Below are 57,671 nucleotides of genomic sequence, written 5' to 3' on the forward strand. Positions count from 1 at the left end.
TCCTCAAAATCTTCCATACGTGTTTTCCAACGTTCATACTTGTCTTTTCGGTTCATGACAACACCCTTTTCTATTTGATAGAAAGAGTATCTCATAGCTTGGGTATTAGTAGAATGTGTGCGTTATTTGACGCTTACGTTTCATGATAACTTCATCTTATCGTTAGAATATGATTCTGAGCAATTCAACGAGGATGACGTGTTCGTCTTCTATTTGAATGAAGACTCAGATGAGTGGGAATTGCATGATGGTGAAGTGAGTCATCATACGATTATGGAATAATAATCTGTTCCCTGCTCTGCCTATTCATGCTAGATAAGTAAGGTAACCTAAAAACGTAAACGATAGAAACGCATTTGAAAGTCATTTCTCAAATGCGTTTTGTTTATGGGAAAATGATTATTTTTGAGCTTCATTGGTAATGCCATAAACCGACTTGTCTTAATAGATCTGTTTACATGATGATCTGTTTGATGCTCATTAGGATTACGTAAAAATGCGCCCACAGAATCTCATTCTAAGATCCTCGATGCTCTTTTTAAGTGAATTGAAAAAATACAATAAAATCAAAAAAAAGTACAATTTTTTGGGAGTATTTATATGATTTCAAAATATAGTGTACCTTTTTCAAAAACGAATGTATTAACTCTATTTTGAAAGCGTTTTAAAATGAAGGTGGTGTTAAATCTTTTAGAAGTTCATGCTACATAAGGGGGGAATAGAGTTATGTCCATGTACGGAATGTATTTGTTAAAGAAGCTAGATTCCAGTGCATTTAGGTAAGAAGGTTCGTGTATGTATGATGTTAACAAAAAAGAGGAGGAACTTAAGTGAATAACCGTTTAAGACGTAGATTTACTATTACTCTATTAGTCATTTTATTAGTTATTCCTACTAATTTAGTTGGTACTAATACCTTTGCTAACACCCCAGACATATTAAACAAAGCAACTTCTGAATTGTTTATACCAAATGAACATGATATTAGAGGTAATATGACATTGCCGAGTGAAATGAATGTTGATGGACATCTTGTAACGATTACATGGGAGTCTTCTGATCCTTCTATTATTACAGATCAAGCTACAGGTGAAAATAGAGACATTCCTCCTGGTGTCGTTCATCGTCAATCGACAGCTCAAACAGTTACATTGACGGCTACTTTGGAGTATGAGGGAGAAACGAGAAACAGAGATATAACGGTTACAGTAAAAGAATCCGTTCAATTAGATGAATTTAAAGGGTATATGTATACGTATTTTCGTAGTGATTTATACGGTGATGGAGAAAGTCAGCATGTTCACCTTGCGACAAGTGAGGATGGGCTCTTCTGGGATGATATGAATAAGAATGAGCCGATTTTAGAATCTACGTTAGGCACAGGCGGTGTTCGTGATATGTACGTTATTCGAGCACCGGAGGGAGATCGATTTTTCTTAATTGCAACAGATTTAGATGCCAATAATGGAGCTTGGTGGGAGTATGCTAATCGTGGTAGTAAATCGATTATGGTTTGGGAGTCGGATGATTTAGTTCATTGGTCAGATCAACGAATGATCGAAATAGCACCTGAAGGCGCAGGGAATATGTGGGCTCCTGAAACGATCTATGATCCGACAACAGGCGAGTATGTTGTATTTTGGTCATCTAATGTGAATGATGAAGGGCACCGGATTTACTATGCAAAAACGCGTGATTTTTGGACATTTACGGAGCCTGAAATTTTTAAAGATCGAACGTCTCAAAATACATTCATCGATAGTTCCATGATTGAACATGACGGAGACTATTATCGTTTCACAAAAAATGAGCAAGACATTACGGTCTTTCTAGAGAAAAGCAACTCTGTACTCGGTGAATATGAATTTGTGAAAGATCGTGTTGCTGATCAAGGCGGAGTTGAAGGTCCAGCTATTTTTCAATTAAATGGAGAGAAAAGGTGGATCTTATTATTAGATGGATATGCAAATGAAAATGCCGGTGTTGGATTCTTTCCGCTGATCGCTGACAGTGCTGGAGATTTAGCTAACGGAAATTTTCGTAGACTTGATGATACTGAATTTCGAATGCCTACAGGAGCTAAGCACGGTAGTGTGTTGCCTGTAACGCAAGCTGAATATGATGCGATTCGCGAAAAGTGGGGACAGGATTTAGTTAAACCGGTCACTCCAGATACAGGAGAGGAGCTTATTCCTGATTTGCTTTATACGTTCAATGAACCATTGCAGGAGAATACCGTGAAAAATTCAGGAGCTCTAGGTGAAGAGTATAATGGTGTCCTTTGGAATGGCGCTCGTTATATGGATGATCCGGAAAAAGGAAGCGTTTTGTACCTTGATGGTGGTCAGCCAAACACCGATAGTCCATATTTCGAATTTCCACAAGGCTATTTTGATGGGAAGGATCATGTCTCGATTTTTATGGATATTAAATCGGAAATGGAAGATGAGTTTTTCTTTACGTTTGGGATAGGTCAAGATGATCATAAATATTTATTTTTACGTACGAGATCGCAGGAACTATACACGGCTCTTACTGTAGGTTCATGGGGAAAGGAACAGAGCATTGAAGAACCGTTGACGAGTAGTATACAAAATGTTTGGACAAACATTGGGCTCGTTCTTGAGAGAAATGAAAACGGAACACATAGCACAATGAAAGTATACAAAGACGGACAACTAGTTGGTGAACATACAGAGTTGGTTGCCAATCTGTCGACGATGGGTGCAGGCTTAGAAGCGTATTTAGGGAAAGCATTTTATAATGACCCTTATTTCCGTGGTGCATTCGATCATGTACAAGTGTATAATCGCGCATTAACAGATGAGCAAATTGATCAGATTTTACATCGGGATGTTGAAGAGGAAGAACCACCAGCTGAAACAATTGCTTCGAAACATCCTGGAAATCCAGTCATTCGTGATCGATTTAGTGCCGATCCGGCAACGTTGGTTTATGACGACAAAGTTTATCTGTATACAGGGTCTGACCAAGCGGCAGTAGGGCATGATTATTACGTAATGCCAGATTGGGATATCTATTCGTCAACTGATTTGGAAAATTGGACGCTAGAGGGCTCTGTTCCATCAACGGTGCATGAGTGGGCGGAACCTGATTCCTCTTGGGCTGCTCAAGCGATTGAACGAGATGGCATGTTTTATTGGTACACAACGGCATTTAATCCTGCTGAAACGAGCTATAATATCGGAGTGATTGTTTCCGACAATCCGGTTGAAGGCTGGGAAGATCCGTTAGGAGAACCGCTAGTGACGAGTAGTATGACGGAAACACCACCGAATATGGGAGACTGGCGTTGGAATAACATTGACCCAACTGTATTTATCGATGATGATGGACAAGCGTACTTATATTGGGGAAATACGTATCTTTATTATGCGAAGTTAAAGGATAATATGATTGAAATTGATGGTGACATTCATCGAGTGGAAATTAATGATATGGATGGATCGTTTACGGAGGGACCGTGGTTGCACAAATATAATGACCAATATTACTTAAGCTATGCGATGAATTGGCCTGAGGACATTGGTTATGCGGTGAGTGACAGTCCAGAAGGCCCTTGGACGTATGCCGGTAAATTAATGGACTCGACAGAAGGAACGGGGACAAACCATCCAGCTATACTTGAATATCAAGATGAGTGGTATTTTGTCTATCATACAGCTGCACTCCCTACTGGAGGGGATCATCGGCGTTCTGTATCGATTGAGAAAATGCATTACTATCCTGATGGAACGATAAAGAAAATGAGACCAACATCATCCGGAATTTATGGTGATCCTCATGTGATTCAAAGCAGTGCAAATAGTCGTTACGTGTATCATATGAATGAAGAGGTATTGACTGACTCTATGTCGCCTAATGGATATGCTTTTGAATGGTTTATTGTTCCTGGCTTAGCTGACGATGGGGAAGAATACATTTCGATTCAAGCAGAAAATAGACCCGGCTATTATTTGAAAAGAGAAGATACTTCTATTGTACTGAAAAAGAATGATGGAACAGATTCGTTTAAAGAAGAGGCGACGTTCAAAATCGTGCCCGGTCTGGAGGATCATCAAGGGGTGTCATTTCAGTCTTATAACGAAGAAGAGTTATTAATTGTTCAACAAGAGGATCATACATTGGAATTAATCACACCTCATACAAACATAGAGAAAGAGAATGCGACATTTAACGTAAAGGATGTACGTGTAACTGATGTGACAGTAAACCTTGAATCAGAAGTACTTAAAGAAGGCACTGTAACAATGCTGACTGCCAAAGTACTTCCAGATGAGGCGTTGGTAAACAATGTGAAGTTTTTCTCGTCTAATCCAGATGTGATAACGGTTTCGGAGCCGTATATGACTCCTAATGGAGAAAGCCGTGTCCTTTTGAATGCACATACAAAAGGAGCTTCGGAAATAACGGTTGTGACAGAAGCAGGACACGTGACTCGTACGTTTAACCTTGAGGTAGAAGAATACGAGAAAGCTTCCGTTGACATCGAGGATGTTGAGGTCTCTTATGATTCATCTACGAAAGAAGCGATGATTGAAGGAACCTTTACGGATCAAGTGGAAAGGACTGTAATCGTCAAGGTCGTAGATCCAAGTGGTAAGATTGATTATATTGGTGAAACAAATACGGAAGAAGATGGCACATTCACATTAAACTATCGAACAATGAATTCTTCTAGTGGGGAGTATCTCGTTGAAATTTATGAACAGGATTTGAGCGAACCTTATTATGCTAGTTTTCAAAAGTTGTCAGAGTTAACCGCTCACTATCATTTTAATCGTAGCCTTCATGATCAAACAGATAATTTTGGGCCTGGTATAACAACTGGCGATCGTATTGATCATGAAGGGGGTTCTGTTGCGTATAGTGATGGAATTGTCGGGCAAGCTTTGCACCTTGATGGGGACTATGGCATTCGATTACCGAATGGGTTAATTAATAGTAATAAATACAGTGTATCGATGTGGCTAAATCCTAGTGAAATGACTCCATTTACGACGACATTCTTTGGTGCAAGGGATATGAGTAACTGGGTAAGTGTTGTACCAAGTGGGGGAGAACAGACGACACTCGTATGGTCAGGGAATCAAAGCTGGTATGATGCGGATACAGGAATAACGATTCCACAAAATGAATGGAGTCACGTTGTCTTTACCGTTGATCAAGGAACGATCAAGGTATTTATAAATGGAGAGGAAATGTTTTCAGGAACAAACTTCCCAGATGTATTTTCTCATTCTAATTCGGTATTCGGTTTAGGTGTAAACTACTGGGATGATCCATACAATGGTTTGATTGATGATTTGCGTATCTATAACGGTGGTGTTCTTTCAGAAAGAGAAATTAGAGATTATTATGAACAGGTTCTGAATGTACCAGATGATGGAGAAGACGGTCAAGACGGTCAAGACGGTCAAGATGGTCAAGATGGTCAAGATGGTCAAGACGGTCAGGATGGTCGAGACGGTCAGGATGGTCAAGACGGCCAGGACGGTCAAGACGGAGAAGATGATCAAGACGGCCAGGACGGTCAAGACGGTCAGGATGGTCAAGACGGCCAGGACGGTCAAGACGGTCAAGACGGTCAGGATGGTCAAGACGGCCAGGACGGTCAAGACGGAGAAGATGATCAAGACGGCCAGGACGGTCAAGACGGTCAGGAGGGTCAAGACGGCCAGGACGGCCAGGACGGTCAGGATGGTCAAGATGGAGAAGATGGTCAGGGTCGCGGCTTTTCAGGTGGTGAAGAGTTACCTGATACGTCGACGAATCACTTTTTATTTGTATTAATCGGAACGTGCTTGCTTCTAATAGGTGGGATGCTATTCGTTTATAAGAGGCAGAGAAAATTGATATAATGGGTGATGTGCTTGTTAAAAATAAGGTAAAACAGAGCAGGATTATTAAGCTGCTGCGTATGAATTTAAAAATGTAAGTCAAATGCCTTTGAGAGATAATTCTCAAAGGCGTTTTTACGTATGATGATGGTGAAATTGTTGGTGAAAAATGGCTTTATCCATTTGACGGAAAAGCTGATTCGTTGCGTAAGAGAGAAGAAATACTCGCTACTTGGTTAAGGGGAAAGGGCTTTTAATGGGAATAGGCGTATTCTTATCTAGAATATTTTCTGTAATACGACTGATAATGAATGTTTCTTTAATAGATGAGTAAGCATTTTTGATCATATAATTGAAAATGCCTGATACAATGAAGAAGCACTGAGTGAGAAGATTCAAATAGAATGTCACGCTAGAAATAAGCATATTTCTAAGACATAAGGAGAGTGAAGGATGGAGCGTAACGTATTTGAAGAAATGGCAAAAAGGTATGATACGGAGGACAGAATTGAATTAGCAAAAGTAATTGTTAAGGAATTACGACCGGAATTACAAAATAGTCAATCAAAATCGTTCATTGACTATGGAAGTGGTACGGGGCTTGTTAGTTTACAATTGTCAGATTTAGTCGGTTCTTTACTGTTAGTAGATTCATCCAAACAAATGTTGGAAGTGGCGAATTCTAAAATTCATCAAAAAGAAATACGTAACGCCAATGTCCTTCATTCAGATTTCACTCAGGAAACACCTGATCTCAAAGCCGATATAATCTTACTGTCATTAGTTCTTCTTCATATTCCGGATACTAAAAAAATAGTAGACAATCTGTTCGCCGCTTTAAATAGTGGTGGCAAGCTAATAATCGTTGATTTTGATAAAAACGACAAAATCAACCATCCGAAAGTTCATAATGGATTTTCGCATGAGGAACTGAAAAGAACATTATCTGAAGCTGGATTTAAATCAACTGACATTAAGACGGTTCACCATGGTCAGCGGATCTTCATGAACGAAGATGCTTCTATGTTTATATGTAGTAGTGTAAAGTGAAACGATCTACTTGTTGTTCTATTACGAGTTGCAATTTTGCAGCTCCTATTTTTTTATCTTGAAATAGTGGGAATTCATAGTTTTCTTATGACATTAAAGATACAATACCTATGTGGTGAGGATGATATAAGAGTAACCATCATTTACTGAAAAACTCTTTTTATGAAAAAATAGGAATATCTATCTATATCATATTGGTTAATCATTTGTTATTTTATTTATGTAAGCGCTTTATTTTTTCTTGAGTTAAGGAGGTGAAGGAAGGACTACTAGTACTGCTAGAGTTTGTAAGTCTCTTTACAATCTGACAGAGAAGATGGAGAAAGAGTGCCGCCTCGTGACGAAAGTCGTTCATTTTACATCCAAGTTGTAACTACACTCGAAGCATGTAAATCTAATTAAATGCGAAGGGAAGGATGGAAATGAGAAAAGGAGTTAGCTTACTTGTCGTAATTGGGTTAATCGTTTCATTTTTTGCAGTGGGGAATCAAGCCGCGGAGGCGTCGCCGTTTCAAGCGAATACGTATTATCAGCTAGTTAATGTGAATAGTGGGAAGTATTTAGAAGTGGAGGCTGCGTTAACGGATAACGGAGCCAATGTTCAGCAATGGGAAAATACGAATTGTTTGTGTCAGCAATGGAGCTTAATGGAGAATAGTGATGGCTATTTTGAGATCATTAACCGTCATAGCGGAAAGGCGTTGGACGTGTTTGAGCGTTCGACAACGGATGGTGGTAATATCGTGCAATGGGATCATAATGGAGGGAGTAATCAGCAATGGAGCCTTCAACAAGTTGGCAATTCGTATAAGCTCATTAGCCAGCATAGTGGGAAGGCACTTGAAGTATTTGACCATTCGACCGATAATGGAGCCAATGTTGTGCAGTGGCAAGATTATGGTCATTCGAATCAGCTTTGGACGATTGTTCCGGTAGGTTCTGGTGGTCAAAGTCCGGATTTTAGTGCACCTTTGGGATATGCGTCAATGAATGGCGGTACGACAGGTGGACAAGGTGGTCGGGTCGAATATGTTAGTACCGGCACCGAGCTTCAGCAAATGATTAATGACCGAAGCAGAAGTAGTAACCCAGATGAGCCGTTGACAATTTATGTCACTGATACGATCACTTTACAAAACTCGTCAAGTGATAAAATCGAAGTGAAAAACCACCGAGGTAAGGCTCATGAAATACGTAACATTTCGATTATTGGACAAGGAACAAATGGAGAATTTGATGGCATTGGGCTCCGACTCATCAATGCTCAAAACGTTATAGTCCGAAATATGTCTATCCATCATGTGTTGGCAAGCTCAGGCGAAGGAACTGCGATTGAAGTTACTGAAGGAAGTAAGAATATTTGGATCGATCATAATGAGTTCTACAGTCAGTTTGACGGGAACAATAATTCTGATTTGTATGATGGTCTTGTTGATATTAAGAGAAATTCAGAATACATTACGGTGTCATGGAATAAATTTGAGAATCATTGGAAAACAATGCTCGTTGGTCATACGGATAACGCCTCATTAGCACCTGATAAAATTACCTATCATCATAATTTCTTCCACAACCTTAATTCAAGAGTTCCATTAATTCGTTACGCTGATGTCCATATGGTTAATAATTACTTTAAGGATATTCACGATACAGCGATTAATAGTCGTATGGGCGCAAGAGTGTTTATTGAAAATAACTATTTTGATAACGTCGGTTCTGGCCAGAATGATCCTACGACAGGTCATATTAAAACAGCGGTTGGCTGGTTTTATGGCAGTTCGACGACAGGGTATTGGAACCTTAGTGGAAACCAGTTCATTAATACCCCTCATAGTCATTTGTCTTCAACGACGAATTTTGTCCCGCCGTACTCGTTTCATGCACAATCAGCCAATGATGCAAGGCTAGCTGTCGAACAGTATTCGGGGGTTGGGGTGGTTAATTAATAGGTATAAAGTGCCGATTTGTAAATCGTGAGCGAAACAATGATCAATGTGGACATACAGATTTTCTGTGTGTCCTTTTTGCAAAGCTAAGAAAGTATAAAATTTGAGGAAGAAATGTGAGAAGAACCAAAGAGGCAAGTGGGATCATTCAAAGAAGAGTGTTGGCTTTGCTCGATACACGTTATTCTGAAAGAACCTCACTTTCAGAATAACTGAAAACCATTGTAACGGCTCCGCACAACGCACTTAAGAAAAGACGCTATCGCGTTTTGCTTAGTGAAATCATAAATATTTCTTATCGATTACTTTAATCTTAGCGGACGTTCCTCATTCGTCACTTTGATATAAAATGGGTAAAGTAGTAGGTTTGACACCCCTAGCACGACGATCAAAATGAACGGAATGATGGCCGGAACATGAAACATCGGTAAAAGCAAGGGGAGTATAGAAACTATCGTCAAAAGAAACATTCTTTTTCTCGATGTTGCTGTAAGGTGTTGTTTGTTTTGACAGTAAGGACATTTCATACCTCTGTCAATCGTACATCCACTTCGGATCGTTTGTTTCCAGGTCCAGTGTTTTTGGCAATTGTGACAGGTTGGCAATAATTTCACCCTTTCGTGTTGAATGATATTAAAAAATGATAAGTGCAATATTGTCATTACAAACATTTCTATTATATCGGCTTAACACGATGCAATGAAAGAGGAGGGAGATCAACCAAAGCTCAAAGAGAATTCCTAGAGCTTTGGTTTTGATCGTTGAACGATCGTTAGAAAGCCCCAGAGCCGCCCCCGCCTCCACCAGCTCCACTACCTCCTCCAGTAAACGATCCACCTGAACTACTCGTATCTGGTCCAGTTGTCTTTTGAGCGGATTGGAAGGTGGATGAGGCAACACCAGCTACAAGAATCCACGTTGGGTCAAAGCTATATGCGCTATGAGTAGCCGTTGTTGGTTGTGCGCTAGTAGGCTTCTGAAATGCTTTGGCTAGCTCTTCATTCTTCTTTGTTATTTCCTTATCATTCGACCCAAATCCATATAAGAATGCGCGCATTTTGTCATCTTCTGATAAGCTTTTCCATTGGGAGGATTGAACCGACTTAAATCGTTGTCTGAATGTTTTCCATTCGTGTTTGATCTTCTCTCCTGTCCACGTTCGTGGGTGATAAAAGAGTGCAAACGATAGTAATGCTATACTTAGTCCAAGTGTTAAGATAAATAATTCGAATAAATCATGGACAGCTAATAAGATGGAGAACACTCCTAAGCCAACACTAAGGAAACTGAGTATAACTCGATAGGTGCGGCGGTTTTTGTATAGTTGAGCTGCTTTCACCTCGTCTTTGATTTCACGTTGCCACATATCATATTTAAGCTGGTACGTTTCATGGTTCTTTTTATTTTTCGTATAAGCGTTAAGATCATCAAAGCTAAATTCGTGGTTCTTGCCAATTGTGTCGAATAACCATTCAACGAGAACTTGTTCGTGTCTCACTAACCCAGTTCGATTCACGATTCGAAAACGATCGCTTTCAAGCTGCTGAACATTCCCTTTACGCACGAGATCTAATAGGGATGCTGCGATCGATTCAGGTGACAGAAGGTAGTAGTTCGTAAAATAAATCGTCGAAGGGAGTGGCAGTTCCTGAGATGGAAGCAGTTGGTCTGACTCGTTTTTCATCAAAGCGACTTGTTTGCTTCTTTTTTCAAGCCAAGCATGAGTCAGAGCAATTAGTAAGATAAGGACAAATACGATTGTCACAATCGGCCCGACTGAAGCGAACCATTCGGTTCTCTCAGCTCTCGCTATTGCTTGATCTATTAATTGTTGTTCAGCCGCTACAATCTCAGATCTCATCGGCTCATCCTTCGTCAATGAAGCTGTCGGGAACAGGGACGTATCATAGGCGACTCGAATATCGCCATTTTCACCACTAGGCACTTCTCCAAATAAGAATTGCACCTGTCCACTTTCGGAAATGATATCTGTTTCAAAAGCGGTATCATATCCAAATGCAATAACATCCGTTGTTTCCATTGGAGGTGTGACGGTGATCGTTAAGTCTTCATAGGTTGATTCATTGCTCGTATCAAAGAAAGGCCAGTAAAATTCCGCTACGTCAGAATAGACTGAAACACCATTCATAATTTGATAATATAAATCAATGGTAATCGTCTCACTATTTCCAGTACGATGGATACGATACTCTGTTTGATCTTGTTCAACAAGTAATTCGTTCTCATGTTCAAAGGCAGCAAAGTCGACAATGTCTGAGTCGGTCTTCGGAATTAATTCACGAATCATTCCATTAAATTCACCAGAAAAAGAATACGTATGGCTTTCATGAACATCAACATTTCCATTTTCCTGGAGAGATGCTTTGATTTCAACATTTGTAATACTGTAATCAACAGCGAAGGTGCTATCTGGAAACATAAGGAAAATCGTACATACCATGAGTAGGCTTGACATAATTCTATACACAAAATCACCTTACCTTTCAGAAATGCATGTAAAGGTAGTTCTATGTATAGTATACGGATTAGGGAGTGATAGGTTTCGTTTAATTTCTGGTAGGGAAGGAGTCATTAGTCGTTGCTCGCTGCGGAGTGAGCGGAACCTCATTCCGTTAAATCATGTAAATACGCTTGATCGCCTGTGAAACGGAACCTCATTCCGCTAAATCGATAAAAAAGGCAAGAAATAAGCCTGAAAAGAGGAAATAGAGGAATGAGAAGTACATAATGAGTTTCATAGAGACGTTTTTGAACAAATAGAGGAATGTGGAACCGTCTTGTGAAGTGGATTCGCTCTATCTCTAACAAGATACTAACGTAAAAGCATTTTTTCATAGTGATAAGAAGCGCTGAAAGGAGGTACTAAATTGAAAGCAATTGAAACGATTATCGCGGTATTGATCTGTTCATTTGTTTTATCATTGGGGTTGTCCTTGCTACTATCAATTGTCTTTAGTATGCCATTTTCAACTTTGATTATCATGACTTCTGTTTTGATATCGCTTATTTGCTTAATAGGTGGTGCCTTTTCACTTATTGTAGAGAAGTTACTTCAACAGCTTCAACGTAAAAAAGATATAGAATATTATCCTATTGCTTTAATTTCCTACGGTATATTAGGAATTCTATTAAATTACTTCTTCTATTTTTCTATTTTTCAAAACGAATGGGGAGGAGCCTTTATCTATTTATTTTTTGGTGTTTTTGTGTCTTGTTTTTATTTCCATATACTGCTTTTTACTAGATGGATGCTGAAATCGTTTTTTTATAAAAAGATCAAATGATGAAAGGTAGCTACGACTCGTGAATCAAAATAAAGAAAAAGCAAACTTTCCATAAAAATCCATAGTACAAATGCCTTAAAAAGAAAAATCTCCCAAATATGAATTGAAAAAAATGGATAGCTTATGCAAGAATGAGAAAGAGCATCGAGGAAAGGAGGAGGTTCTTTGCGAAAGCTAAAAGGAATCGCCTTAGTACTAGTGATGATGGTAACAGGAGGATGTATGATGAATGCACCAGACGTACCTGCGTTTGAAGATGAGTTTACGAGAGAATTTATGAAGTCGACGAAGGAAGTAGAGGAAGGGTTTTATTTGTTTGAATCGAAAACAGGTGGGTATACGATTTGGTTTCCGGAGAATGCGGTGACTGAGCCGGCTTATTATTATAGAGAAGGTGACCAAAGAGAGAGTTTGAGTATTAAGGAATTGTATGGTGACAATTTAATTTATCGAGCAAGACTCCGGTATGAGGATAGCCCGTTAACCAATTCAATAGATACCCAGTTAACACTTTTGTCAAGCTATGTAAATTATGAAGGGAAGTATGAAGAATTTCAATATGAAAATAATACATATTATTATGCAAAATCAGTTTTTGAAATAGATAACGAGCCAAAAGCTTATCATTTTTTTAGTTATATCAAATCAAATTCATTTGAGAAAAGTGTAAAGTTTATTTATGAAGTAACTTGTTACACTTTTGAAGAACCTTGTACTATAGATGTAGACTTGCAAGAGGAACACGCTTTAAAATTAATGAAAGCCATTGAATTTCAAGAATAGATAGAGAGTTGTGGGGCTGAGAGAAATGGACAATAACGAAGTACTCAATTCAAATTTACTCCGTGCGAGGATTGTTAGGTTAGAATATGATGATGTAACGGAATCTGAAGTGAGAAGGCTAATCCTTGAAGAAGAAGGCAAGGCACCACCTGAAAATATTACAATCTATCATTCTGATGATATTGACGGTATAAAAAATAGTGGTGTATATTCGGGTTTTGATGGGACTGTTATTCACTTTTATGATGAAATTAAAGGAATTAATCAAATGTATACGATAGTAAGAGGGAGTGAGAAGTCTGAAAAAGATAGTTGGAAATCAAAAGACTGGATATATAATGCTATGGGTATAGGAGCTGGCCAAAGTGACGCTCAATACCAAGATACTTTGAACTTCCAAACGGAGGTCTCAAAACAAATTAGAAAAAATATATCTAATAAAACACCTCTAGAAAGCTATGGTTTAGCTCACTCTTTAGGTGGAAATAATTCTATGAATGCACAATTAACAAAAGGAATTTTTGATAAACTTTATGTGTTTAATCCGGCTCACCCTAGTGTTTATCACCTTGCTAATCTAGATATAGAATTTATGCTTAACATAATGAATAAATTCGGAATTGAAAACGACATTATTCAACTCCACACCATCCCCCCAGACGAACTCGTAGCCTTTGGTGAGGAATACTATAAATCTCGGATGGACGAATCGTCTATTCAGCGCCTCATTGTTAAAGAGGAAATGCTGTATGGCATGCTGAAAATGCCGGGGTTTATGGATATTGGCGAAGCGGAGATCGTTTCGACGATTGATGGTCATGAGGGGATAGAGAAGGTGGCTGCAGCGATTCCTGATGAGGTGATCTTTGCGTTTCAAGAGTATCTGACTGATTATGCGGATGTCTACAATCAAGAAGGGTTTGATGGTTTTTTTCGTGAGATGACGGGGATTCGGCCAGGGCTTATGGATGCTATTAGTGATTTGAGTGAGATAAGAAGTAGAGAGACTCCATTTTCATTTCAATCATTTGTTGACAGAGTGGGTGCATCTGCAAGGTTAACATTTCATACAATCCTTTCTGTAAAACCGACAATTGAACGGTTAAAAGAAACGATCCCACAAGTCCTTTCATTTGTCAGGACTTTGCGTACACATTTGCCAGATATCGTGGAAGTCATGGTGGAACAGGAAATTATCACGTTTGAGCAAGGGCAAGAGTTAGTGGAGGCCGTTAAATCATTAGAGTCTGAATTAAACGGGATGCATTCAGATGTGAATAAGCTGCTTACCTTATATCAAACGAATGTGATGTTTATTCCTATTGGGGTTTTACTGGATGATTTCCTCTTAGAATTTGAAACGTTTGGCAAGAGATTAGAAAAAGTAAATAAGAATTGGGCGACCATCCAAACACATACATCGACAATCGTTGATTATTTTCATGTGAGTGCAGAGGCTCATACGATGGATCATATTATTGCATACTTGGGCAAAGAGTCGGGTTCGGATATTTACAAAGTGTATGATCCTGAATCGAACGACATGATCTATGTTCATGATGGCTTAACGTCGGAGGCTCTGTTAGATAAGTTAGCGAATGTGGATTTATTTGGTTCAGTAGGTAAAACTGGACGAACCAATCGCTCAGGTGGACAGGAAGTCTATGTGAACATTTCCTCTGCGATTCGGATTTTCCAAAAAGGGAAAGAGGTTTGCGCGAACGTATTAATGGAATTGACGCGCATGCAGCAGACGTATGAACGGGACGTACTTGGTGATGATGAGCGAAGGAAGCAGCGTTTGCGTCAGCAGATTCATCAAATGGAGCAGAACCCGAATGTGTATCAAAGACAATTCTTCGGGCAAGCGACACAAGTCTACTCCATACGAAGAATTTCTGTACAAGAGTTTATTCCGGCTTTGCCACAAACGATCACAGACCCTTTCGAGGAATTCTTTCACCACTATCGAAAGGACTTAAGGCAAACGATGACATTGATTGAAGAAATGAGAGTAGCCATCGAGACGTTGTTTGAACATGATGAACATATTTCGAACATTTTTAAATATGCATAGAGAAGGTGAAAACCACCATGTTGAAAACGATGAAAGTGAATGTACCCTTTCATAGCTATGAAGACTTAACCTACAAATCGGGTCCCTTTCAACGGCAATTGTTACGAATGAGAAGCGACCACCAAGAGCTCAAACGCTTCATTCAAGGGGAATTAAAACAGTCAGAAGGAGCTGTCATTGAAGGAATGCTAGGTGCGATGAATCGCCAGCATGCCAGTACGATTGATATGATTGATACATACTATGACTTGATTGGCCAGAGCATGTCGGACTATTCAGACTATATGAACCGAATGCGAAGACAAGATGTACTCGTGTATTATGAGATCTCTAATGGAGCGCTTCAGTAGACGTGTAAGGAAATGAGAGAGTTTCGACACGCAGCCTTCGAAACATCGTAGTTTTGATCATTACACCTCTCGAAATAGAATAATCCCATCTTTCAATGACCATAAAAACTCATATATATCGGGAAAGTTATCTTCGAAAGAGGTTTATCATCTTTCGAAAAATAGATTTATGACATGGTCTAATAACTTCTACAACAGGCGTTGAGTCTCTCTAAGAAATCAACGCCGACGATTACATCCACTCTCGTCCATGCGTTTGAATAAACGTTATATCGTTTCGATAATGTTCAAGGTGTCCTTCTTCGATCATCTTTTGAAAGGCGATATCGCCTTCAGCGGCTTTCCTTTCAATTGTTTGACATAAACCTTCTAGTCGTAATAATACCATTTCCAAATCATTCTCTTTCCTTGTCTCACCATAAGATTCAAAAAACAGTTGAACTCTTTGCTTAACACGGTTTGCATGCTGTGACGTTTCATAATAAACCTTTTCACCTGCTTCAGACAGATAAAACCTACTTAAGGGGACACATGTATAAAGTGTATAAGCGATGTCCCAAAGTCTTGGACCAGGACCTGCAACATCAAAGTCAATAATGCCAATAGGTCTTTCATGATTAAAAATAATGTTGTATCTAGCAAAGTCATTGTGGCATAACACCTCGAAATGGGGTGGAGTTTTATCTATCGGCTGCCAATCATCTGATAATGGAAAATCACTTACAGCGTCATGGTAAAGTCGTAGCATTTTCGCGATTTCTTCCAGAGCCTGATCAGACCACATGTACGCTTTTAAAGGGTCATTCCCAGCTTCACCTTCAATAAATGATAATACCTCTCTTCCCTTTTCATCAATACCCAAAAACTTTGGTGCATAATGGTAACCTTTGTTCTCTAAATGCTTTAATAAATGATGAATTTTCATACTATCTCGCTTTAATTCTCGTCGCACTGTATCTCCTGAACGATAAACGTTAGAGACATTTCCTCCCGTTAGTAATTCTTCTTTATCATGGTTTGCCATCAACTATTCCTCCTAACTATTCCTAAAACAGCTACTCTAGGATCAATATATGAATACACATTGGGATTCCGATTTCTAAACTTATACAGAACCCTCGTAATATGTTTCTTTATTCCTTGCTTAAGCATAAATGCCACACACTATAATGACTACTAACTTACGTATAAATAGTATTCGATCATAATAATTGAATTCCTTTAACTACTTACATGATTAATCTACAAGACATAACATGTTCTATTTGTACCTTGAAAAAAATCATTTGAAAGATGTCATTCACAAGTTTGTCATAAGCCTAATCAGGGAAGATGAAAGTAGCTATATGGAAGAACGTTGGTTGCGTGCGACGCTTCTAAGACAAGCTGTTTTAGTTATGGTCTCGGCTTGTCGTGCATACAAATGAACGAATGACTTTTTTAGCAAAGGGTAGGGATTCATTCGTTGAAGGGAGATTGAAGCATGATTGAACTAACATTTGTACTGTATATGATGAATATGGGATTAGCTGTCTTCGTTAGTGGGTGTTATGGATCATTTATGATTCGAAATACGGGGAAATTTGAGATTCATTCGACGATTGCAGCTTGTCTACATGTTATCTTAAGTGTGATGGCTATTAGTAGCTGGTTTCAGCTTGCATCGAATGTAAGTCGGTTTGAATTAATTGGGGGACTTGTTTTAGGTGTATTCTTATTTATTGTCGGACAAATTGTTTTATTTATTTTTTTATATGAGCAAAAGGAGAGGTGGATGAAGATTTACGATAATCAGTTCACCGAAGCAGGGCATTCTACTAGTAGCTAATGTTGAGACATGGAACCTTATTCCACTATACAGAAGAAACAAGCTAGAATGAGGTTCCGATTAGACGGAGTTTGGCAATGGACACCCTCTTTGGAAGGCACTGCATCCACTTATGAACCTAATGAAAAAGACAACCCAGCCTTTGCGAGTATGACCTCGCCATCAAATCCTTGCTTCGCTTCTTTTACTAAATCTTGATGGTCGCCGAAATGAGGCAGGTGGGTGAGCACTAACGTTTGTACATTCGCTTCTCGTGCCAGTTCTGCTGCGAGTGCAGGGGTCATATGCCCTGTTTTGGCTGCATGCGTTTCTTCATATAAGGAAGCTTCACATATGAGGAGATCGGCACCTGTTGCAAATGGGACAAGTTCATCACACCAATACGTATCGGCTGTGTAGACGAATTGTTTTCCTGTTGTTCGGTCTAGAAATTTCATAGCTAAGCAATAGGCAGAGTGCTCGGTTTTGCAGAAGGTCACATGCCATGGTCCAATCTGAACAGGCTTGTTTTCTTCAATAATACGACCTTCTGTCACATCGCGAAAATGTAACGATTTGAACGCATCTTTGTTCTTATTGTGTCCATAGATCGGAAAGAGAGTAGATGACTTGTGTAATTGGTTGTTTATTAACATACTGTACTGCAAGCTCCCGATATCAGCTATGTGGTCATGATGATAGTGGGAGAGTATGAGCCCGTCTAAACTGTGCAAAGGTAAGTAGTTTTGTAATTGAGCTAAGGCTCCACTTCCACAATCAATAAGTAAATGGAAATCATTTTGTTCTAGTAAGTAGCAGGACGTTGCGGCGTTTTTCTCAGGATATGCACCCCAAAATCCGATGATGGTGACTTTCATACGTTTTCTCCTTTAAGAGATGATTCCAAAAGGGAGGGCTTCCCTCTTGGAATGACTCTTTAATTGTATGTGACTATTAGATAATGTGCCCCATGAAGCAACGAAACATTTGATTCATTCCATTAATAAGCGTAACATACAATCATCTACTTATTATAGGATTGAGCAGGAGGGCAACATGAGTCAGATACCTATTCATTATTATGTCTTATTATCGCTGCTTGTTGTAGCGATTGGCTTTTCTTTTTATTATTATCAACAAGTGCAAATGTATGAACATAGAATTCATGATGGGGTGGCTTCGGATCCTTCGCTGCCAACGTATCATTTTGTTTTGATTGGTGAAGAGATGAATCATGATTATTGGCGCTTAGTTGGAGAAGGGGCGAAGCAGACCGAGGAGCATTATGATGTGTTTGTAGAGTATAAAGGGCCTAGTCGTTCGAATCCGGAGGAGCAGCTGAAGCTGTTAGACATGGCGATTAAGGCGAAGGTTGACGGGATTATTGTGCAAGCGTTAAATGAGTCGTTCACACCGTTGATTAATCAAGCAGTGAGTGAAGGAATTCCTGTGATGACCATAGATACAGACTCGCCTGAGAGCTTACGTGCTGCTTATATTGGAACGGATAATTATGTAGCTGGACAATTAGCCGGTGAAGCATTAATTGAAGATACGAACGGACAGGCAACGGTAGGCATTATAACGGGGAGCTTTGACAATACGCATCATCAGCTACGTGTTCAAGGGTTCAAGGATACGATTGAAAAGGTTGATGGAATTGCCATTGTAGCGGTGGAAGAGTCGAACATTACGAGAGTGGAGGCTGAGGAGAAGGCATATACGCTGTTAAGTGAACATGATGAGATTACGGCGATGATTGGGACGAGTTCGTGGGATGGTATAGGAATTGTGGCAGCAGCCCAAACGCTTCAGAAGCAGGAGAACTTATATGTTATGACGTTTGATCCATTGGAGGAAAACATTCAATTGCTCGAATCGGGGGAGTTGGATGCGATAGTAGAGCAACAGCCACTCGAAATGGGCTACAGAAGTATTGAGATGATGCTTGATCTTATTCAAGGGGACGTGGTGCACGAGATTTATCATACAGATGTATCCATTATTCGAAAGTCGAACGTAGATAGCTGGAAGCGTGAAAAGGGTGAGTCGCTATGATCAAGATTCGATCGAAGCTACTCATTTATTTTGTCGCGCTATTATTGTTGGTTGTCCTCGTCTTTTTCGTTCGTGAGCAAAGTCATCAGCGGGTGCTGGAGTTGAATGATGAAAGTGTTGAACAGCTTCTATTGCTTAATGAACTGACAAGAATGACGAGTGAGACGTTTCAATCACTACAAATCTATGTTCATGAACCATTACCGCAAAACCATTCTTATTATGAAGAAAATCAAATCCAGCTCCTTCGCTTGCAGCAGGAGTTTCAGAGGACAGAAAAGGATGGAATTGCTAAGAAGAACTATTTGAATTTGCTTAGTAGCTTTCTTGAACAGACAGATCAAACGGTTGAAGGTGTCGAGCGCCGAGATGTCCAGCAATATTCATTCTCGTTAAATGAAGCAGAAATCATCGCGAGTTATATTCATGAACAGACGCTTGAATTGATTAATGATGAATTGACAGATTATAAACAGTTATCGCTATTAACGGAAGCAAAAATCTTTTATACAGAAAAAATGGGGACGGCGATTGTTGGTTCAATTATTCTATTGAGTGTCTTGTTTGCCTTATGGTTCTCCGATGGCATTACGAGGACGATCGGACGTTTAACGAAGGCAGCACAGCGCATTTCTGGGGGGAATTATTCAGGGGAGGATGTCGTTGTAGCAAGAAAGGACGAGCTGTGGTTTTTGACGAAGACGTTCAATGAAATGAAAAGGAACATTCTCCAATCTGTAACAGATATCGAAGAGAAAGCGCGGCTAGCGCAGTCACTTAAAGAAATGGAACTGAAAAGCTTACAAAATCAAATTAACCCTCATTTTCTTTTTAATACGCTTAATTCCATTTCGAAAACGGCCTATATTGAAGGGGCAGAGCGGACAAGTGATTTGATCTCATCGGTGTCGACGTTGCTGCGTTATAATATTGGCAACTTGGATCGAGAGACGGTATTGAAGGATGAAGTTCGAATTGTAAAGGAATACTTTTTTATTCAGAGGACGCGCTTTGGTGATCGGGTGACGTTTGAAGAGGATGTCGACCCAGCGTGCTTATCGACACCTATTCCATGCTTAACACTACAGCCTATCATTGAGAATGCCTTTATGCATGGAATTGAAGAGATGAGCGAAGGCGCTCATATTGTCTTATCGATTCGAGAGGAGAATGAGAAGGTTTGTATTGAAATTAAGGATAATGGTGTCGGGATGGATCAGGAAACGATTAATCGGTTATTGGATACTCGCGCTAGCAGTAAGGGAGGCTCTGGCCATTCGACCGGTATCGGGATGAGAAACGTCATGACTAGGTTGAAGTTGTTTGATAAGGAAAGTCAGCTTCATATTGACTCTGAGCTTGGAAGTGGCACAACGGTAAAGATTTACGTAACCAAACAGGAGAGAGGAGACAGACATTGATAAAGGTTATGCTAGTAGATGATGAGTCGCTTGAGCGAGAAGGCTTGGAGCTTATGCTATCAAAGAATCGGTCAGGATTTGAAGTGGTAGCACAAGCGCAAAATGGTAAGCAGTCGGTTGAGCTTGCACGAGATACGAAGCCAGACTTGATTTTTATGGATATAAAAATGCCCCAGCTTGATGGTCTTCAAGCCATTGAGCAAATTCTCGCTATCGAGCCAAATGTGAAATGTATTATGGTGTCTGCCTTTGATATGTTCGATTATGCACGCCAAGCGATGAAGTTTGGTATTAAGGAATATTTGCTGAAGCCAAGTAGAGTGTCTGAAGTGCTTGAGGCCTTCGATCGAATGGTGGCAGAGATTGAGGAGGAAAGAAGGCAAGGGAGTGAAGTGTTAGAGCTGAATCAACGGCTAGAGAGATTCGCTTCCTTTATCGAAATGGAACTAATCGTTTCATTAATGCTCGATCATGTTCATGAGTTCGAGCAGAAGGATTGGCAAAAGTGGCTCGATCTTGATCAAAAGCAAGGCTTTGTCGTTGTTTTTTCATTTGATTCTGAGGAGCTTCACCCTAATAGGCAAGAGAAGAGTCGCTGGTATAAAGTGTTGAAACAGGCAATGGATCAGGAAGGTGTTTCTGCACTTGTTGGGCCATTAACGGGGTTTCAAGTGCCGAGCTTTATTTTATTCACAGATGAGGATGGAGCGGGAGAGAAGCTAAGGCAGAATATAGCAGGAACGATTATTCATCAGGTGCAAAAACAACTAGAGGGCTGTCGTCTGTTGGCAGGAATCGGATCGATTGTATCAGATGTTCAACATTTTTCACAATCCTATGAAGAAGCGATCTACGCTTTGGAACTGGTCTATCATCATGAACGTGCCGCCTATATGGTCTATAACCGTTATTTGCGTAAGCAGCGAAAAGAGCTGGTTCCGTTTGAAGTAGAGAAGGAGCTTGTGCATGCAGTTAAAACAGGAGATAGTCAGCAAGGAATGCAGCTGTTTGATACGTATTTTCAGCTCATTCAACAAGCGTCTCATGCAAAGGTTGAATTGATAAAAAAGGCGATCGAAAACTTCTTTTCCGTGTTAGCGCGAGCGATGAATGAGCTTGGCTTTGACGAAGATGTTCAGATGAGCTTTGAACAATTAGAAACAGCTAGACAAATTAAGGAGCGCGCGAAGACGCATTTGCTCGTCATAATTGAACGGTTAGGAGAATGGCGGACGTCCGGTGTCGATCGTTTACTCGTACAAGCGAAAGAGTATATTGATGATCACTATCATAAAGCCGTTACGTTAGAAGAGGCAGCTGAAAGAGTAGGCTTGAGTTCTTATTACTTAAGCAAGCTTTTTAAAGAGCATTTTCAGCTGAATTTTATAGAATATGTTACGCAGACGAGAATGAATAAGGCTAAGGACTTATTGTTAGACGGGAAAACGCCATTAAAGGAAATTGCCTTGACGATCGGCTATAAGGATCCGAATTATTTTAGTCGCGTATTTAAAAAGGAAACAGGCATGAGTCCGAGAGAGTATAGAGGGAAGTATCAAGGGTACTGAAAAAGTTTGGTTTTTAACTTTTTTGGTACCCTTAAGCTGTTGGAATCCGTTTCAATTAATTTGGAACGACGTTGCAAGAAAACCGTTACAAATTTGTCTAGATAATAACAACAATGTACAGATGATTGTGATTTTGAGGTGAATTTTCTGTGTTACATTGTCTGTAAACGTTTTAAGCATTATGAAATGAATAATGAAAACGACACCATACAGAGAAGAATCAGGAGGAGGGAAGGTTATAGCGTCGTTTTATATTCCTAATCAAATGAGATAAATGTTTAAAAGATAGAGAATTGGAGAGGATTAACATGTTACAGAAACAGTCATCTTGGTATGTCATATTAATTGCAGTTGCGGCTGGGGTAGCGGGACTTATGTATGGGTTTGATACCGCTGTGATTTCGGGGGCGATTGGCTTTCTTGCTGAGCGTTATGAACTAACACCTGCGATGCAAGGCTGGGTTATTTCGTGTGTGATGGTTGGTGGTGTGCTCGGAGTAGCACTGTCTGGTTTCCTAAGTGATCGGTACGGACGTAGAAATATTATGTTCTTATCAGCAGTGCTCTTTATCATCTCGGCAATTGGATCTGCTTTTGCAACAGGAGTGTCGATGTTAATTGTGGCGAGAATTATTGGTGGTTTTGGAATCGGTTTCGCGTCGGCTCTGTCTGTGACGTATATTAGTGAGTGTGCACCGCCGAAAATTCGTGGAAGACTAGGTTCACTTTATCAGTTATTTACGATCTTTGGGATTTGTGCGACGTTTTACATTAACTATGCGGTTGCCAACAGTGGTACGTATGCGTGGGGATTAGAGGAAGGCTGGCGCTGGATGCTAGGCTATGGCGTATTGCCAGGGCTAATCTTCTTCGTCTTATTGTTCTTCATTCCAGAAAGTCCACGTTATTTAATTCAAAAGGGACGTGAGAAGGAAGCGTTTGAAACTTTGACTCGTATTAATGGAGAAGAAGTCGCAAAGCAGGAAGCGAAGGAAATTAAAGTCTCGATTGAAACAGAGAAAAATACATCTGTTAAACAGCTCCTAAAGCCAGGATTGCGTATGGCGATGGGTGTCGGGATATTCCTTGCTCTCTTTAACCAAGTGATTGGAATGAATGCGGTCACATACTATGGACCAGACATTTTCCGTAGTGTTGGCTTTGAAAATAATACCGAGTTCTTAGCGACAAGTATCATTGGTAGTGTACAAGTTTTGTTTACAATTGTCGCTCTATTATTAATTGATAAGCTTGGACGTAAGAAGCTCATGGCGGTTGGTTCGATTTTAATGGCCCTCTTTATGGTGTTAATTGGCAGCGTCTTCTTCTTTGAGCCGGCTAATAGTGGTCCTTTACTTATCGTATTCATAGCGGGCTTCACCGCAGCATTTTGTGTATCAATGGGACCTATTCCTTGGATTATGATTCCGGAAATCTTCCCAAACCATTTGCGTGCGAAAGCAGTGGGAATTGCGACAATGTTCCTTTGGGGGGCAAACTGGGCAATTGGGCAATTTACACCGATTCTAATTAATAACATGGGTGGAGCGTTCACGTTCTGGATGTTTGCTGTCATTAATGCGATTTGCTTCACATTCGTTATGACGATTGTTCCAGAAACGAAGAACAAGACACTCGAGGAAATCGGGCAAATTTGGTTGAAGAAAAAGAACGCTGCAGAGTCAGAGAAAAGTGTATTCAGTGAATATAATGTGCAGGAGACGGTTAATAAATAGATGAATTTGTTTTGTTTTGAAATTTATAGAGTTGAAGCCTAGTCACTTAAGGCTTCAACTCTTTTTCTTGGGGGTTAGTATGATTGAATAATAGCTTAGCATACTATAAAAGAGAAAACGTGAACAAGTCTTCGTTAAACGCTTGAATGTACGTACTTATTTTAGTAAAATAAATATATCAATTAAAATATACGTACAAGATAATTGATTCTATTTATGGATATCACTAAGGAAACGGATGAGAAGGCTATGAATCTAGTGGAGGCGATGGTATGAGTATTGATGTGAAAAAAGCGATTGAAAATGGGAAGACAACACTTGGTATAGAACTCGGGTCAACACGAATTAAAGCAGTTCTAATCGGGGAAGATCATACAACAATTGCAACAGGTAACCATGATTGGGAAAATAGCTATGTCGATCAAATTTGGACATATAGCATTGAGGAAATTTGGAAGGGCATACAAGATAGCTATCAAAAGATGGCTAGCGACGTGAAGCAGCAGTATGGTGTTACGTTACAAACGGTTGGAGCGATAGGTTTTAGTGCGATGATGCATGGGTATATGGCCTTTGATCAGCAAGATGAGCTGTTAGTTCCGTTTCGTACGTGGCGCAACAATATAACGGAGCAAGCTTCTAAGCAATTAACAGAGCTATTTAACTATCCGATTCCACAACGTTGGAGCATTGCCCACTTGTATCAAGCGATTCTAAATGGAGAAGAGCATGTAAATGATGTGGCATTTCTAACGACTCTAGCTGGCTACGTTCATTGGAAGCTTACAGGAGAGAAAGTGCTAGGAGTAGGAGAAGCATCAGGTGTCTTCCCTATTGATTTGAGCAAGAAGGATTTCAATCAAACGATGATTACGCAATTTAATGAACAGGTCACTGCTAAGCAAATCAATTGGAAGCTAGAGGATATCATGCCGAGTGTGTTAGTAGCAGGTGAAAGTGCCGGCTTGCTGAGTGCTGAAGGTGCTAAGCTACTAGATGTTACAGGTGAATTACAGCCTGGCATTCCACTTTGCCCACCAGAGGGTGATGCAGGAACAGGTATGGTTGCGACGAATAGTGTTGCAAAGCGTACAGGTAATGTGTCAGCAGGGACATCTGCCTTTGCGATGGTTGTACTAGAGAAGGACTTATCGAAGGTATACCCGGAAATTGACCTTGTCACAACACCGACAGGTAACTTAGTGGCAATGGCACATTCAAATAACTGCTCATCTGACTTAAATTCATGGGTTGGGCTATTTGAGGAGTTTCTAGGGGCAATGGGTGTTCAAGCGGATACAAACCGAATATTTGAAACGTTGTTCAAGCAAGCTCTTCAAGGCGATCCAGATGGTGGCGGTCTCCTGTCTTATGGTTATCTATCTGGAGAGCATATGACTCATTTTGAGGAGGGACGTCCGCTATTTGTTCGTTCTTCAGAAAGTAACTTCAATTTAGCGAACTTCATGCGTGTGCAATTATTTACAGCATTTGGTGCGATGAAGATCGGGATGGATATTTTGACGAAGGAAGAGAATGTGAAGTTGGATGAACTCTTAGGTCACGGTGGGATCTTTAAGACAGAAGGTGTAGGACAATCGATTCTAGCAGCGGCCATGAATGCCCCAGTCTCTATCATGAAAACAGCCAGTGAAGGCGGAGCATGGGGAATGGCTCTACTTGGCGCATATATGATCAACAAAAAGAACGATGAAACGTTAGAAGACTATTTAAATGAGCGTGTCTTTGTTGATCAAGAAGTGAAAACAATCGTACCAGATCCAGCAGATGTAGCCGGTTATGAGCAGTTCATGAGGCGTTACAAGCAAGGATTAGCCATTGAGCGAGCAGCGGTTGAAAATCATCAATAGATGAGAGGTAAAGTAGAGAACGACAGGGTGAATGTGACCCTGTCGTTTTTGTATAGTAGTATTCATGCGTGCTACAACAGAGGATTTCTTACGTGCTTAACGGAACGTCATTCCGTTAAAAGAAAGAATAACGACGTTTAAACAAACGAAGTGGAACGTCATTCCGTTAATACATCAAAAGAAGAGAAAAATGAAGTACAAATGGTCAAATAGCGGAATGACGTTCCGGAAGGGGAGCCAAAAAGAGCTCTATTAAGGAAATAGCGGAATGAGGTTCCATTAGCTATACGTAGTGCTGTGTTTTTTTGTGAGGAAGGACAATAGAATCATAAGTAAACCGAACCGACCATATTCAAAGTAAATCCTCTCACTGAAATCTTACGTATCTATGGTAAAATGATGTTGATATTGAAAGTAGGAGTGAAAAACAGCTTGAATAAAAAAGACATCGCCCAAATGCGTAGACAGTTTAGAGTAAACAATGACAAATTAGAGATAAAAGAAATATTTAACGTGTACATTATGAAAGAATCAAGTGAGGTGTATCATCAGCAATGCTTAGCGTTTGAGCTATTAGAGGATGAACAGAAAGAGTTATTTATGATTAATTTCAAGAAAGTCCTTTCAGGGAATTTGGACGAGAAGCTGTTTGAGTTAAAGTTTCAGCGCGATGTGGAAAATAGTAGTCAGCTCATTCTTCACCAAGGACTGATCAGTGAAGAGACTGAGCAATGGACGAGTCAGATGCTGCAAATCGTTGAAAAGATGCTGAAGGACAAGCAATATGAAATGGATGTAGTGATTACGTTTATTCGAGGTGAGTACCGGAAGCCAATGAAGCGTCAAAGTGAAGAGGTAGAAGGAAGTAATCAAGACACGGTTTATTCTCATCCATTTATCTTATGTAGTATGAATCGAACGGAAGACCCAAAGAAGGAATTACTGTTTGATTATGTTGAAAAAGAGTTTAAATATAATGTAGTCGTCGATCCGATCATTGATTTAAAAGCGCCAATCACGGGCTTTCTGTTTCCTTCTATAACGGACAATGCTTCGGATGTGAATCGTATTCTTTACTCAACAGGCAAGACGAATGAGTTGAACGAGGATTTCATAGAAGACGTAATCAATGCTGAAGAAATGATGACGGCGCAAGATGATAAAGATGCGTTTGAAGAAATCGTTCGGAGCGTTGCAGGCGATCAAATGAATACAAGGACATTGTCAAATGTATATGATGAGGTTAACCGTATCATTGAAGAAAATGAGGAAGAGGAAATACCGAAATTAGACTACCGCGATGTCGAGAGAGTATTAACGAGCAGCGGTATTGAAAAGGTCGATCAGGATAAAATGGAAGTTGCCTTTAAGAGCGTCATTGATGATGAGAAATATGAGTTGAAAGCCAATAATATTGTTCCGAAATATACGTCTAAATCAATTAAAATAAAGACGAAAATCGCTGATATATCCATTAGTCCACAGGATTTACGGTATGTACGTCAAGTTCATGTGAACGGCAAGCAATGCTTATTAATTGAAGTGGAAGAAACGACGAAAATTGAAGGCTTTGATATGATTCCAGAGGTTTTGTTTGAAAAGGCAGATGATTTGGGAGAGTAATGGACTGTGTATTCCACTTGCAACCATCATGAAACGGTGTATAATAAAAATGAATTGCATAGAATAAATGTTTTCTAGGGTTCCGCAACGTTTGTTGGTCTGGTCCGAGAGAAAACTCACAGCTATGCTGTGTCACGGAAGGATAAAAGCCTGGGAGATACTTTTTTAGTGATCTCTCAGGCTTTTTCTTTTTGTCAAAGGATAAGAATGTATAAAATTCGAGGACGGAAATGTAAGAAACACCGAAGTAGTTAGCGAGATCATTCGCTCGTTACGTGTTGTGCTGAAAGAAGGGTAACTGAACACCGTTGTAATGGCTCTGTACAACGCAGTTAATAAAAGACTTTGTAGGGGGGATTTTCATGAGTAGAGATTGGCTGAAAGTGTTTGTTGCAGCTTTTTTTGAAGTTTTATGGGTTATTGGATTAAAGCATGCTGATGGCACTTTGGGTTGGGCAGGGACGGTGATAGCCATTATTATTAGCTTCTATTTGCTCATTATGGCCGGGAGGAGACTTCCAGTGGGAACGGTTTATGCCGTATTTGTTGGGCTCGGTACAGCGGGAACGGTTTTTTCTGAAATGATCTTTTTTGGCGAACCTTTTAAAGGGGTGAAACTAGTTCTTATTTTTCTGTTATTACTAGGTGTTATTGGTTTGAAGTTAGTGACAGAGGATCACGCACAGAAAGGGGTTGAATCCTGATGGCATGGCTATTTTTAATTATAGCAGGTGTTTGTGAAATCTTTGGTGTTGCGATGATCAATAAATGGCATAAAGATCGAAAAAGACTATCACTTGCTTTGTTAATAGCTGGATTTGGGTTAAGCTTTCTCTTTCTTGCTTATGCGATGGAAACAATTTCAATGGGGACAGCTTATGCTATTTGGACTGGAATTGGCGCTGTTGGAGGAGCCATTATCGGCATGCTTTTATATAACGAGCCAAAAGGTTGGAAGCGACTGTTGTTTATTCTTATGGTGTTAGGAGCAGCGGTAGGATTAAAATGGGTCTCTTAAGAGACAGTAAGAGCACTGAAAAAGTTGATCTTTATTTTTTCAGTGCTTTTGACAGTCATCCATATTTATTTAAGCATTTTGGTCATGATAAAATCTGTTTGTTCTTCTTCTCCCATATAAAAAGCATGAGCTCCTGTTTGGACAAACCCCATTCTCTTATAAAAAGCAATTGCCTTTGAATTTTTCTCCCATACGCCTAGCCATATTTTTTTCTGATTGTATTCTGTTGCTATTTGTAAAGCTTTATCTAGTAAGTGCTTACCAAGTCCAAGCTTTTGATACTTATTTTTTAAATAAATTCTTTCAATTTCAAGCGCATCATCCCCTAGCCTTTCAGATTGTGCATCATTCATATTGAGCTTTAAATATCCAGCTAATCGATTATGATAATAGATAAAATAGAATTGAGATGAAGGAGTGGTTAATTCTTTTTCTAATTGCTGTAAATTAAATGCTTTCTTCAAGTAGGCATCCATATTCTCAGGTGAGTTCTGATGCTTAAATGTCTCGTTAAATGTTTCATAGCTCACTTTTTGAATTGTATGTAAATCGTCAAGGGTACATTTTCTTATAGAAGTAGTCATCACAATGTGTCTCTCCTTTTGTATAATCAATAATTTCGTTTGTTTCCTTTTTTTACATATTCCCAGTCTTTCTCAATGTTTGTTCTTATTCTTTGAAGCTGATTGAAGATCATTTCTATTTCATTATCGTTAAATCCAGATAGGGCAACCTTATTTGAATGATCATTTTCTCTTTTTATATAAGGATAGATCCTTTGTCCTTTTTCTGTGGGATAAAGTTTTTTTATTTTTTTATTTTGTTTATCGGCCTTTTTTTCGATAAAGTGATGTAGTTCAAGTTTTTTTATCGCTCGTGCAGCTGTTGATCGGTCTACTTTTATCATTTCGGCTACTTTTTCTTGTATAATTCCTGGATGTTCACAGATTCGCACTAGATACAAATACTGTCCTTTTGTAAGATCATATTCTTTAAATTCAATATTACTTATAGAATCTAAAGCTCTTGCTATCATGCCAATTTCTCGTAGGATAGACTTCATCATCGTTCACCTCACTTAATATTTAATGCAAATGCAACAATAATGATGTATTTACTATACGTTGAATTTGTTGTAAATGCAACGAAAAACAATTAATGACTTTTGGTTGATTTATAAGCTACTATAATGAATACGCAAATTGTGATATGTTAACATTAATCAAAAATTAGTTAGGAGGAATTAATGTGACATCCGAAAAAACGTTGAAGGTTTGTGAAAAGGGACATACGTATTACAAAAGTAGTGATTGCCCGAGTTGTCCTACCTGTGATAAGGAGAGTAAGCCAAATAGCGGCTTCCTTTCGAAGCTTAGTTCACCTGCAAGAAATGCATTACTTCATGAAGGAATTGACACTTTGCAAAAGCTATCGACGTATACGGAAAAAGAAATATTACGCATTCATGGAATTGGGCCAGCTTCCTTACCTACTATGAGAACGTTATTAGAAGAAGAAAGGCTATCATTTAAAAAATAAATCATCAACAATTTGTGATGTGTATGATTGAATAAACGGATGCGACTGCGAATAAGGCAGTCGCTTCTTGATTAGAAGGATTTGTTAGGTCATAAACACGAGTTGTTTTTTTATCGTTTTTCGATAAAAAAATATTGAATTTAAATAAAAAACAATATATGATGAATGAAAAGATAAGGGGGGATGGGAATGAAAGCTGGAACAATCGTCTTTTTGAAAATCTCTATTTTTATTATAGGTCTTATAACGATTTGCGTGTCTCTGTTTATTTTACCTTCACTTGCAGAACGTTCGGCAACGATGAATCCTGAATATGCGTTTTTGAGGTTTCCGGTTCTAATTGGTATATATATGACAGCAATTCCTTTTTTCTTTTCACTGTATCATGCCTTTAAACTTTTAAGTGTTATTAAAAATGAGAATGCTTTCTCGGAATTAGCTGTACATTCATTAAAACACATTAAATACAGTGCAATGACCATCATTATTCTTTATATAATAGGTATGTTGTTTTTATTTTTTGTAAATGCATTACATCCTGGAATAGCTATGATTGGTATGGCAATTGTTTTTGCAACACTTGTTATTTCTGTCTTTGCTGCTGTACTTCAAGAACTGTTGAGTAGTGCAATTCAAATGAAATTAGAAAATGATTTAACCGTTTGAGGTGATAGAATGACCATTATAGTTAACGTTGATGTCATGTTAGCAAAGAGAAAAATGAGTGTAACAGAACTATCAGAGAAAGTTGGAATCACGATGGCTAACCTATCGATATTGAAAAATGGAAAAGCAAAAGCTATTAGGTTCTCAACGTTAGAGTCAATTTGTAAGGCATTAGATTGTCAACCTGGAGATATTTTAGAGTATAAAGATGCTGTAATGGAATAAAGTAAATGAATTCACTTGATTAAGAATACATGTACTTGTGAGGTGATGTTCATGATTTTGGTCAGTTCCTGTTTAGCTGGATTAAAAGTGAGATATAACGGTACACATAGCTTGGATAATCGGATCAGTAAGCTAGTTAGTGAGAAGAAAGCTGTGACGATTTGTCCCGAGCTGCTTGGTGGATTTTTAACTCCGAGGGAGCCGGCTGAAATAGTAGGCGGAAACGGAGAAGATGTACTGGATGGAAATGCTAAAGTCATTGAGAAATCAGGTAAAGATGTAACGGCCCTTTACCTTGAAGGTGCTCATGCTACTTTACATAAAGCTAAAGAAATAAATGCTTCAATCGTTATCCTCAAGGAGAATAGTCCATCCTGTGGTAGTTCAATGATTTATAACGGTGAATTCAAGGGTAAAAGGGTTGTTGGAAATGGTGTTACTTCAGCCTTACTAAAAAGAAATGGTATTCAAGTGATTTCAGAGGAGGATTTTGTTTAAAGATTTCTTGAAGCTATTTAATTAATGGAAGCAATTCTTGAAATCCTGGTTTCGCTAATGTCATGATCTTTATAAATCGGAAATTCTTTCTATTAGTTAATTTTGTTTGTCTTGCATTTCAAACTCCATATAAGAGTTCCTTCTTAGAATTTGAGTAATAGAATGGTGTCAATACTCTCTTATCTTACTGAGGGGCTCTATTTTTTTCAAAGTTGAAATTAACTCACTACAGGAATACTAACTTGGAAAGTTTAAAAAGTTTTAGAAGCAACCGGGGTACTTAAGGGTTACTATGTAGGGTAAAGAATTGACTTATCGTAATTCCCTTTTCCTCAAATGATTATAAAGCAATTACCTCAATTTAAAAGTAATTGCTTTATTCATTTAATAAGGCTGATTTTTTACTGTATAAAAAATATTATTCTTATTCACACCGATTTGGATTAACATCTTGAACGAGTTTAGTACCTTGCGACAACTGGTCGTGTTGCTGTAAGAGTTGTTCGAACGATAACTTTAAATCGAATAGTTGCTACATCAATTTGTAGGACTTGGAACCCTGTAACAATTGTGCCTTCTAGTTGGAAAGGCGATTCGGTTACATTATCTCGGGGGCAGAGATCATTTTCGGGTGGTAGGCGGAACGACCGCCTCCTTTATACACATTAAAAAACAGTTGATCGTCCAGGGTATCGATCATGTCGCTCACGATTTGGGCAACGTGATCCTCAGGAATTAAATTAGAAAAATCCATACGAAGATACAGCTGATTCTGATTCATATATAATCTTGCAAAGTGACCGTTTGGTTGCTCATAAAAAATCGCCTTCTTTCGTTAATGTGGTAGTGGTAACTTCATTATACCGAAAGAGGCGATTTTTTGAATGTTTGGCATAAAAAAGAGGCTGTCAAAAGGTCATTTTTATGACCTTTTGATACAGCCCCTTTTCTTTTTATTAAGCGTCTATCGATTTATGCAAGAAATAAAAACATGCAATGAAATTTAGGCACTAACATCAGTAACAATCACCTAAAAGGAATCATATTTTGTTGAAGAGAGTACACGGAATATCTGATGGTTTTAAATGAACCAAATCTGATTCATAACTTCGTTTGCCTCTCCCATCAGGTGTCGGTTTAACCTGAAAACTAAATACAAAGGAGAAGAATAAATGCATAATTATCAAAATCAATTGCAAAATTTGGAGATGGGTGATTTCCAAGTTAGTGAGTTAACTCCTATGAACACTTATAGTGAAGATGCACGTCAATTTGCTCTGTTTGGAGGCGGAGGCTTCCATCGTTGTGGCGGTTTTCGTTGCTTCAGCTGCTTTTTTCAATGTTTTAACTGCTTTAACTGCTTTAACTGCTTTAACTGTTTTCGATGTCATAACTGTTTCCGCTGTGGGGGAAGGTAATCGTTATTCAAGGAAATTTAGTTATTTAATGGAAAAAATGTCCCTGCATGATTTATCGCAGGGCATTACTTTTTTAGTTAATCATAAGGGACAAATAAAACTACATAAAATGATAGTGCCTAATTTGAATCGATTAGAAATAAGGAGGAGCTGAATGACAAAACTTAACGCTTCTACACGTCTGAAGGTAAAAAAAGATACATTTTATCAACCAGATCAAGAAGGTGGTGTGTACTTTAGAAATAACGAGAGTTCATTCCGTATAAAAGGGAGTACTATCTATCAATGGATTGAAACACTGATGCCGATGTTCAACGGAGAGCAAACATTGGGAGAATTGACAGAGGGACTATCATCCTCATATAAGAAGAGAGTATATGAGATTGGAGAAACGTTGTATCAGAAGGGCTTTGTACGAGATCTAAGTCAAGATCGTCCTCACCAATTAAATCTTACGGTTCTTGAAAAATATTCTTCACAAATTGAATTTATCGAAAATTTTGTTGATTCTGGTGCGTACCACTTTCAAGAATACCGTCAGGCTAAAATTTTAGCAGTCGGAGCTGGGACTATTCTGGTTTCATTGGTTGGTGCATTACTCGAATCGGGACTTCCTAAATTCGACTTTATGTTATCGCAATCAATGCCTACAAATCGGCACCGGATTCATGAACTGGTGCAGCATGCCCAAAAAGATGATTCTGAGGTTGAGGTAAAGGAGGTCCCTTTTGAAAAAGGGCAGTACAGAAGTATTTTAAAAAAAGCGGTGCATCCTTATGATTGTGTTTTGTATGTTTCGCAGGATGGAAATGTAAATGAAATAAGGAATCTTAACATCGTTTGCAAAGAGGAAAGGAAAGTATTTCTACCTGCCATATGTATAGAGCAAGTAGGACTAGCGGGTCCATTTGTCCATCCGGAATCAGATGGATGCTGGGAGTCTGCATGGCGCCGCCTTCATCAGCCTGTCGTTCAAACAGGTCAACAGTCTAACAATTTCTCTCCGACAGCCGGATCGATCCTGGCAAATGTCCTTGTATTTGAATTTTTCAAGAAGGCTGTAGGAATTGCAGATTCAACTCAAAGTAACCAAATTTACCTGCTTGATCTTGAAACATTGGTAGGTAACTGGTTATCATTCCTCACACATCCGTTGGTTACGTCAAAAAGTCTAACCCCCAAGCTGATTGAAGACCTTGATTTAAGAATTAAACATGAATTGAACAGAAATACCACACCTAGTAAATTATTGGAATATTTTAGTCAGCTAACTTCCGAAGAGGTAGGAATCTTCCATTCATGGGAGGAACGAGATTTGACACAGCTTCCTCTGGCTCAGTGTTATGTTCAAGCAGTTAACCCGTTGACTTACGGACCGGCCGCACTTCTTTCAGAAGTTGTTTGTGTTGGTTTTACACATGAGGAAGCAAAAAGACATGCTGGACTGACGGGCATTGAAATGTATGTTTCACAATTGATTCATTCACATGGTAAGGGATTTAAAAATCAGAATGATCAGATTGACTCGACCATACCAGAAGGAATAATGGGCATCGGTGCAGGGGAAACAATTGAAGAGGCTGTATGTCGAGGGCTGCAACGATATTTAGATGAAGAGTGGAAAGAAAGAAATGCTGATCAGACCAATACGTACTTTGAATTGCAGCAAGAATCAATAGAAGATCAGCAATGCAGATATTATTTAGATGCGTTAACTACCTTAAATGGTTCACCAATTATCGATGTAAGAGAGGATATTCTAGGCTTCCCTGTCATACGGATCAGGTCGAATGGTCGTTGGTACACTAGGGTAGGTTTAAATACGACGTTGGCATTACGAAATGCATTAGAACAAGCACTTTTACCTACTCAAAACAAGGTGAATTCAGTGGTAAGACATGAAATGGAGCCAGCCGATTTTCTTGAAAAAAAGGAATCCAAACTCAACATTCCTTCTTGTGTTGAAATGACTCAATTAGAGCTATTACAATCTTCAATTGCGATCTTAAAACAAAACAGGAAACGCCTGTGTATTTATGATCTTTCGTTCGAACCTTTCTTAAAACAGGAGCTAGCAGGGGTGTTTGGTATACAGGTTCGAGAGGAGGAATTGTAATGGCAACCATAATTCTAATGGATGGAAGTGGTTTATTAGCAGATTTTGTTTATCATCAATTGTCCGGAACCCATCTCATAAAGCGACAAAGTATAGTAGAAGACCTTCCAGATGAAACAGAATTAGCTTTGGTGCTCCATGATTCCTGGCATCCATCTGTTCATGAAAAAGCGGAAGAGCGATTTAGGGATGCTGGTATTCCATGGCTTCGTGGTTTCATTTCGTTTGGAGAGGGAATTATTGGTCCATTCGTTCGCCCGGATACAACGGGATGTTCTTATTGTGCTGATATGCGGCGTATTATAGCGGGATTTGACCGTCAAGAAATGTGGGAGTTTCAAAGGGGAATGCCAGCAGAAGAAGGTATACTGCAAGATGCTTGGGCATCACGAATAGGACTGTCGCAAATGGCAACTTTGATAAGTAATGAAGTAAGGAGGATTCTTCAAGGAGTATCCAGCAACTTAGAAGAGAAAGTTTTCATTACGAACATGAGAACGTTGTCGAACTCCCTTCACTTTTTCTTGCCTAACCCATCGTGCCCGATGTGCAGTTCATTACCAAATGATACATCAGAATTAGCTCAAATTCGGTTAGAATCTAGTCCTAAAATCGATAGTAGCGGTTATCGCAGTCGTTCGATGGATGAATTAAAAGCAGTGCTAGTCAAAGATTATTTCGATTATCGATCTGGGCTCATGAATGGGAAAATGCAGGATGTCAAGCTGCCATTTGCTGATGTTTTAGTGAACATGCCTATGTTTGGAGGGGATGAGGGAGTAGCAGGGAGGTCTAATTCTTATGAAATGAGTGAGCTGACTGCTATTTTGGAAGGTTTGGAACGATATTGCGGAATCGAACCTCGAGGAAAAAGGACGGTTGTTCATGATAGTTATCATCATTTAAAAAATAGTGCACTAAATCCTGCTTGTGTTGGTTTGCATGAAACCGTTCAATATGAAAAGACTGATTTTCCGTTTAAACCATTTAAACCTGATTCCCCAATGAATTGGGTCTGGGGTTATTCGTTCTTACAAGAACGTCCTATTCTGATTCCAGAGTTACTTGCCTACTATAGTTTAGGCTGCGGGAAGGGTTTTGTATATGAAACATCAAACGGATGTGCAATAGGGGGGACTAGAGAAGAAGCCATTTTCCATGCCATTATGGAAGTTGTCGAGCGAGATTCTTTTTTGATAACTTGGTATGCAAGGCTTCCCCTCCAGCCGCTTAATCTTCGCTCAGCTAATGATATAGAATTACAGCTGATGGTTGACCGTATTTCTGAGGTTACTGGTTATGACCTTTATTTTTACAATTCGACTATGGAACATAAGATTCCAAGTGTTTGGGCAGTGGCAAAAAGCAGAAGGTCCAAGGGCGTAAACATTATTTGTGCAGCAGGTGCTAACCCTGATCCAATCAGGGCTGTAAAAAGCTCGATTTATGAGCTTGCAGGAATGATGTTTAGGGATGACGAAAAATTGGAGAAAAACCGACATAAATATAAAAGGATGCTTAAAGATCCGTTTGCAGTACGTACCATGGAGGATCACGGTATGCTATACGGTCTGAAAGAAGCAGAGGAACGACTGGATTTTTTATTGGATAATCATCGTCCTATGCGTACGTTTGCTGAGGAATTTAAGGAACCGTCGGCCAATACTGATTTAAAAGATGATCTTCAGGATATTCTTCAGAGGTTACACCGTTTAAACCTTGATGTTATTGTGGTTGACCAAACCACACCTATAACCAAAAGGAATGGATTATTCTGTGTAAAGGTATTAATTCCCGGTATGTTACCAATGACATTTGGGCATCACCTCACCCGTGTGAAAGGGTTGGAGAGGGTACTCACGGTACCAATGAAACTAGGATTTGTGAAGAAGCCGTTATTGTATGAACAGCTTAATCCATTCCCCCATCCATTCCCGTAATGGAGGAGTAGGAGGTAAAAAGATTTTGGAGCTAGAAACATTTCTATATCGACTACATTTTGACACGGATAAAATCTTTCCCCTAGATTGGCAGGTGGACTGGGAAGATGCGCCGCTTCCATATAAATTGTACCACGGTTTACCAAAGATCCACCTTACTGCAGAAATACCTTTAACAATCAAGAAGAGAGAAGATGATCTAAACCCTCGTCTTGAAGAGCTTGGTCATTTCTTATGGTATATATACGGTCTAAATCAGTACTCTCAATCTACTTTAATAGATGGAACCAAAGAAAAAAATGTGAGCTATACTCAGTCTTTACGGAGATTTGTTCCCTCAGGCGGGGCGTTGTATCCTAATGAACTATACGTCTATGTAAAGCTGGATGACGTTCCCAATGGAATTTACCATTATGATGTGGCGCATCATCGTCTTATTTTGTTACGAGAAGGAAATTACGATTTCTACTTATTTAGAAGTATTGACAATGGTCTTCCTATTTCGGATTGTTTTTGTACCGTTTTTGTCTCGACCGTTTTTTGGAAAAATTTTTATAAATACAATAATTTCTCCTACAGACTCCAAGGGTTAGATGCAGGTGTGTTAATTGGGCAATCATTAGAAGTGGCCAATCGGATGGGGTTCTCTACACGAGTATGTTATCAATTTCTTGATCGGTCAATTAATCATTTACTTGGGTTATCCGAACAGGAGGAAAGTGTATATGCGGTTATCCCTTTAAGTATGAAACCACCAATGACTCGTGTTGACAACGTTCAAAAAAGTGGAGAAGCAGTTTCTGCTTCTGAATTGTGTCGGGAAGTTCCAGAGTTGAATCATGTATCCTGTAATTATTCAAAGAGAGTGATTGATTATCCGATGCTGAGAAAACTTAATGAAGCATCGATGTTTGAAACATCGCAGTCATTTATTAAAATAAAGAAAAAGAATTGTGAGAAACTTCTCTTAGAGAGAGAGATGGCCTTTCTTCCATTTACAGAGTGTTTATCGTACGATCTCGCATCTGTTTGCAGGAAGCGGTATTCTCCTGATAACGATTTTATGTTAGGGAAGGTAAGTCAAGCACAACTATCTACTTTATTAAAAGAGACATTTTCCTTCTCTTATCAAAATGACCTTGATGATACACAGGGCCAGATTGAGACTCGTCTGTCTTTATATGGCAGTTTTTATAATGTAGAGGGAATCCCTAATGGTGCCTATTCTTATGACAATGGCACTCGGGCACTTCGGAGAATAACCAAGGGGGATTACCGGGAGTTATTACAATCTGGATTAACCATGCCCAATGTGAATTTGTATCAAGTTCCACTCTGTATGCATGTGGTTGGAGACAGGGATCACCTCAAAGAGATATTTGGGTATAGAGGATACCGTATTCAACAGATGGAAGCGGGCATTCTCGTGCAACGGCTGCTCTTGGTGTCGTGTGCTTTAGGAATGGGGGGGCATCCGTTGTTAGGGTTCAATGCGAATCAATGTGATGAACTTTACAAGATCGGTTCGAAAGGAAAAACCAGCTTGATCCAAATTCCCGTCGGAACATACCATCCACGCGCCTGGTTAAGAGGGAGTTTGCTTAGCTAGGTAAGGCAAGAGTAACGCACTTTTTCATGCAAGAATGGATATATACGGTATAGGATTTCATAGGTACTGAACTTGAGCAAGATCATTGAAAATAGGAAAATGCCTCCTTTATGCCGCTTTTGGACCAACTTTGCATTAAAGGAGGTGAGATTTAACAGAGTATTTATGAATCCACTCAAGTATTAATTTGCACTCTTGATGCTAATTCTAGAACATCATGATTAAGCATTCGAATACATTCATGGGAGACATTCTTACCATTTACCTTTTTTGTTTTTTATCTACGTAACATCCCTTATTTCAACTACAGCCTCAATAATTTCTCCGTCCTAAAAGAGAATGTACATAGATGCTTTAAAGTAATGTACAGTACAACGATACTCTTCAATAGAAAAAGAATATTCAACAATCGGGCACTTTAATGGAATAAGGATTATTGAATTTTCATGAAGAACAGATATGTATCATGAGGCATCATATGGTAAAAAACAATAGACGGATGGGGAATGTATGTTCTATAATTGGTTGAGAGTACAAGGAGGTGAAGGATATGAGGCCGAACCTAACAAAAGAAGTGAGTATGAAAGATTTCAATGATTACTACTGGTTAAAGGAAGAGCTACAAACATTTTGTAGAGAGAATGGCATAAGTACTTCTGGTTCAAAAGTAGAAATTTCTGATAGGATTCGTACATATATCGATACAGGAGAGATTAAAAAGCCAATTAGAAAATCAAGGGTAAGCAATAAGGTCGATAACGATTTAGAATTAAACCTTGAGACCGTCATTACGGAAAATCATCGTTGCAGTCAAGAGGTACGGGCATTCTTTAAGACGATCATCCCTAAATTTCATTTTTCTACCTATATCCAAAACTACTTTAAAAATAATATTGGAAAAACGTATCGTGATGTTGTGGATGCATGGAATGAGGAAGAAGAACGAAAAAAAGATCCTACATACAAGAAAAAAATCGCTCCTCAATTTGAATACAACCAATTTATACGTGATTTTTATACGGACCCGAAAAATCAACAGAAAAGTCGAAAAGAAGCAATTGAAGCTTGGAATACAATCAAAAGTCTACCAGGAAGTAATAAATATACCCCGTAATTTAAACTCCTAAATTGTTAAATAGATTATATGAAAGAAGATAGAAAGCGTACCCTAAAAAGGACGCTTCTTCTCTTTATAAAAAGGAAATTAATGTTAAAATGGAAGGATAGTAAAACCGAGGAGGAATACATATTCGGAAATGGAGGAGGGATTATGAAGAAGGAAATAATAATAGTGACATTATCCTGTTTGATCATACTGGTCATTGGTATCATCTGTGTTTATGTCTATGCAGAACGTAGTACAAGGCCTATTTTAGTTCTAATCTTAGGTTCAATGATGGTTGTCATTCAATATCTCGCGTTGTGGAGTGTAAAATGCAAGGACAGAAAACGGGCATGAATGAAAGGGGCTGCTTTTTAGCTGCTAAACGGGTGAAGGCTTGTAGAAAAATACGATTAATGAGGTGGTATTTTGAAGCGGATTAATCATACAATCGTGGGATACAGTGTATTGCTTTGTGCGATAATAGTCGTTTTAGTCCCTAGCCGCTTTATGAGTGATGGGATGGGAAGATATACGTATGGCTACCCTTTAACAAGTATAACCATTTATCAAAGGGAGCCTAATAGTATATGGTTTGGAACTAATTTTTTCACAGGTAATGACGGCTTACACATTAATCCTTTAAGTATATTATTGAATGTAATAATCATTTACGTGGTTATCAATTTTGTCACTAAAAGGTTGAAACGGAGAAAAGAAACGATAAGTGATTAAACGTCAACAAGTGATGCAAGCTAGTTGGATAAAACCTCTATTACAATAAACAGGAGACCTATAATATGGTTGAATTAATATTTTTTGAGCGCACCCATTTTAAGCAACTGATTAACTGGATTGAAACACCAGAATTATTACTTCAATGGGGAGGTCCTTCTTTTAGATTTCCTTTAGATGAACAACAATTAGAAAGCTACATTGAAAAGGCGAACAAAGATCACTCTATTAGTTTAGTTTATAGCGTCGTAGAAAAAGAAACAAGAAAAGTTATTGGGCATATTTCACTAGGGAAGATTGATAGAATCAACAAATCAGCAAGAATTGGAAAGGTCTTAGTTGGTGAAAAAAGTATAAGAGGAAAAGGGATAGGTCAACAAATGATGAAAGAAATTCTTAAAGTTGCCTTTGAGGAGCTTCGCTTACATCGAGTTAGTCTCGGAGTGTTTAATTTTAATGACGCGGCGATTGCTTGTTATGAAAAATCAGGATTTGTAAAAGAAGGATTGCTCAGAGAGTCAAGAAAAATAGGTGAGGATTATTGGAGTTTATGGGAGATGAGTATTTTAGAATATGAATGGTTTGAAAGAGAAAAAGTGTAGGTTTTAATGTTGTCGAGTGCTGAAATAAGCAATCTTTTTTCTTAATGGTTATAGGTGAATTCTTTTGACATTTCGTTTGGAAATAAGCAGTAAACCATAGTATTGAAATATAAATAAAGTGGTTGAGGATGGCGATTTAATGACGATCTTTCAAAATGGTCACTTAAAAGTTCGAAAATTAGAAAAAAAGGATAAGTTTCTGTTAACAAAATGGCTGTCAAACCCTAAAGTTCTTGAATTTTATGAAGGGAGAGATAGTCCGTTTGATATAGAAAAGATTGAAAGGGAATTTTTTCTACCTGAAGATAATGAAGTCAGATGTATTGTGGAGTTTGACGGTAATGAAATTGGATATGTTCAATTCTATCAATTGGATGAAGAAACGCAAAAATCCTATGGGTATACCACAGAAAATGTATATGGTGCAGATCAATTTATTGGTGAAGTAGCGTATTGGAATAAAGGGATTGGAACACTACTTGTATCATCTATGTTGCGATATTTAACTGAAGAAATGCAGGTGGAAAGAGTAGTGATGGACCCTCAAACAAGAAATAAGCGGGCTATTAGATGTTACGAGAAATGTGGATTTAAAAAAGTAAAGCTAATTCCTAAAAATGAGTTGCACGAAGGTGAATACGAGGATTGTTGGTTAATTGAATATTGTACATGATTTTTTTTATAATTAGCGACAGCTTCTCTAGTCTTTTACAGGAGTATACAAGCTGTGAAAGGAATTTTAAAAATGAGAGGAACTTTTCATTAAAATGAATAAATTGAAATGGCTCTTGTATGTGAGTGCAGCCTTGTTAGTGGTCACTCCCATATCCGTAGTCCTAATATCTGATCATAGTACATTCAGTGCAGCTTTTAGTCATACAGTCATAAGCATAGCCATTATATTAGTCATACTTTGGAAATTGATGACAATATTGGAGAAAAGAAAAGGGAATAGAAGTTTCGCACCAGATGTCGGAGCAGTAATTGGATTGAGTATGGTCCTAGTGTTCAGTCTAGTTTAACTAAAGTGAGTGAGTAGGAGTGTCAAAGTGAAAACCAAAATGATTTATAGGAAGTGATCATAAGATGAATGCAATCTTCAAAGTAGCTTTATATTCGTTAAGTGTACTATTCGTTTTCTTGTTGTTCGGTTTTAATCATGAGCTTTCATTATTCACAATGATAATAAGCTCAGTTGTATTTGGTTACGGTATAAACATGTTTATGGATTTGTATAAAACGTTTCAAAAGAACATTGATAAGAGAGCTTGTTGAAGGAACGAAAAGCTCATCTGGTAGGTGACAAAATGTCCAAGATAACCTTTTATAAGGATTATAAAGATAATAAAAAATTAAGAAATAGCTTCAATGAACTAGCTAGGTTCGTTTTTGGCATCCATTTTGAAGATTGGTATCAAAATAACTATTGGACACACCGATATATTCCGTATTCATATGTACAAAATGATCATGTCATAGCAAATTTCTCGGTTAATCAAGTGGATGTAATCATAAACAGTGAGAAAAAAAGAGCTATACAAATAGGGACCGTTATGACACATCCTGATTATCGAGATAGAGGGCTATCAGGACGTTTAATGAGTAAGGTTTTAGAAGAATACCAGAATAAAAGTGATTTTATCTATTTATTTGCAAATCAGACTGTATTGGGCTTTTACCCTAAATTCGGATTTAAACGTGTTCATGAACATCAGTTCTCAATGGAATGGTTAGTTAAGTCAACAGAAGTGAAAACTTTACGTAAATTAGACGGTACTCGTGTTGAAGACCTTCAATTCATTTATCATTTTGCATTAGAAAGAATTCCTGTATCAAAGCGTTTTGGTACGGTTAACACTCAAGAATTACTCATGTATTATTGTATGTCTATTTTCAACAATCATATTTACTATGTACAAGATGAACAAGTCATCGTCATTTTTAAGCAAGAGAATCACCAGCTAGATATTTTTGATATTGTAAGTAAAAAAGAGGTCAATATGAATAAGGTTCTCTCAACCATTTCTAATCAAAACACGAAGAAAATTGTCTTCCACTATACCCCCGACTATCAAGAAATAAATATGAAAAGAGAAATTTTTAACGGAGATGACGTATTATTCGTAAAAACTAATGGGGACGAAGAGTTTCCATCGCATATTAAACATCCAATTACATCTCAAGCTTAAACAAGCAATCTGTGCAGTTGTTTCGATACAACGTAAGAGGGGGAGATCCTTCCTTTCTTAATAAGAACTTTGTTTTGGAATAGACCTTAATTTAACGGTAAAGAATAGATGCTTTTATAGCAGTTTAAATGAGAGCGGTATTATTTTTAAAACATTTGAAAAGTAGGTTATAAACATGGATGAATTACAATTTTACGATAAGGTTGGAGAAGTAAATGGATGGGATTTTAGTCATTTACAAGTGGAGACTGAAGGGGTTAAGTGGGATTTTTACGAAGAAGTTATGAAAAGAAGCAAACGTTCAGATGTTCTTTTGGACATTGGAACGGGTGGAGGCGAAAACGTATTAAGAATCGCCTCTTCCTTGATGTTCTTAGTTGGAATTGACTTTTCAATGGGAATGATGGAGACCGCTCGATCGAATCTTAGAAAATCAAAAGCATTAAACGTCCGATTTCCCCAAATGTCGTCTGATGATTTGCATTTTCCTATCGATTTTTTTGATGTTATTTCAGCCTGCCATGCACCGTTTGCTCCAACAGAAGTATTTAAGGTATTAAAGAATGGCGGGACTTTTTTGACACAACAAGTAAGTGAAGCTGATAAATTAAATGTAAAGACAGCTTTTGGACGGGGACAATCTTTTGGGGAAGTCGATGGTACGTTAAAGGAAAGGTATGTAACGGACCTATACGATGCGGGCTTTTCTGAGGTTCAATCGTTTGAATACGATGCAATCGACTATTATCAAAGACCTGAGGATTTGCTATTTTTACTTCAACATACACCAATTATCCCTGATTTCGGTAAGAGAGAAAGAGACTTAGATAGTTTGAACGATTTCATACAAAACAATCGAACCAAAAAAGGGATTCGTACAAATTCAAAAAGGTTCTTGCTCATTGCGAAAAAGTAGTGTTGATGTGTGCTGAATAGGGATTGTTAATTAGAATCATGTAAACGATAATCTCAGGCTTTTATGAAATTTTCGGAGAATCTCAGCATGTTAGTCAAGGGGAGAATTAATCTAATGAATAATAAGCTAGTCATCCAAAAAATAGAGGAACTATCAATGAATGCTCTGCCAGCTCTTCAAACACAGCTTGTTGACGGATGGGTAGTAAGGTTTTCTGATGGTTATGCCAAAAGAGCCAATTCTATTTATCCACTCTATTCATCAAATGATGTGATAGAAGAGAAGATAGAAACTATGAGAAAAATGTATCGTCGCAAAAAGTTGAAAGTTATTTACAAGCTTACGACAAATGTATTCCCCAACGACTTGGATCGTATTCTTGAACAAAAAGGGTATGTATTAGATGGTTTGACAAGTGTCCAATTATTATCGTTGAATGATGTTGAAGTACCATCTGCAAATAAAACCGTTTTATATAGCACTTTTGATGAGAAATGGTTTTTCTATTTCTGTGAATTAAATCATGTAAGAGGTACTGACCAAGTTACATTGAAAAAGATATTAAAAAGGATTGTTCCTGAAGTTTGCTATGTCATTTTGTTTAACGACAAAAACGAGCCACTTACCTGTGGAATGGGCGTACTAGAGGGGGAATACATAGGGTTGTTTGATATTGTTACTAATGAGAAGTATAGGAACAAAGGGTATGCAAAACAATTAATTGCTACTATTTTAAATTGGGGTAAGGAAAATGGAGCCGAACATGCATATCTTCAAGTTGTATTAAATAATCGTCCAGCATTAAATCTTTATTCGAAATTGGGTTTTAAAGAAGTGTATAGATATTGGTATCGGATAGAATGCTAGTACCTTTTATTTGGCGAAGTCTAACCTTTAGGATGAGAATTCTTCCTTTATATCCACTATATATCGTGTTAATATAAAAAAACATCACTATATATTGTGCTTTATTATGGACTTGCATTACATTGAAAGAGGAGGACATATCTATGGATGTACAAAGTTTTCAAAAATGGGTCGATCATTATTATAAGTTAAGAGGATGGTCAGAATTAGATATTTTTGTGAGAATCGGTTTTTTATCAGAAGAAACCGGTGAAGTGGCACGAGCGATTCGCGCATTAGAAATTGGAAGAGATCGTCCAGATGAAGAACGAAATACTTATACATATAATAAAGCGGCATTAACAGAAGAATTAGGAGATGTTTTAGGTAATATCGCTGTAATTGCTAACAAGTATCAGATTAGTCTAGAAGATGTCTTTGAAGAACATAAGAAGAAATTAACAAAAAGATTCGAGAACAATTAAATTAGAGGTGTTTTTAATGAGAAACCATTTAGCTGTATTTTGTGGTTCGAGTTATGGAGATGACAAGACATATATTGATTCTGCAGAACAATTCGGTATGGAATTGGCGAATAAAGGTAAAGTATTAATTTATGGGGGAGCACAAGTTGGCTGTATGGGAGCTATAGCAAACAAAGTGCTAGAATACGAGGGAAAAGTCATTGGAGTTATACCAGAAAAATTAAAAAATGTTGAGCTTGCTCATGAAGGGCTTAGCGAATTAATTGTTGTTGAGAGTATGCATGAACGTAAAGCACAAATGGCAGAATTAGCAGATGGTTTTGTAGCTCTACCTGGAGGGTCAGGGACCTTAGAAGAATGGTTTGAAGTTTTTACATGGGCTCAATTAGGCTATCATCAAAAACCGTGTGGGTTATTAAATGTGAATGGCTTTTTTGATCCGTTGATGGAAATGATTGATCATATTATTAAAAAGGGATTTATGAAACGAGAGTATAAGGACTTGATTTTAATCTCTTCTGATCCTGCAGAATTATTACATAAAATAGATACGTATAAGATGAGTTATACTATAAAATGGACATGAAAGAAGTCAATCCCCTGTAAACAAAGTTTGATTATGCAGAAACGTTCTTAAAAATTCTATGGTATTCTTGAATAAAAACAATACAGAAGGTTGGATACGAAACAAAAGAAAGGAGCATGTCTCGTGACCAAGCATAAGATTTATACAATGAGCTTTGCAAGTGTCTATCCGCATTATGTCACAAAAGCGGAGAAAAAAGGGCGTACGAAAGCAGAAGTGGATGAAATTATTTGTTGGTTGACAGGATATAGCGATCAAGAGTTAGAAGCGCAATTAGAGCAACAGACAGACTTTGAAACCTTTTTTGCGGATGCTCCTAAGCTAAACCCTTCACGAACTTTAATCAAAGGGGTAGTCTGTGGTGTGCGAGTAGAAGATATTGAAGAGCCAACTATGCAGGAAATTCGCTATTTGGATAAGCTAATTGATGAGTTAGCAAAAGGAAAAGCGATGGAGAAAATACTGCGGAAATCATGATTCAAATATAATACTTCGCTGAATGAGATGGGATGAAGATAGTCGTTACGATTTGCCTATAATGTGTAACTTTCAAGAGTATGTAAAAGTAAAGGAGGTTTTAGCGTGGGATTTGTCATGGCGATAGCACCTGTTGTCATCGTGGGAGCGATTGTCGTATTTGTTATTGGAAGGCTGAAGCATCAATATAACGAAGGTAAACTAGGTAAGATGAAATCAAAAAGTGCTCAAGGTTTATTAGATAGTTTAATACCAATTGGAATGGTTTTTGGCTGTAATATTGGTATCGTTGTCGGTTTGTTTCTTCCCATTTCTGTCTTATTTGCAACTAGTTTAGGTGCTGGATTTGGTTATTTATTTGGTTATTTTGCTTATGACATATACAGTAGAAAGGACGCTGTTTTTAATAAGTAGCTTGCATCTAGGGAGAAGCCCATATTTGCCAAACTTTCGCTTATTATTGAAAAATGGATAAGGCGAGGCATTTAAAAAATTTAAAATCTAGAAGGCACTGAAAAAGGTTTTTTACTTTTTCAGTGCCTTTTTTATGCTTTTTTCTATTATGTCGCAGTTCCGTAACGCACCTCTTCTGATAGCTTGGCACCTGTATCTTTAAGTAAATTCAGATAGTCTTGAAGCTGTTCATCATTCACATTTGAGACTAATGTTGAAATACTAACCGCAGCAAGGAGCTCGCCTTCGAGGTTTTTGATCGGGACGGCTATGCAGCGAACGCCCGGCTCGTTTTCCTCGTTATCAATAGCATGCCCCTTTCTTATGACATCATCTAATTCTTTTCGTAGCGCATCATGGTTCATAATCGTTTTATTTGTTAATGGTGTGAAGACGTAATCAGATAGTAGCTTCTTTACGTTCTCCTCATTCTGATACGCTAATAGAATTTTTCCGATAGCCGTTGAATGAAGTGGGATGCGTTTACCGATTCTTGAGTAACGAATTAATGCTTTTTCTCCTTCTTTTTTGTCAATATATACTCCGGCATCTCCGTCTAAAATGCCAAGGTGGCTCGTTTGTCCGGTTTCTATTGATAAATCGAGTAAATATTTTCTAGCGACATTTCTGAGATTAAAGGTACTTATGACTAAATTCCCTCGTTCGACTAGCTTCATCCCTAATCTATATTTTCCATTCTCAAGGTTTTGTTCAATGTAGTTGGCTTCTTGAAGTGTTTTTAATAATGAATGCACGGTGCTTTTATGAAGTCCCATTTGTGTACTTATTTCTGTAATTTTAAGTTCAGTCGTCTGTTCATCAAATAGATCTAATATCGTGAGAGCACGTACGACAGATTGAATGATTGGCATGATCCACCCTCATATTCTTCTTATTTTTGCAATAAACGAACCCTTTCATTTTAACGTAGAAGCTAAGTGAAGAAAAGAGGGCGTCTTGTAGCAGGGCACTGAAAAAGTTGATTTGTACTTTTTTGGTGCCCTTGTCTTGAAGCAGCGCTTTTTTCAAAAGATAAGAATCATAAAATTCGAGGAAGAAATGTGAAAAGAAACGAAGAAGCAAGTGGGATTATTCAATGAAGAGCGCTGGCTTCGCTCGTATACGTTATTCTGAAAGAACCCCATTTTCAGAATAACTGAAAACCGTTGTAACGGCTCCGCGCAACGCAATTAATAAAAGAAACCAACGCGTTTTTCTTAACCTATTAACGGCAAGACGATTCCCTTTGGTCTTTGATTCTATGATATAATAGCACCATATTTTAAATAATAGAACTAAGTTTTATAATGTAAAACAAATTAGGAGGAGAAGCATAGTGGGAAATGTAAAGAGCTTTCAAGGTGTGATACCGCCTGTGTCCACTCTATTTAATGAGCAAGGTGTACTAGATAAAAGACAAATGAGTTGGTTAATTGATCATTTGATAGGTGAAGGAGTGAATGGTTTATTCTTTCTTGGCACGGGGGGAGAGTTCTCGCAGATGTCAGTAAATGAACGAAAAGAGGTAGCTGAATTTGCGGTTTCCTATGTGAATAAGCGAGTGCCTGTCTTGATTGGCACAGGAAGTACGAGTACAAGGGAAGCGATTGAGTTAAGTCAGGATGCCGAACGGGTCGGTGCGGATGGCGTTGTTGTCATTAACCCATATTATTGGGTTTTGTCTGATGAACACTTGTTTAGCTATTATGATGACATTGCTAAGTCTGTCGATCTTCCTGTTGTTCTTTATAATTTTCCGAATCTCACAGGTCAGGATTTGTCTGTCGACCTCGTGTCAAAGCTTGCTGATGCACACGAAACCATTGTTGGTATTAAGGATACGGTTGACTCTGTCGGACATATTCGTGAGTTGATTATTAAGGTGAAAGGGAAGCATCCTCATTTTTCAGTCTTGTGTGGGTTTGATGATCACTTGTTAAATACACTTCATTTAGGTGGAGATGGGGTGATTTCTGCTAGTGGAAATTTCGCTCCTCAGTTATCAATAGGAATTTATGAGGCTTTTCGCAAAGGTGATTTAGTAAAAGCGGGTAAGCTCTATAAGCAACTAGCTATTCTTCCACTATTGTATAAGATTGATAGTCCATTTGTGAATGTTATTAAGGAAGCGATGAGGCTATGTGGGATGGATGTATCGACATATGTACTCCCGCCAACGAAGCGTTTAAGTGAAGAGAAGGTTGAACAGGTGAAGCAGGTGTTAGAAAAAGCAAACGTTCTGCCAGATATGAGCGGAGAGGGATAAGAATGTGATGGTTCAAAAAAATTGGCTGTAAGTGAATTTGCGTGATCGGCTTCGTACACGATTTAACGACTGCGCACGACAAAATAAAAATTGGAGGTTGCTATGTCACTATATACTATTTTCTCTGATGAAGATCAATCGATTTACAACGTGAAAACACATGCGAGAGGGCCAATAGGAGAGCTACCTCTTACAGCACAAATGCTTGAGGAATCACCAAGTGGTGATTTGTTTGGTATGACGCAAAACGTCGGAATGGGATGGAAACCCCAAGAGCTACTTGGTAAGCAGGTGCTGATACTTGGGACAAATGGTGGTATTCGAGATCACGATGGCAGTCCTATTGCCTTAGGCTACCATACTGGACATTGGGAAGTCGATCTATTAATGTCAGAGGCAGCTAAAGAGATTCGTGAAAAAAAAGGGGTGCCCTTTGCTGCATTTGTAAGCGACCCGTGTGATGGTCGTTCTCAAGGGACTGTTGGTATGTTTGATTCATTTCCATTTCGAAATGATGCTGCCCTTGTTTATCGTCGGTTAATCCGCTCTCTTCCGACGCGGCAGGCGGTGATGGGTGTGGCGACCTGTGACAAAGGGCTACCGGCGATGATGATTGCTCTTGCAGGAACAGCGGACTTGCCGACGATTATTGTACCTGGTGGAGTGACGCTGCCACCTACCGTTGGCGAGGACGCCGGAAAGGTCCAAACGATTGGTGCGAGATTTGCTAATAAAGAAATTACGTTAAAGGAGGCGGCTGAGTTAGGGTGTGTTTCGTGTGCGACGTCGGGAGGTGGCTGCCAATTTCTAGGTACAGCTGCAACAGCTCAAGTGGTGGCAGAGGCGCTAGGTTTGGCGATTACTCACTCAGCATTAGCTCCATCAGGACAGCCGATTTGGGGAGAGATGGCGAGACAATCGGCTCGTGCGGTATTAGCGATGGAAAAGAATCAGCTGACGACAAAGGACATACTAACTGATAAAGCGATTGAAAATGCGATGGTTGTTCACGCGGCCTTTGGTGGTTCTACGAATCTGCTGCTTCATATTCCAGCGATTGCCCATGCAGCAAACTGTCGTATTCCGACTGTAGAAGATTGGATACGCATAAACAAGAAAACGCCAAGGTTAGTAAGTGTCTTGCCAAATGGACCTGATTATCATCCGACGGTTCGTACTTACCTTGCTGGTGGTGTTCCAGAGGTGATGCTGCATTTACGAAAGCTAGGTTTATTACATGAAGATGTGAAAACGGTAACAGGAGCGACTCTTGGTGAGAACCTAGACTGGTGGGAGCATTCAGAGCGGAGAACCGAGATAAGAAAACGTTTATTTGCGGCTGATCGTGTCCAGCCGGAAGAGGTTATTATGAGCCCGGAACAAGCAAAGGAGAAAGGCCTTACGTCAACAGTGACGTTTCCAGAGGGGAATATTGCGCCTGAAGGAGCTGTCATTAAGTCGACGTCTATTGATCCGTCTGTTGTTGGGGAGGATGGGGTGTATCGCCATACGGGAGTAGCAAAGGTGTTTACGTCTGAAAAGGATGCGATCAAGGCGATCAAAACAGGTGGAGTCGAAGCAGGTGATGTGATGGTCGTAATCGGTGGTGGACCACTCGGGACGGGGATGGAAGAAACCTATCAACTAACGTCAGCCCTTAAATATTTACCGTTTGGGAAGCAGGTTTCGTTATTGACTGATGCTCGTTTTTCGGGGGTTTCGACTGGAGCATGTATCGGTCATATTGGTCCAGAAGCATTAGCCGGAGGTCCGATCGGAAAGCTACGTAATGGCGATATGATTGAAATTGTCATTGATTGTTTGAATTTAGAAGGGACGGTTCAATTTATTGGAACTAAAGATGATCAGCTACCCATCGCTGATGCAACAAAGCTGTTGAATAGTCGCAGCACTCATCAAGAGCTGAAATCAAATCCTAAGCTACCTGATGATACCCGCCTTTGGGCATCACTGCAGGCGGTAAGTGGAGGAACGTGGCGTGGCAGTGTTTATGATGTAGATCGAATTATAGAAGTGTTGGAGGCTGGAGAGAAGGCGTTGGCTCGTGATGAACTGTGAAATGAAGCTGTTATGATGTAGAAGAGAAGGGAGACGATTGTGTTAGATCCATTAACACAATCGTTCTTTTTTAGTATCTATACTGTTTATAGTAAGGCGTTGAGTTGAATGACTGATACGGAGGTTGGGTTGCTTGGTTTTGATAATTGAGTGGATGATAGGATGGATTCAACGGAGTGGACTGATGGCAATCCTTGTATGGTCCGATATAAGTACTAGGCTGGATAGGTGCTGTGATCTCTTTCCATTGTTCTTCATTTAGGCAGTACGTATATGCCATCACGTTGGCAGGAGTAAAGGCTAATATGTCAGAGCCTAAAATGACTTCAGAATTAGGCGCACCAAAAAAGCTAAAAGGTGTGTGATCAACTGTAGCGACTTAAAATTATTTCAGGATCATCACGATAATTGGTTGAGATTTTTTCCAAAAGAGAATCGTGATCCATACTTAACGTATATTTATCATTGTCTATTTGTAAAATAAGGAATGACTTATTGTTGAGATAAGACAGAGATTAAAAGGAGAGTATAAATTATGGAATCATCTATACATCCAGTCATTGGCCTAACAAGCTCAATTGTGACACATAACCAAATTATGAGCTATCATATTCATGAAAAGTGTGTCCGTTCAGTCATTCAAGCAGGTGGCGTTCCTGTGATGATTCCAAATGGATCTTCTGAATTGATAGAGGTGTGGGGGAATGTTTGTGATGGAATTATTTTGAGTGGTGGAGAGGATATTGATCCTTATTCCTTTCATGCGCATCCAAGTCCCAAAGTCGAAGAAACAAGTCCAAAACGTGATGAAACTGAGATTGGATTAGTTCGTTGTGCTTTGGAAAAGAACAAGCCTATACTAGGACTTTGTCGAGGTATGACAATGATCAATGTCGCATTAGGAGGGACGGTCATTCAAGATATCGAGGCGCAACATGCGAACGCCATTAACCACAATCAACAAACGGTAAGATCAGAGCCGACTCACTTGATAGAGATTGATGAGAGAAGTCGTCTTTTTCAAATGATCGGTAATCAGACTTATCGTGTAAACAGTATGCACCATCAGGCGATAGATAAGCTTGCTGCTGGTTTAAGGGTAGTAGCCGTTGCTCCTGATGGTATGATTGAAGCGGTTGAAGGGATGAATGAAGCAGCGCCGCTAATCATGGGTGTTCAATGGCATCCAGAGGAAATGGCTAGTGAAGAATCGGCTATGCAACGGTTATTCAAAATGTTTATAACGGAATGCGAACATCATAAGGTAAATGGACAAAAGGGGAGATGAGTGTGATGAATAAGTCTACTAACTATGTTTGGTATGCGAGCTATGGTTCGAATTTAAGTAGGGAACGCTTCCTATGTTATATCAAGGGTGGTAGGCCACGTGGCTCGCAAAAAGTAGAAGTAGGATGTAGGGATCAATCACTTCCTATTGATGAGGCAACATACATGATGCACTATCCACTTTACTTTGCAAAGCGATCAGCGCGGTGGCAAGATCAAGGTGTAGCATTTATTGGGTTAACGAAAGATGAAAGGGTTCATACATATAGTCGAAAATATTTAATAACCGTTGAACAGTTTGTCGATGTCGTGAAGCAGGAAAATAATGGAGTGAAGATTGAGATCAATTTAGAAGAGGTGATTCTTAATCGCTTCAAGACATTTAGAGATTCGTGGTATGGGACGATTTTATACGTAGGTGAGGAGCAAGGATATCCGATTTTAACGTTCACGGCCGATTGGGACTTAGATGTTCCATTTGTAAGGCCGTCGAAGGAATATTTAAGTATGATTATCCATGGTTTAAAAACTACGTTAGCATTAGATGATAACGAAATTGTTGAATATTTATTAAAGAAACCAGGAATTGATGGAGTCTATACGCGAGAGGAGCTTGATGAGATCGTTAGGGCGGTGGAATGAGGTAGCAAAGTGAAATAGTAGCAGAACGAGTGACATCAGATTGGATGATGTCACTTTTTGGATGTTGTCGGAGAAGTCTATTTAAAAAGCTAAGAAAGCATAAAATTCGAGGAAGAGATGTGAGAAGAACCGAAGAAGCAAGTGGGATCATTTAAAGAAGAGCGTTGGCTTCGTTCGATACACGTTATTCTTTAAAGAACCGCACTTTCAAACAGCACAACACAATTAAGAAAAGACGCTACCGCCTTTTTCTTAAATATGACAGGATTGTCCAAATATATACAGCATCTACATGTTAAATTAACATAGCCTTAAAATTGATTTGGTAGGATAGCCTTGTGTAAACGATTCAATTCTATTTTGAAGGAACATGTTGTATAGAAACAGCGGTTCTCTATTTCAATTTAGAATGAGTCGTAAAATATGAATTTAGGAGGCTATTTATGGTGAAGAGAAAAAATGTATTCATGCAAACTCTCATTTATGTGTTAGTGCTTGCTCTCGTGTTTAGTCCATTTCAATCACTAGCTGCTGTGACAGCGGACGAAGCGACTCTAACCGTACAAGATGCGATTGAAAACAATGAAGGGACAGCTACAGTCGAAGGGTATATCGTTGGACATACTACAAATGCTAATAGCTTTAATTTTTCTGCGCCATTTGGAAATGACTTTAATTTAATTTTGGCAGATGATCCTGAGGAAAGAGATAGTGCGAATTTTTTACTCGTTCAAATTACATCTGATTTTCGAGGTTCATTTGGACTAGAATCAAATCCTAGTATTATTGGAGAAAAGATTCAAGTACATGGTAGCTTAGAAAACTATTTTTCACAGGCGGGCTTGAGAAGTCCTACTTCTATGACATTTGTGGAAGGATATTCTCCTGAGCCAGATCCCGAATTACCTGAAGTAACTTCGATTGCAGATGCTCGCAATATGGAGCATGGTGAGGAAGTGACGATCGGAGGAGTTGTGACGACAACACCTGGAGCATGGGGTGGAAGTGGATTTTATTTACAAGATACAACAGGTGGTACATACGTATTTGGTTCTAATGAAGTCAGTCAAGGTGATGACGTCATTATTACTGGTGAAACAGGAGAGTTTAATGGCGAGTTTCAAATTAGCCAATTGTCGAGTGTGACGGTTTTAGGTGATGGAGAACTCCCTACACCATCAATCGTAACTCCGAGTGAAATAGGTGATTCGATTCAAGGTCAGCTCGTGACGTTGGAAAGTGTGACGATTGCTGATTTATCAGAAGTGAATAACTTTGGGACATTCGAATTTCAAGCTGAATTAGACAATGAATCGGTATCGATTCGCGTTGATAATCGTACAGGTCTTGAGTACGATGACTTCGCGTTTGGTAACGGAGATGTTGTTGACGTAACTGGGATTGCAAGTGTATTTAATGGTACATTTCAAGTGAAACCTCGTGGTGATATGGATATTGTGCTCATTTCTGACTCTGATTCAGAGGAACCGACAAATCCAACTGAACCAGAGCTTGGTGATGATAAATTAGATTTAACCATTTTGCACACAAATGACATTCATTCTCGTATTGATGATTTAGGGAAAGTAGCAGCGTTTATTAATGGTGAACGCGATGCTGTTGATAACTCGCTTTATTTAGATGCTGGTGACATTTTCAGTGGATCACCTGTTAATGACATTAACTTAGGTGAACCGATCATTGATATTTTAAATGAAATGAAGCTAGATGCATTGGCGATAGGGAATCATGAGTTTGATTATGGGCAGGATGTATTTGCTGAACGTGTCGTACAATCAAACTTCCCATGGTTAAGTGCTAACATGACAGTTGATTCGTCTATTGCGATTGAACAGCCTGAACCATATACGATTTTTGAATTTGAAGAATTCGATGTTGGTGTGTTTAGTTTAACGCAAAACCCTCCAGCAACAGCGCCAAGTGGAGTGGTAGATATTGAATTCCATGATTATGTCGAAACAGCTCTCGCCTATCAAGAAGAGCTAGAGGAGCAAGCTGATGTTATTATTGCTTTAACTCATATTGGTTATGGCGATGATCGTCGCTTTGCAGAAGAAGTTGACTATTTTGATGTCATTATTGGTGGGCATACTCATACGGTGTTAAACACACCTCAAGTTGTGAATGGCACACCAATTGCTCAAGCAGGTGGATATGCAAGTCATGTAGGGAAATTATCACTCGCGATTGACGCTGAAACGAAAGAAGTATCTCAAGTACAGGGTCACTTGCAAGATGTTAGTCAATTACAAGAGACGGATGAAGAAGTACAAGCGATCATTGATGTTTGGAACGAGCAAATGGATGAAATATTAGGCATTGTCATCGGGGAGTCAGATACAGGTCTTACAAGAGATGGTCGCTATGAAAGAGATGTAGCACTAGGGAACTTCTGGACAGATGCAATGGCGTTTGCTGCCGATGCCGATATCGCCTTCACGAATAACGGTGGTATTCGTGATTCAATAGCTGCAGGAGATGTGACGATCGGTGATATTTATCGTATTGAACCGTTTGATAATCAAGTGATGCTATTTGAAATGACTGGAGAAGCGATTAAGGATGTCATCAAGTTTTCGTATTCGAGAAATAATCGAAATCAAATTGATTTACAATTATCAGGGCTTCACTATACGATTTTAACAAATGCGAGTGGGCAATATGTCGATGTCGAATTAGAATTAGAAGGACAGCCTCTTGATCTTAATGCTACGTATTTAGTCGCCGTACCGGATTACATTGGAACAGGTGGATCAGGCTACGATTTTCAAGGGACGGTCGTATACGCAGAAGTGACACCTATGACGACGGCGATGATTGAATACGGAGAATTTTTAACTGCTCAAGGTGAAAAATTGAATTATGGTTCTGAAGGACGAATTTCCACTGAAGTTGATCCAAATGCAGGTGGACCGATTGGAGAAGTGATTGGTTCTACTGAACAAGGATTGTTTAGTGCAAATAAAGGGGTTATGGATGTTGGTCTAGGAAACCTCTACACAGATGCTGTTCGTTCATTAACAAATGCAGACATCGGTCTTCTTAATGGAAGCTCTGTGACTGGTGCGATTCCAGCAGGTGATATAACGAGAGAGCAAATTGAAGCGTTAGATGGTTATGGAAACCAAATTGTCGTAGTGGAAACGACGGGATCACGATTAAAAGAAATGATTCTAGCTCAATCGAATTACCATGGTCAAGTGGATGTGCAAGCCTCAGGTATTCATTATACGTTAGTAGAAGGTAACGGATCACCGAGGTTTGAGAATGTTATGATCAGCTTAGAGGATGGTACAAGTATTGAAGATAATGGGGTTTATAAGGTTGCTTACAATGACTTTATGCATAATGGTGGCCACTATACGTTAAGTGACTCGACGGTTGAAGAGAATGGCTTCGTATGGGAAGCCGTTGCAGAGTTCGTAGAGGCACAAATAGAAGCGATTGATTATGTGGAAGGAGAAAGAATTTCTATTTATGATCCTAGTCAGCCAGTAGACCCGATTGAACCAGTTGATCCGATTGATCCAGATCCAGTAGACCCGATCGAACCAGTTGATCCAGATCCTGTCGATCCGGTAGACCCAGTCGAACCACCTTCTGAGCCAAAGGATGATCTTGTAGTGAAAGATGGTAAAATCTTTGTTTCTGATGAACTGGTCAACCGTGTTCAAGATGGTGGTATTCTTGAACTGGATGTACGTTCTGAATTGTTTGTAGGACATACAGTGATTGAGCTAAGTAGCGAGCAAATCGATGATTTAGTTGAAAAAGGAGCTACGATTCAATTCGTTTCAAGCACCGTGACGGTAGAAATTCCAGCTACAATTTTTGAAATGGGCCAAGGAGCTGTGACATTCTCATTTGATGAAGTGAATGAAGAAGAGCTTAAGGAGGAAATAGGCTCGGAGCCTGGAACATTAGTGAGTACAATCTTTGACTTTACACTGACTCAAGGAGATCAAATTCTCTCTCATTTTGGGGAACAATTTGCCACGCTGCATTTCCAGATTGATGAAGATTTACTAACTGATGAAGACATGGTTCATGTTTTCTACTTGAATGAAACAACGAATGTGTGGGAGAAAGTCGGAGGGACATACTTAAATGGCTATGTGACTGCCGAAACGAATCATTTCAGTCTATTTGCTGCATTTGAGGAGGAAGAAGACCCTATTGATCCAACCCCGGAAGATCCAAGCAAGCCTGAAGAAGAAGAGGAGGAAGAGGAGAAGAAACTATCTGCCCCTCCTGAAACTGAAGGAGACGATGATGACAATCAAGACTCTGGAAGCAAAAAAGAATCAGGTGAAGATAGTAAATTACCTGATACAGCAACGAATTCAGCCAACATTGCTTTAATGGGTGTCATTCTTTTCTTGATCGGGTTTATGATCTTGTTAATGAGACGTAGAAAGCTTGTTTAAGTGAAATTTAGTGTAGACATAGGAGCGAAATAGTATAGGCGGTTCTGTCCTTTCCAATTGAAATTGAATTGGA

General features: G+C 38.9%; 49 protein-coding genes, 2 pseudogenes and 1 riboswitch. Of the genes and pseudogenes, 42 read left to right on the forward strand and 9 right to left on the reverse strand.

What is annotated here, in order from left to right:
• Positions 1 to 126 precede the first annotated feature (126 nt).
• The 4 genes from ACERJO_RS15160 (at position 127) to ACERJO_RS15175 (ending at position 8,857) form a co-directional block, all read left to right on the forward strand.
• Positions 127 to 282, forward strand: a complete 156-nt coding sequence (locus tag ACERJO_RS15160; protein ID WP_373648027.1) for a hypothetical protein — start codon at positions 127 to 129, stop codon at positions 280 to 282.
• A gap of 548 nt (positions 283 to 830) precedes the next feature.
• Positions 831 to 5,882 carry a family 43 glycosylhydrolase gene (locus tag ACERJO_RS15165; RefSeq protein WP_373648028.1) on the forward strand — a complete coding sequence of 1,684 codons (5,052 nt, stop codon included), beginning with the start codon at positions 831 to 833 and terminating at the stop codon, positions 5,880 to 5,882.
• 432 nt (positions 5,883 to 6,314) lie between these two features.
• Positions 6,315 to 6,911, forward strand: a complete 597-nt coding sequence (locus tag ACERJO_RS15170; protein WP_373648029.1) for a class I SAM-dependent methyltransferase — start codon at positions 6,315 to 6,317, stop codon at positions 6,909 to 6,911.
• Between the two features lie 422 nt (positions 6,912 to 7,333).
• Positions 7,334 to 8,857, forward strand: a complete 1,524-nt coding sequence (locus ACERJO_RS15175; RefSeq protein WP_373648030.1) for a pectate lyase family protein — start codon at positions 7,334 to 7,336, stop codon at positions 8,855 to 8,857.
• Positions 8,858 to 9,159: 302 nt separating this feature from the next.
• On the opposite strand, the gene ACERJO_RS15180 is transcribed toward ACERJO_RS15175, so the two are convergent.
• Positions 9,160 to 9,528, reverse strand: coding sequence for a TIGR04104 family putative zinc finger protein (locus ACERJO_RS15180; RefSeq protein ID WP_373648031.1), 369 nt, complete (start codon positions 9,526 to 9,528; stop codon positions 9,160 to 9,162).
• Positions 9,529 to 9,629: 101 nt separating this feature from the next.
• Positions 9,630 to 11,345, reverse strand: coding sequence for a DUF2207 domain-containing protein (locus tag ACERJO_RS15185; protein ID WP_373648032.1), 1,716 nt, complete (start codon positions 11,343 to 11,345; stop codon positions 9,630 to 9,632).
• Positions 11,346 to 11,745: 400 nt separating this feature from the next.
• On the opposite strand from ACERJO_RS15185, the gene ACERJO_RS15190 reads away from it, so the two are divergent.
• From ACERJO_RS15190 to ACERJO_RS15205, 4 genes are all read left to right on the forward strand, one after another.
• Positions 11,746 to 12,162: a hypothetical protein gene (locus tag ACERJO_RS15190; protein WP_373648033.1), complete on the forward strand. Its 417-nt coding sequence runs from the start codon at positions 11,746 to 11,748 to the stop codon at positions 12,160 to 12,162.
• Positions 12,163 to 12,327: 165 nt separating this feature from the next.
• Positions 12,328 to 12,945 carry a hypothetical protein gene (locus ACERJO_RS15195; RefSeq protein WP_373648034.1) on the forward strand — a complete coding sequence of 206 codons (618 nt, stop codon included), beginning with the start codon at positions 12,328 to 12,330 and terminating at the stop codon, positions 12,943 to 12,945.
• A gap of 25 nt (positions 12,946 to 12,970) precedes the next feature.
• Positions 12,971 to 15,022: a DUF6792 domain-containing protein gene (locus ACERJO_RS15200; RefSeq protein WP_373648035.1), complete on the forward strand. Its 2,052-nt coding sequence runs from the start codon at positions 12,971 to 12,973 to the stop codon at positions 15,020 to 15,022.
• A 17-nt stretch (positions 15,023 to 15,039) separates the two neighbouring features.
• On the forward strand, positions 15,040 to 15,372 hold the full coding sequence (locus ACERJO_RS15205) for a hypothetical protein (RefSeq protein WP_247103668.1): 333 nt from the start codon (positions 15,040 to 15,042) through the stop codon (positions 15,370 to 15,372).
• A gap of 232 nt (positions 15,373 to 15,604) precedes the next feature.
• On the opposite strand, the gene ACERJO_RS15210 is transcribed toward ACERJO_RS15205, so the two are convergent.
• Positions 15,605 to 16,396, reverse strand: coding sequence for a phosphotransferase (locus ACERJO_RS15210; protein WP_373648036.1), 792 nt, complete (start codon positions 16,394 to 16,396; stop codon positions 15,605 to 15,607).
• Positions 16,397 to 16,855: 459 nt separating this feature from the next.
• Between ACERJO_RS15210 and ACERJO_RS15215 the strand changes: the two genes are divergently transcribed.
• Entirely contained in the window at positions 16,856 to 17,200 is a 345-nt protein-coding gene (locus tag ACERJO_RS15215; RefSeq protein ID WP_247103667.1) for a hypothetical protein, read from the forward strand.
• A 110-nt stretch (positions 17,201 to 17,310) separates the two neighbouring features.
• Here the strand turns inward: ACERJO_RS15215 and ACERJO_RS15220 are convergent, their stop codons facing one another.
• Complete coding sequence (locus ACERJO_RS15220; protein WP_373648037.1) at positions 17,311 to 18,057, reverse strand: MBL fold metallo-hydrolase; 747 nt, start codon at positions 18,055 to 18,057, stop codon at positions 17,311 to 17,313.
• A 178-nt stretch (positions 18,058 to 18,235) separates the two neighbouring features.
• Here ACERJO_RS15220 and ACERJO_RS15225 point away from each other — a divergent pair, with 178 nt between their 5' ends.
• The 8 genes from ACERJO_RS15225 (at position 18,236) to ACERJO_RS15260 (ending at position 28,474) form a co-directional block, all read left to right on the forward strand.
• Complete coding sequence (locus tag ACERJO_RS15225) at positions 18,236 to 19,237, forward strand: sugar-binding protein (protein WP_373648038.1); 1,002 nt, start codon at positions 18,236 to 18,238, stop codon at positions 19,235 to 19,237.
• The gene (locus ACERJO_RS15230) at positions 19,234 to 20,658 is read left to right on the forward strand and encodes a sensor histidine kinase (protein ID WP_373648039.1); all 1,425 of its coding nucleotides are present in this window, start codon (positions 19,234 to 19,236) and stop codon (positions 20,656 to 20,658) included. Before ACERJO_RS15225 ends, ACERJO_RS15230 begins: the two co-directional genes overlap by 4 nt.
• Positions 20,655 to 22,226 (forward strand): response regulator, encoded by a 1,572-nt coding sequence (locus tag ACERJO_RS15235; RefSeq protein WP_373648040.1) that lies wholly within the window; start codon positions 20,655 to 20,657, stop codon positions 22,224 to 22,226. Before ACERJO_RS15230 ends, ACERJO_RS15235 begins: the two co-directional genes overlap by 4 nt.
• 308 nt (positions 22,227 to 22,534) lie before the next feature.
• Complete coding sequence (locus tag ACERJO_RS15240; RefSeq protein WP_373648041.1) at positions 22,535 to 23,962, forward strand: sugar porter family MFS transporter; 1,428 nt, start codon at positions 22,535 to 22,537, stop codon at positions 23,960 to 23,962.
• Positions 23,963 to 24,234: 272 nt separating this feature from the next.
• Complete coding sequence (locus tag ACERJO_RS15245; protein WP_373648042.1) at positions 24,235 to 25,833, forward strand: xylulokinase; 1,599 nt, start codon at positions 24,235 to 24,237, stop codon at positions 25,831 to 25,833.
• Between the two features lie 432 nt (positions 25,834 to 26,265).
• Positions 26,266 to 27,456, forward strand: a complete 1,191-nt coding sequence (locus tag ACERJO_RS15250; RefSeq protein ID WP_373648043.1) for a DUF4317 domain-containing protein — start codon at positions 26,266 to 26,268, stop codon at positions 27,454 to 27,456.
• A gap of 63 nt (positions 27,457 to 27,519) precedes the next feature.
• Positions 27,520 to 27,615: riboswitch (guanidine-I (ykkC/yxkD leader) on the forward strand.
• 203 nt (positions 27,616 to 27,818) lie between these two features.
• Positions 27,819 to 28,160, forward strand: coding sequence for a DMT family transporter (locus ACERJO_RS15255; RefSeq protein WP_373648044.1), 342 nt, complete (start codon positions 27,819 to 27,821; stop codon positions 28,158 to 28,160).
• On the forward strand, positions 28,160 to 28,474 hold the full coding sequence (locus ACERJO_RS15260) for a DMT family transporter (RefSeq protein WP_373648045.1): 315 nt from the start codon (positions 28,160 to 28,162) through the stop codon (positions 28,472 to 28,474). The genes ACERJO_RS15255 and ACERJO_RS15260 overlap by 1 nt, the downstream gene beginning before the upstream one ends.
• 65 nt (positions 28,475 to 28,539) lie before the next feature.
• On the opposite strand, the gene paiA is transcribed toward ACERJO_RS15260, so the two are convergent.
• Together paiA and ACERJO_RS15270 are read right to left on the reverse strand one after the other, a co-directional pair.
• Positions 28,540 to 29,058, reverse strand: a complete 519-nt coding sequence (paiA, locus tag ACERJO_RS15265) for a spermidine/spermine N(1)-acetyltransferase (protein ID WP_035341123.1) — start codon at positions 29,056 to 29,058, stop codon at positions 28,540 to 28,542.
• Between the two features lie 26 nt (positions 29,059 to 29,084).
• Positions 29,085 to 29,537 (reverse strand): MarR family winged helix-turn-helix transcriptional regulator, encoded by a 453-nt coding sequence (locus ACERJO_RS15270; protein WP_373648079.1) that lies wholly within the window; start codon positions 29,535 to 29,537, stop codon positions 29,085 to 29,087.
• Between the two features lie 185 nt (positions 29,538 to 29,722).
• Here ACERJO_RS15270 and ACERJO_RS15275 point away from each other — a divergent pair, with 185 nt between their 5' ends.
• From ACERJO_RS15275 to ACERJO_RS15290, 4 genes are all read left to right on the forward strand, one after another.
• The gene (locus ACERJO_RS15275; RefSeq protein WP_373648046.1) at positions 29,723 to 30,013 is read left to right on the forward strand and encodes an RNA polymerase alpha subunit C-terminal domain-containing protein; all 291 of its coding nucleotides are present in this window, start codon (positions 29,723 to 29,725) and stop codon (positions 30,011 to 30,013) included.
• A 189-nt stretch (positions 30,014 to 30,202) separates the two neighbouring features.
• On the forward strand, positions 30,203 to 30,679 hold the full coding sequence (locus ACERJO_RS15280; protein WP_373648047.1) for a DUF2975 domain-containing protein: 477 nt from the start codon (positions 30,203 to 30,205) through the stop codon (positions 30,677 to 30,679).
• Between the two features lie 9 nt (positions 30,680 to 30,688).
• Positions 30,689 to 30,904, forward strand: coding sequence for a helix-turn-helix domain-containing protein (locus ACERJO_RS15285; protein WP_373648048.1), 216 nt, complete (start codon positions 30,689 to 30,691; stop codon positions 30,902 to 30,904).
• 51 nt (positions 30,905 to 30,955) lie between these two features.
• Positions 30,956 to 31,402 carry a 2-thiouracil desulfurase family protein gene (locus ACERJO_RS15290; RefSeq protein WP_247103654.1) on the forward strand — a complete coding sequence of 149 codons (447 nt, stop codon included), beginning with the start codon at positions 30,956 to 30,958 and terminating at the stop codon, positions 31,400 to 31,402.
• A 616-nt stretch (positions 31,403 to 32,018) separates the two neighbouring features.
• Here ACERJO_RS15290 and ACERJO_RS15295 read toward each other — a convergent pair.
• Positions 32,019 to 32,218 (reverse strand): annotated as a pseudogene (locus tag ACERJO_RS15295) (IS5/IS1182 family transposase); the annotation flags it as partial.
• A 356-nt stretch (positions 32,219 to 32,574) separates the two neighbouring features.
• On the opposite strand from ACERJO_RS15295, the gene ACERJO_RS15300 reads away from it, so the two are divergent.
• The 5 genes from ACERJO_RS15300 to ACERJO_RS15320 are packed head-to-tail and all read left to right on the forward strand — an operon-like array spanning position 32,575 to position 38,485.
• Positions 32,575 to 32,820: a heterocycloanthracin/sonorensin family bacteriocin gene (locus tag ACERJO_RS15300; protein ID WP_306421066.1), complete on the forward strand. Its 246-nt coding sequence runs from the start codon at positions 32,575 to 32,577 to the stop codon at positions 32,818 to 32,820.
• A complete protein-coding gene (locus ACERJO_RS15305) occupies positions 32,708 to 32,974 on the forward strand; it encodes a hypothetical protein (protein WP_306421073.1) in 267 nt (88 codons plus the stop codon). The genes ACERJO_RS15300 and ACERJO_RS15305 overlap by 113 nt, the downstream gene beginning before the upstream one ends.
• Entirely contained in the window at positions 32,975 to 34,936 is a 1,962-nt protein-coding gene (locus tag ACERJO_RS15310; RefSeq protein ID WP_373648049.1) for a putative thiazole-containing bacteriocin maturation protein, read from the forward strand.
• Positions 34,936 to 36,876, forward strand: a complete 1,941-nt coding sequence (locus ACERJO_RS15315; RefSeq protein WP_373648050.1) for a TOMM precursor leader peptide-binding protein — start codon at positions 34,936 to 34,938, stop codon at positions 36,874 to 36,876. Before ACERJO_RS15310 ends, ACERJO_RS15315 begins: the two co-directional genes overlap by 1 nt.
• Positions 36,877 to 36,901: 25 nt before the next feature.
• A complete protein-coding gene (locus ACERJO_RS15320) occupies positions 36,902 to 38,485 on the forward strand; it encodes a SagB family peptide dehydrogenase (RefSeq protein ID WP_247103636.1) in 1,584 nt (527 codons plus the stop codon).
• 175 nt (positions 38,486 to 38,660) lie between these two features.
• Here the strand turns inward: ACERJO_RS15320 and ACERJO_RS21080 are convergent.
• A pseudogene (locus ACERJO_RS21080) lies at positions 38,661 to 38,744 on the reverse strand (L,D-transpeptidase); the annotation flags it as partial.
• A gap of 291 nt (positions 38,745 to 39,035) precedes the next feature.
• Here ACERJO_RS21080 and ACERJO_RS15325 point away from each other — a divergent pair.
• From ACERJO_RS15325 to ACERJO_RS15375, 11 genes are all read left to right on the forward strand, one after another.
• A complete protein-coding gene (locus ACERJO_RS15325) occupies positions 39,036 to 39,599 on the forward strand; it encodes a DUF6434 domain-containing protein (protein WP_373648051.1) in 564 nt (187 codons plus the stop codon).
• 417 nt (positions 39,600 to 40,016) lie between these two features.
• Positions 40,017 to 40,322 (forward strand): hypothetical protein, encoded by a 306-nt coding sequence (locus tag ACERJO_RS15330; protein ID WP_247103632.1) that lies wholly within the window; start codon positions 40,017 to 40,019, stop codon positions 40,320 to 40,322.
• Positions 40,323 to 40,387: 65 nt separating this feature from the next.
• Positions 40,388 to 40,924, forward strand: coding sequence for a GNAT family N-acetyltransferase (locus ACERJO_RS15335; RefSeq protein ID WP_373648052.1), 537 nt, complete (start codon positions 40,388 to 40,390; stop codon positions 40,922 to 40,924).
• Between the two features lie 139 nt (positions 40,925 to 41,063).
• Positions 41,064 to 41,597: a GNAT family N-acetyltransferase gene (locus tag ACERJO_RS15340; RefSeq protein ID WP_373648053.1), complete on the forward strand. Its 534-nt coding sequence runs from the start codon at positions 41,064 to 41,066 to the stop codon at positions 41,595 to 41,597.
• A gap of 634 nt (positions 41,598 to 42,231) precedes the next feature.
• Positions 42,232 to 43,113 carry a GNAT family N-acetyltransferase gene (locus tag ACERJO_RS15345; RefSeq protein WP_373648054.1) on the forward strand — a complete coding sequence of 294 codons (882 nt, stop codon included), beginning with the start codon at positions 42,232 to 42,234 and terminating at the stop codon, positions 43,111 to 43,113.
• 175 nt (positions 43,114 to 43,288) lie between these two features.
• Positions 43,289 to 44,029 (forward strand): class I SAM-dependent methyltransferase, encoded by a 741-nt coding sequence (locus ACERJO_RS15350; protein WP_373648055.1) that lies wholly within the window; start codon positions 43,289 to 43,291, stop codon positions 44,027 to 44,029.
• Positions 44,030 to 44,143: 114 nt separating this feature from the next.
• Entirely contained in the window at positions 44,144 to 44,896 is a 753-nt protein-coding gene (locus ACERJO_RS15355; protein ID WP_373648056.1) for a GNAT family N-acetyltransferase, read from the forward strand.
• Positions 44,897 to 45,039: 143 nt separating this feature from the next.
• Positions 45,040 to 45,360: a MazG-like family protein gene (locus ACERJO_RS15360; protein ID WP_247103621.1), complete on the forward strand. Its 321-nt coding sequence runs from the start codon at positions 45,040 to 45,042 to the stop codon at positions 45,358 to 45,360.
• Between the two features lie 16 nt (positions 45,361 to 45,376).
• Entirely contained in the window at positions 45,377 to 45,946 is a 570-nt protein-coding gene (locus tag ACERJO_RS15365; RefSeq protein WP_247103619.1) for an LOG family protein, read from the forward strand.
• A 123-nt stretch (positions 45,947 to 46,069) separates the two neighbouring features.
• Positions 46,070 to 46,423, forward strand: a complete 354-nt coding sequence (locus ACERJO_RS15370; protein ID WP_247103618.1) for a DUF2200 domain-containing protein — start codon at positions 46,070 to 46,072, stop codon at positions 46,421 to 46,423.
• 105 nt (positions 46,424 to 46,528) lie between these two features.
• On the forward strand, positions 46,529 to 46,837 hold the full coding sequence (locus ACERJO_RS15375) for a hypothetical protein (RefSeq protein WP_373648057.1): 309 nt from the start codon (positions 46,529 to 46,531) through the stop codon (positions 46,835 to 46,837).
• A 146-nt stretch (positions 46,838 to 46,983) separates the two neighbouring features.
• On the opposite strand, the gene ACERJO_RS15380 is transcribed toward ACERJO_RS15375, so the two are convergent.
• The gene (locus tag ACERJO_RS15380; protein ID WP_247103617.1) at positions 46,984 to 47,748 is read right to left on the reverse strand and encodes an IclR family transcriptional regulator; all 765 of its coding nucleotides are present in this window, start codon (positions 47,746 to 47,748) and stop codon (positions 46,984 to 46,986) included.
• Positions 47,749 to 48,212: 464 nt separating this feature from the next.
• Between ACERJO_RS15380 and ACERJO_RS15385 the strand changes: the two genes are divergently transcribed.
• From ACERJO_RS15385 to ACERJO_RS15405, 5 genes are all read left to right on the forward strand, one after another.
• On the forward strand, positions 48,213 to 49,142 hold the full coding sequence (locus ACERJO_RS15385) for a dihydrodipicolinate synthase family protein (RefSeq protein ID WP_373648058.1): 930 nt from the start codon (positions 48,213 to 48,215) through the stop codon (positions 49,140 to 49,142).
• Between the two features lie 102 nt (positions 49,143 to 49,244).
• A complete protein-coding gene (locus tag ACERJO_RS15390) occupies positions 49,245 to 51,221 on the forward strand; it encodes a YjhG/YagF family D-xylonate dehydratase (protein ID WP_373648059.1) in 1,977 nt (658 codons plus the stop codon).
• A gap of 535 nt (positions 51,222 to 51,756) precedes the next feature.
• Positions 51,757 to 52,509: a gamma-glutamyl-gamma-aminobutyrate hydrolase family protein gene (locus ACERJO_RS15395; protein WP_373648060.1), complete on the forward strand. Its 753-nt coding sequence runs from the start codon at positions 51,757 to 51,759 to the stop codon at positions 52,507 to 52,509.
• 5 nt (positions 52,510 to 52,514) lie between these two features.
• Entirely contained in the window at positions 52,515 to 53,150 is a 636-nt protein-coding gene (locus ACERJO_RS15400) for a hypothetical protein (protein ID WP_373648061.1), read from the forward strand.
• A gap of 443 nt (positions 53,151 to 53,593) precedes the next feature.
• The gene (locus ACERJO_RS15405) at positions 53,594 to 57,598 is read left to right on the forward strand and encodes a 5'-nucleotidase C-terminal domain-containing protein (protein WP_373648062.1); all 4,005 of its coding nucleotides are present in this window, start codon (positions 53,594 to 53,596) and stop codon (positions 57,596 to 57,598) included.
• Positions 57,599 to 57,671: the final 73 nt, after the last annotated feature.

The sequence above is a fragment of the Halalkalibacter sp. AB-rgal2 genome (assembly GCF_041821005.1).
In the GTDB taxonomy this organism is placed as follows: domain Bacteria; phylum Bacillota; class Bacilli; order Bacillales; family Bacillaceae_D; genus Halalkalibacter.

Bases quoted from the DNA above. Each gene is read 5' to 3' on its own strand.
- ACERJO_RS15170 (WP_373648029.1), top strand. From the start codon at position 6,315: ATGGAGCGTAACGTATTTGAAGAAATGGCAAAAAGGTATGATACGGAG.
- ACERJO_RS15175 (WP_373648030.1), top strand. From the start codon at position 7,334: ATGAGAAAAGGAGTTAGCTTACTTGTCGTAATTGGGTTAATCGTTTCA.
- ACERJO_RS15180 (WP_373648031.1), bottom strand. From the start codon at position 9,528: ATGTTTGTAATGACAATATTGCACTTATCATTTTTTAATATCATTCAA.
- ACERJO_RS15200 (WP_373648035.1), top strand. From the start codon at position 12,971: ATGGACAATAACGAAGTACTCAATTCAAATTTACTCCGTGCGAGGATT.
- ACERJO_RS15205 (WP_247103668.1), top strand. From the start codon at position 15,040: ATGTTGAAAACGATGAAAGTGAATGTACCCTTTCATAGCTATGAAGAC.
- ACERJO_RS15210 (WP_373648036.1), bottom strand. From the start codon at position 16,396: ATGGCAAACCATGATAAAGAAGAATTACTAACGGGAGGAAATGTCTCT.
- ACERJO_RS15215 (WP_247103667.1), top strand. From the start codon at position 16,856: ATGATTGAACTAACATTTGTACTGTATATGATGAATATGGGATTAGCT.
- ACERJO_RS15220 (WP_373648037.1), bottom strand. From the start codon at position 18,057: ATGAAAGTCACCATCATCGGATTTTGGGGTGCATATCCTGAGAAAAAC.
- ACERJO_RS15225 (WP_373648038.1), top strand. From the start codon at position 18,236: ATGAGTCAGATACCTATTCATTATTATGTCTTATTATCGCTGCTTGTT.
- ACERJO_RS15230 (WP_373648039.1), top strand. From the start codon at position 19,234: ATGATCAAGATTCGATCGAAGCTACTCATTTATTTTGTCGCGCTATTA.
- ACERJO_RS15240 (WP_373648041.1), top strand. From the start codon at position 22,535: ATGTTACAGAAACAGTCATCTTGGTATGTCATATTAATTGCAGTTGCG.
- ACERJO_RS15245 (WP_373648042.1), top strand. From the start codon at position 24,235: ATGAGTATTGATGTGAAAAAAGCGATTGAAAATGGGAAGACAACACTT.
- ACERJO_RS15255 (WP_373648044.1), top strand. From the start codon at position 27,819: ATGAGTAGAGATTGGCTGAAAGTGTTTGTTGCAGCTTTTTTTGAAGTT.
- ACERJO_RS15260 (WP_373648045.1), top strand. From the start codon at position 28,160: ATGGCATGGCTATTTTTAATTATAGCAGGTGTTTGTGAAATCTTTGGT.
- paiA (WP_035341123.1), bottom strand. From the start codon at position 29,058: ATGACTACTTCTATAAGAAAATGTACCCTTGACGATTTACATACAATT.
- ACERJO_RS15270 (WP_373648079.1), bottom strand. From the start codon at position 29,537: ATGAAGTCTATCCTACGAGAAATTGGCATGATAGCAAGAGCTTTAGAT.
- ACERJO_RS15280 (WP_373648047.1), top strand. From the start codon at position 30,203: ATGAAAGCTGGAACAATCGTCTTTTTGAAAATCTCTATTTTTATTATA.
- ACERJO_RS15285 (WP_373648048.1), top strand. From the start codon at position 30,689: ATGACCATTATAGTTAACGTTGATGTCATGTTAGCAAAGAGAAAAATG.
- ACERJO_RS15290 (WP_247103654.1), top strand. From the start codon at position 30,956: ATGATTTTGGTCAGTTCCTGTTTAGCTGGATTAAAAGTGAGATATAAC.
- ACERJO_RS15300 (WP_306421066.1), top strand. From the start codon at position 32,575: ATGCATAATTATCAAAATCAATTGCAAAATTTGGAGATGGGTGATTTC.
- ACERJO_RS15310 (WP_373648049.1), top strand. From the start codon at position 32,975: ATGACAAAACTTAACGCTTCTACACGTCTGAAGGTAAAAAAAGATACA.
- ACERJO_RS15315 (WP_373648050.1), top strand. From the start codon at position 34,936: ATGGCAACCATAATTCTAATGGATGGAAGTGGTTTATTAGCAGATTTT.
- ACERJO_RS15325 (WP_373648051.1), top strand. From the start codon at position 39,036: ATGAGGCCGAACCTAACAAAAGAAGTGAGTATGAAAGATTTCAATGAT.
- ACERJO_RS15335 (WP_373648052.1), top strand. From the start codon at position 40,388: ATGGTTGAATTAATATTTTTTGAGCGCACCCATTTTAAGCAACTGATT.
- ACERJO_RS15340 (WP_373648053.1), top strand. From the start codon at position 41,064: ATGACGATCTTTCAAAATGGTCACTTAAAAGTTCGAAAATTAGAAAAA.
- ACERJO_RS15345 (WP_373648054.1), top strand. From the start codon at position 42,232: ATGTCCAAGATAACCTTTTATAAGGATTATAAAGATAATAAAAAATTA.
- ACERJO_RS15350 (WP_373648055.1), top strand. From the start codon at position 43,289: ATGGATGAATTACAATTTTACGATAAGGTTGGAGAAGTAAATGGATGG.
- ACERJO_RS15355 (WP_373648056.1), top strand. From the start codon at position 44,144: ATGAATAATAAGCTAGTCATCCAAAAAATAGAGGAACTATCAATGAAT.
- ACERJO_RS15360 (WP_247103621.1), top strand. From the start codon at position 45,040: ATGGATGTACAAAGTTTTCAAAAATGGGTCGATCATTATTATAAGTTA.
- ACERJO_RS15365 (WP_247103619.1), top strand. From the start codon at position 45,377: ATGAGAAACCATTTAGCTGTATTTTGTGGTTCGAGTTATGGAGATGAC.
- ACERJO_RS15380 (WP_247103617.1), bottom strand. From the start codon at position 47,748: ATGCCAATCATTCAATCTGTCGTACGTGCTCTCACGATATTAGATCTA.
- ACERJO_RS15390 (WP_373648059.1), top strand. From the start codon at position 49,245: ATGTCACTATATACTATTTTCTCTGATGAAGATCAATCGATTTACAAC.
- ACERJO_RS15395 (WP_373648060.1), top strand. From the start codon at position 51,757: ATGGAATCATCTATACATCCAGTCATTGGCCTAACAAGCTCAATTGTG.
- ACERJO_RS15400 (WP_373648061.1), top strand. From the start codon at position 52,515: ATGAATAAGTCTACTAACTATGTTTGGTATGCGAGCTATGGTTCGAAT.
- ACERJO_RS15405 (WP_373648062.1), top strand. From the start codon at position 53,594: ATGGTGAAGAGAAAAAATGTATTCATGCAAACTCTCATTTATGTGTTA.